Here is a 56,743-nt window from a genome sequence, read left to right as displayed (position 1 = left end):
GTGCACCTTGTCGATGGGCGCCCGCAGCTGCGAGGGGTGGAGGGTGACGTCGGCCAGCCGGGTGTGGCCGTTGTCGGCCGGGTACTCGGCCGACAGCTCGTAGACCAGGCCCATCTCGGCGAGCACGGCGAGCTCGATCTCGAGGAACTCCACCGGCGCGCGCCGGACGGTGAGCTCCGAGCCGGTGACGATGCCCGCGGTCAGCAGGCTCATCGCCTCCACCGGGTCCTCGCTGATGGTGTAGTCGACGTCGGCATCGAGCACCGGCCGCCCCTGCACCCGCAGCGTCGTGGTGCCCAGGCCCTCGATCCCCACGCCGAGCAGCTGCAGGTACAGGCAGAGGTCCTGGACCATGTAGTTGCAGCTGGCGTTGCGGATGGTGGTCGTCCCGTCGGTGCGCGCGGCGGCCAGCAGCGCGTTCTCGGTCACCGTGTCGCCGCGCTCGGTCAGCACGATCGTGCGGTCGCCGGCGGCGGGGCCGGCGACGGTGGCGTGGTACTCGCCACCGCGGGCCTGCACCTCCAGGCCGAACGGGCGCAGCGCGATCATGTGCGGCTCGACGGTGCGGGTGCCCAGGTCGCAGCCGCCGGCGTAGGGCAGCGCGAAGGTCCCGGCGCGGTGCAGCAGCGGGCCGAGGAACATGATGATGCTGCGCGTGCGGCGGGCGGCGTCGGCGTCGATGCCGGCCAGGTCGAGCTCGTCGGGGACGACGAGGGTGAGGTCCCGCCCCGCGGCGTCCCACGTGGCCGAGACGCCGATCGAGCGCAGCACGTCGAGGATGCGGTCGACCTCGACGATCCGGGCGACGTTGCGCAGGGTCGTCCGCCCGCGGTTGAGCAGGGCGGCGCACAGCAGGGCGACGGCCGCGTTCTTCGAGGACTTCACCGTCACGGCCCCGCTCAGCGGCGTGCCGCCGGTGACCCGCAGGTGGGTGGGGCCGGCCGGGCCGACGCTGATGAGCTCGCTGCCCAGCGCGTCGGAGAGCCGGCCCAGCAGCTCGAGGGTGAGGTTCTGCCCGCCCTGCTCGATGCGGGCGACGGCGGACTGGCTGGTGCCCAGCCGCGCGGCCAGCTGGGCCTGGGTCAGGCCGTGGTGGCGCCGGGCGTCGCGGACGAGCAGGCCGATGCGCTGCATGGCGGGCGCGGTCGCGGCCTGGCCGGCCGCGTCGGTGGGGGGAGAGTCGATCGCCGTCACGAGAGGGCACCGTATCTCGCATGTGAGATGGACCGGTCCGCGCCGCGCCGTCCGCGTGCCGAGGACGGACCGGTCCGGCCAGACTGCACCCATGGACGTTCTGGTGACAGGGGGTACCGGCCGCCTCGGCCGGCGGGTGGCCGAGCTGCTGGAGGCCCGCGGGGACCGGGTGCGGCGCATGTCGCGGCGCGGGGCCGGGCCGGGCGGCGTGCGCGGCGACCTGACCGGCGACCGGGACCTGCCGCAGGCGCTGGCCGGGGCCGAGGTGGTCGTGCACGCGGCCAGCGACCCCCGCGACGCCTGGCAGGCCGACGTCGCCGGTACCCGCCGGCTGCTGCAGGCGGCCGACCGGGAGCGGCTGCGGCACCTGGTGTACGTCTCCATCGTCGGGGTGGACCGGGTGCCCTACGGCTACTACCGGGCCAAGTTCGCCACCGAGCAGGTGCTGCTCGCCTCCGGGCTGCCGGTGACCCTGCTGCGGATCACCCAGTTCCACGACTTCGTCGACCAGCTGCTCGAGACCGCCCGCCGCGGGCCGGTCCTGCCGGTGCCCATGGGTTGGCGGGCCCAGCCGGTCGACGTCGGCGAGGCGGCCGCGCACACCGCCGAGGTGGCCGCGGCCGGGCCGGCGGGGGACGTCGTCGAGTACGCCGGCCCGGAGGTGCTCACCGCGGCGGAGATGGCGCGGGCCTGGGCGGCCGCCCGGGAACCCGGCGTGCACGTGGTGGCCACCCCGGTGCCCGGCCGGCTGTCGACGGCCTTCCGGGACGGCGGTGCGCTGCCGACCGGCGGTGCGCGGGGCCGGCGCACGTACGCCGAGCACCTCGCCGGCTGACCCGCCGAGCGGCCCCTCGACGCGCGGCCCCTCGACGCGCGGCCCCTCGACGCCGGGACGACCGCGACGCCGGTCACCGGCGGGCCGGCCGGGGCGTCAGGCCGGCGCGCCCGGCACCGGCGAGGACGGGACGACGAGCACCGGCCGGTGCGCGCAGTGCAGCAGCGCGGTCGGCACGCTGCCCACCAGGAGCTCGTGGCTGGCCGAGTGGCCGCGGCTGCCGACCACGACCACCGCGGCCCTGCGGGCGGCGGCGGTCTCGGCCAGCGTGGCCGCGGTGCCGCGGGCGCTGCCCGCCCGGCCCGAGCAGCGCACCCGGAGGACCCCCGGGTCCCCGGCGCCCTCCTCGGGGACACCGTCGCCCCCGGTGACCGTGACCAGCAGGTGCTCCCGGTCGGGCAGCAGGGCGCGGACCGCCGCGGCCGCCCGCTCGGCGCCGGGGGAGCCGTCGGTGCCGACCAGCACCGGTCCCTCGGCGGCGGCCGTCCACTCGGCGGTGGTCAGGGGGCGGGGGACGACGAGCACCGGCACGGGGCTGACCTGCACGACGAGCTCGGAGACGCTCCCCAGCGCGGCGCGCACGCCGCCGAGCCCGCGGGAGCCCACGACGACCAGGTCGGCGCCCAGCTCCTCCGCGGTCCGGGCGAACTGGTAGCCGTCGCCGCCGAAGGTGCGCCGCACCAGCGGCTCGGCGTCCCAGCCGGCCGCGCGGGCCAGGGCGACGCCGTTGCCGACCAGGCGCTCGGCCTCGGCCCGGCCCTCGGTCTCCAGCAGCCGGCCGAGCTCCTCGAGGCCGCGGGCCCGGCCGGCGAGCCGGGCGCGCAGCTCCGGGGAGGCGAAGGGCGGTTCCCACAGGTGCAGGACCGTCGCGTCGGCGGCGGGCAGCAGCTGCGCGGCGGCCTCGACGGCGTTGACCGCGCTGCGGGAACCGTCGTACCCGACGAGGACGCGGGGGGACCGGCCGGAGGGTGCGGGAGCGCTCATGCCGCGATGGTCGCAGACGCAGGGGGAGCCTCCCAGGCGCGTGCGGGGGTCGACGGGGGCCGGGGTGCCCTTGACACGGGGGAGCCGCTGCGGGATGTCGGCGCTCGTCGAGGACCGGTCGCCCGCACCGCGGGCACCTCAGAGGTACGCGCGCGGGTCCACCGCCGGGGGCAGCTCGCCGGGCACGATCCGCCGGCCGGAGATGTCGTGCGGCACGAGCCGCAGCCAGTGCCCGGTGTCCCCGGGCGCCCACGGCTCGACGCCCGTGCCGTGGGTGCGGGCGACCAGCTCGGCGCGGTGCTCCTCGCCCACCACCTCCGCCACGCCCCGCACCAGCACGCTCCACCCGGAGCGGGTGCTCCGGTCCACCTCGTCGACCTCGAAGGTGACGTTGGCGTGCTCCGCCGCGGCGAGCTTGGTGCCCACCCGGGTGCGGATGACGATCGTGGTCCCGTCCATGGCGAAGTTGACCGGGAAGATCAGCGGGTGGTGCTCGGCGTTGACCCCGAGCCGGCCGATCTCCTGGGTGGCCAGCAACCGGTAGCACTCCTCGGCGGGGATCGCCTCCAGGGCGGCGTCGGTCATGGGCCCATCGTGGCGCAGCGCGGGCCGCACGTGCAGCCCGCGCCGCCGATGGGGTAGGCAGGGGAGCGGAACCGCCGCGCGGGCCGCGCGGGGGCGAGGTCACGGAGGTCGGGCGAGATGGACGAGCAGGGCTGGACGGCGGTGGTGGCCTCGGCCATCCGCGCACCCTCGATCCACAACACGCAGCCCTGGCGGTTCACCGCCGGCCCCGACCGGCTGGACGTGCACCTCGACCGCGAGCGGGCGCTGCCGGTGCTCGACCCCACGTCCCGCCAGCAGGTGATCAGCTGCGGCGTGGCGGTCGAGTTCGCCGCGGTCGCCCTGGCCGCGGCGGGCCGGGCCACCGAGGTGGAGCTGGTCCCCGCCGGTGAGCGCTCCGACCACCTGGCCACCGTCCGGGTCACCGGGGAGCGCGAGGCGACCGAGGAGGACCGCGCCCTGCTCGCCGCGATCGAGCAGCGGCACACCGACCGGGCGCCGTTCCTGCCGCGGGCGCTCCCGGGGGCGCTGCTGGACCGGGTGCAGGCCGAGGCCGGCGGGCTCGGCGTGTGGGTCAAGCCGATCGACCGGTCGGAGGAGGAGGTCGCCACCGTCTTCCTGCTCTCGCGCGCCGAGGAGGTCGAGCAGGGCGACCCCGAGTACGTCGCCGAGCTGCAGCGCTGGCTGCGCACCGACGCGGCGGCCGAGGACGGCGTGCCGGTCGAGACGGTGCCCAGCGAGGACCCCGCCACGCGGCCGTCCAACTGGCTGATCCGCGACTTCGTGGTCGGCACCCGCGGGGTGCACGAGACCTTCCTGCCCGAGGGGGACCCCGCCGCGCCGCCGCCGGAGGTCGAGCGCCCGACGGTCGTGCTGCTGGGCACGGACGGCGACGACCGCACCGCCTGGCTGCTCGCCGGCCGGGCCCTCGGCCGGTTGCTGCTACGGGCCACGGTCGAGGGGGTCGCCGCCTCGCCGCTGACCCAGGCGCTGGACTGGCCGGCCACCCGCACCCGGCTGCGCAGCCGGCTCTCGCTGGTGGGCTACCCGCAGATGCTGCTGCGCCTGGGGTACCCCTCGGTGCCGGGCCAGGTCCACGCCGGCCGCCGGCCGGTGGCCGACGTCCTCCGGTTCACCCCGGCCTGAGCCCTCCGGGCGCTCACCGGCGCCGCGGCTGGGCCCAGGGGTCCTCGGGGTCGAAGTCGTCCTCGTCGGCCGTGTCCCCGGTGGCCGTGCTCCCGGTCGCCGTGCCCGGTGCCGGCCGCCGGCCGGCGGCCGCCTCCACGTCGGCGTCCCGGCCGGCGGCCGCCTCCAGGGCGGCGTCGCGCTCGCGGGCCCGCTCGGCCGCCGCCGCCCGCTCCTGGGCCCGCCGATCGCGGCGGCCCGGGCCCTGCGGACGCCGGCGCTCCCGCAGCCGCGGCAGCAGGGCGCCGGTGAGCGCCAGGCCCACCGGCAGCACGTAGGCCGCGACCCGCTCGGTGCCGCCCTCCCCGAGCAGCGCCACGACTCCGGCGACGAAGAACACGGTCGCGGCCGCGCCCAGCAGGCCGAGCACCGCCAGCGCGGTGCCGAGCGCCTCGGAGCGGGGGCGGACGGCGTAGGCGAGCGCGAGCAGGGCCAGCGCGCCGCCGACGAGGTACAGCCCGGCGCCGGCCTCGTGCACCGCCGCCTGGCCGTCCTGCGGGACGAGACCGACCACCGCCACCCCGACCGCGGCCGCGGCGAGGAACGCCGGTGCGATGCGGCCCCCGGCACCGAGGAGGAGGGGCCGCAGCAGCAGCGTCCCCGCGCCGATCAGCACGCCCTGCAGCACGAACGAGGCGTTCATCAGCCAGGCGGCGGGGGACAGGCCCGAGCCCAGCGTGCTGACGAGGTCGTCGGCGCGGGAGTAGGGGAGCTCCAGCTGCAGCTGCACCACCGTCTCGACGACGAAGAACTGCAGCGTCAGCAGCCAGGCGGCCGCGCCCCAGCGGTAGCGGGATGCACTCACACCGGCCATGGTCCCAGGCCGGCGTCCTCGGGCAGCCGGACGACGCCGGCCGCCCTCGCCGGGCCCGCCGCCAGCCCGCGAGGGGTGGGGACGGGGTCCTGCTCAGTCGGTGGCCTGGTGCTCCTCGGCGCCGGTCGGGTCCGCGTCGTCGGAGCCCACCGCCTGGCGCTCCTGCTCGGTGCGGTGCTGCAGCGCGTCGTCGCTGGGCCGGTCGTAGCCGCCGGCGTGCTGCTGGCGGTCGCGCGGCGCGGACTCGGTGGTGTCCATGACGTCGTCGAGGGTGGGGCGGTCGGGTTCGCTCACGGCTGGTCTCCGCTTCGTCGGGACGGTCTGCTGTCCCCCCCGGCCATAGCCAGCGCCGGGAGGGCGTAACCGGCGTGGCCCCGTCGGGCTGCTCACCGCTGCTCCAGCAGCGCCGCCGGCACCCAGGCCTCGACGAGCACCGGCCCGTGCGGCCCCGCGACGGCGTAGGCCACCCGGCCGTGCCAGCCGCGCGCCGCCTGCCGCCACTCGACCAGGAGACCGGGCCACACGCCGGGGGCGCCGGGTGGGTCGTGCACCCAGCAGTGCCGGCCGCGCGGCTGCGCCGTCCCCGCCCCGCGCGCCGGCGGCGGTGGGTGCGCGGGGGGTGGGGCGACCCCGGAGCGGGCCGCGCGCTCCTCGAGGGACCGCCCGGACCGCCCCGGGTGCATGCCGCCAGCCACGGCCGGAGTGTCGCACGGATCCGAACGCGTGTTCGACCCCGCGGGGTCAGGAGCCGCGGACGGCGTCCCCGAGGGTGCGGGCCACGGTCTGCACCAGGTCGTGCCCGGGCAGGTCCTCCAGGGGCACCGGCAGCGGCAGCGACCAGTTCGGCCGCTCCGTCGTGCCCGGGAGGTTCGGCCGGCGGCGCCCGGCCAGGGCGTCCTCCAGGGTCGCCGTCAGCATCCGGCAGGGCGCCTGGGCGAGCAGCTCGTGGGCCCGCCGCACCACCGTCTCGGGCCGGGCGTTGCGCCGGACCCCGGGCAGCTTGGCCAGCAGCGCCTCCCGCCCCTGCTCGAGCTCCTCGTCGGTGCCGGTGCCCAGCGCGCGCTGCTCCTCGAGGTCGGCGCCGGTCCAGAGCCCGGCCACGGTGGGCAGGTCGTGCGTGGTGACCGCCGCCATGGCCTCCGCCGTCCAGCCGGCCGGGGCCTCCTCCTCGAACCAGAGCAGCCGGTAGCCGAGCACCCCGTGCTCGGCGAGGGCCTCGCGGACGCCCTCCTCGACCGTGCCGAGGTCCTCCCCGACGACGACCGCCTGCGCCCGGTGGCTCTCCAGCGCGACGATGTCGAGCAGGTCCTCGGCCGGGTAGCGCACGTAGGCCCCGTCGGCGGCGCTGCCGCCGGCGGGCACCCACCACAGCCGGAACAGCCCCATGACGTGGTCGATGCGCAGGCCGCCGGCGCCGGCCATGGTGGCGCGGATCGACTGGACGAACGGCTCGTAGCCGGCCAGGCGCAGACGCCAGGGCACCAGCGGCGGGGAGCCCCAGTCCTGGCCCTGGGCGTTGAACGCGTCGGGCGGGGCACCCACCGTCGCGCCCTGGGCCAGGACGTCCTGCCAGGTCCACGCGTCCGCACCGCCGCCGGCCACCCCGATCGGCAGGTCCTGCACCACCGTGGTGCCGGCCGTGGCCGCCTCGAGCTGGCGGTGCACCGCCCACTGCAGCCAGGCGTGGAAGGCGACGTCCCGCTCGTGCTCGGCCACGAACCGGCCGACCGCCTCGCTGCGCGGGTCGCGCAGCTCCTCGGGCCAGGCGTGCCAGTCACCGCCGTGGACGTCGACCAGCGCGCACCAGGTCGCCCAGTCCTGCAGCGGCTGCCCCTGGTGCCACCACCACTCGGGGAAGGCGGCGTCGTCGCGGCCGGTGGCGTCGAAGACCCGCCGCAGGACGGTGCGCTTGTGCGCCCACACCGCGTCCCGGTCGATGAGCTCGCCGTCGTTGAGCGCCCGCCCGGCCGCCTCGTCGAGGTCGACCGCGTCGGCGCCGGGCACCTCCTCGACCCGCAGGTACAGCGGGTTGCGGAACCGGCGGGTGGCCGGCAGGTACGGGCTGGCCTCCTGGCCGGGCGTCGGGGCCACGCCGTGCAGCGGGTTGACCATGAGGAAGCCGGCGCCCTGCTCCCGGGCCATCTCCCGGACGGCCCGCAGGTCGGCGAGGTCGCCGATGCCCCGGCTGGCCCGGCTCCGGGTGGCGTAGAGCTGCACCGCCCAGCCCCAGACGCGGCCGTCCGGGGGCTCCCAGCACCGGCCGGGGGAGACGATCAGCCGCCGCTCCGGGCCGTGCTCCGGGCGCAGCCGGTGGTAGCCGAGCGGGAAGTCCTCCGGCAGCTCGCCGTCGACGTGGCGGGTGGAACCGTCCTCGAGCACCACCTCGGCCCGGTCGACCTCGAGCGCGTCACCGGGCCGGGCGACGATCGGGGCACGGTCCTCCAGGTCCTCCGGAGGGGCGCCGATCACCTCCCGCAGCCGGTCGACGGTGGCCGGGGCGACCTCCTGCTCCTCGTCCGCGGCGTCGATCCAGGTGGCGTCGACGCCCCATGCGTCGGTCGTCGGGGTGCGCATCACGCCCCGATACTCCCCAGCCCGGCCCGCGCGCACACCGGAGGGCGGGCGTGGTGTCGGCGACGTCCCCGCGGGCGGGGGCTGCCCGGCCGGGCGGGGCCGGGGCACACTCCCCGCGTGGTCACCTGGCTGCTGGTCCACCCGCCGCTGCTCGGTCCGGCCGTCCTGCGGCCGCTCGCCGACGAGCTGCGCGCCCGCGGCGCGACGGTCGCGGTGCCGGACCTCCGCGGTGCGGTGCGGACGGCGCAGGGCTGGCCGCGGCGCTGGGTGGACGGCGCGGCGCGGGCCGGTCCCGCCGAGGTGGTGGTCGGGTTCTCGGGCGCGGGGATCACGCTGCCCGCCGTCGCCGCGGCCGTGCGGGCCCGCCGGGTGGTGTGGCTGGACGCGGTCCTGGCCGACGGCACGTGGCCGGAGGAGGTCCGGCGGCTGGTGGCTCCCCTGGTGCGGGACGGCCGGATCGCCGACTGGACGACCTGGTGGGGGCCGGACGCGATGACCGGGCTGCTGCCCGACGAGCGGCTGCGGGCCGCGGTGCTGGCCGAGGGGCACGAGCTGCCGGTCGACTTCTTCGACGTCCCCGTGCCGGTCCCGCCGGGCCGGCCGGACGCCGGCGCCCGGTACGTGCACCTGTCCCCGGCCTACGACGGGGACGCGGCGGCGGCGCGGGGCCGCGGGTGGCCGGTGGCCGGCGACGGGACGGGGGAGCACCTCGACGTGGCCAACCACCCCCGCCGGGTCGCCGACCTCCTCGGGTGAACGCCGGTCCCGGGTGGCCGCGGCCCCTTGCGGATCGGGCGGGGCCGGAACGCGGAGGTAGAGCGCCCGTCCCGGGGGTAGAGGGGCGCCCATGACGGTGATCGGGTTCCACAACTCCCACGAGCAGGTGCACCCCGCCGAGCTGCTGCGCGCGGTCCAGCACGCCGAGGAGGTCGGCTTCACCGCGGCGATGTGCTCCGACCACCTCGAGCCCTGGAGCGAGCGGCAGGGGCAGTCCGGGTTCGCGTGGTCGTGGCTCGGCGCCGCGCTGGCCACCACCGGCCTGCCGTTCGGTGCGGTCAACGCCCCCGGGCAGCGCTACCACCCGGTGATCGTCGCCCAGGCCGTCGCCACGCTCGGGGCCATGTTCCCCGGTCGCTTCTGGGTGGCCCTCGGCAGCGGGGAAGCCATGAACGAGCACGTCACCGGTCACGTGTGGCCGCGCAAGGACCTCCGGGACGCCCGGCTGCGGGAGTGCGTCGACGTCATCCGCGCGCTGCTGGCCGGCGAGGAGGTCAGCCACGAGGGCCTGGTGACCGTCGACCGCGCCCGCATCTGGACCCTCCCCGAGCGCCAGCCGGCCCTCATCGCCCCGGCGGTCACCGCGCGCACCGCCCGCCGGCACGCCGAGTGGGCCGACGGCCTGGTCACCATCAACCAGCCGCACGAGACCCTGCGGGAGGTGGTCGACGCCTACCGGGACGCCGGGGGCAAGGGCACCCTCACGATCCAGGTGCACGTCTGCTGGGACCCCGACCCGGACCGCGCGGTCGCCGTCGCCTTCGACCAGTGGCGCAGCAACGTCTTCCCGCCGCCGCTGTGCTGGGACCTCGACACCACCCGGGCCTTCGACCAGGCGAGCGCCCACGTGACCCCCGAGGCGGTCGGGCAGGCGGTGCGCGTCTCCGCCGACCTCGACCAGCACGCCGCGTGGATCGACGAGTACGTGCAGCTCGGCTTCGACCAGGTCTACCTGCACCACGTCGGCAAGGAGCAGCTGCCCTTCCTCGACGCCTTCGGGGCCCGCGTGCTCCCGCAGCTGGACGTCACCCGGCCGGAGCCCGCGGTGGCGATCGACCCGCCCGGGCCGGAGGAGCCGCTGCGCCCGCACCAGCCGCCGCAGCCCGCCGTCCTGCACTGAGGGGAGCCGACCCGTGCGGATCACCGACACCGCCGACCTGTGGTGGAAGACGGCCGTCGTCTACTGCCTGGACGTCGAGACCTACCTGGACTGGAACGGCGACGGCTGCGGCGACTTCGCCGGCCTCGCCCAGCGCATCGACCACCTCGCCGACCTCGGCGTGACCTGCCTGTGGCTGATGCCCTTCTACCCGACCGCCGAGCGCGACGACGGCTACGACATCACCGACTTCTACGGCGTCGACCCGCGGCTGGGCACCCACGGCGACCTGGTCGAGGCCATCCGGACGGCGAACGACCGGGGCATGCGGGTGATCGCCGACCTGGTGGTCAACCACACCTCGATCCAGCACCCGTGGTTCCAGCAGGCCCGCCGCAGCAAGGACGACCCGCTGCACGACTGGTACGTGTGGCGGGACGACGAGCCGCCGGACACCTCCGACCAGGTCGTCTTCCCCGACCAGGAGGACAGCACCTGGACCCGGAACGAGGCCACGGGGGAGTGGTACCTGCACCGCTTCTACAAGGAGCAGCCCGACCTGAACGTGGCCAACCCGCGCGTCCGGGACGAGATCGCCAAGATCATGGGCTTCTGGCTGCAGCTCGGGCTGTCGGGCTTCCGCGTCGACGCCGTCCCCTTCTTCCTGGAGACCCAGCCCGACGACGCCGAGCGCTTCCCGGAGCCGCACGCCTACCTGCGGGCGCTGCGCCGGTTCCTCGGCCGCCGCACCGGCGACGGCATCCTGCTTGGCGAGGTGAACCTGCCGCACGAGCAGCAGGTCGACTTCTTCGGCGGCGCCGACGGCGACGAACTCACCATGCTCTTCGACTTCGTCGGCATGCAGGCGCTCTACCTCTCCCTGGCCCGCGCCGACGCCGGCCCGCTGACCACGGCGCTCACCGAGCGGCCGGCGGTCAACCCCGACAGCCAGTGGGCCACCTTCGTCCGCAACCACGACGAGCTCACCCTCGACAAGCTCTCCGACGACGAGCGCGCGGAGGTCTTCGCCGCCTTCGGGCCGGAGGAGCGCATGCAGGTCTACGGCCGCGGCCTGCGCCGCCGGCTGCCGCCGATGCTCGACGGCGACCCGCGGCGGGTGCGCCTGGTCTACAGCCTGCTGTTCTCGCTCCCGGGCACGCCGGTGCTCTTCTACGGCGAGGAGATCGGCATGGGGGAGGACCTCGACGCGTCCGGCCGGCTCGCCGTCCGCACGCCCATGCAGTGGACCTCGGGCCGCCACGGCGGCTTCTCCACCGTCGAGGACGCCGGCGCGCTGCCCGGCCCGGTCGTCGACGGCGGCTTCGCGCCGGAGTTCGTCAACGTCGCCGACCAGCGGCACGACCCGGACTCGCTGCTGTCGTTCATGAAGCTGCTGATCCGCCGGTACCGGGAGTCCCCGGAGCTGGGCTGGGGCGCCTACTCCGTCCTGGAGCAGCCGCACGCCCAGGTGCTGGCGCACCGGTGCACCTGGGACGAGGGCGCCCTGGTGGCCGTGCACAACCTCGGTGCCGAGCCGGTCACCGTGCCGGTCCGGCTCGACGACTGCGGCACGGAGCACCGGCTGGTGGACCTGCTGCAGCCCGGCGAGGAGGAGCTGGACGACGAGGGGCGGGCCGACCTGGCCCTCGACGGCTACGGGTACCGCTGGTTGCGGGTGGTCGCCCCCGGCAGCCGCCGCCTGGTCTGAGGGAGGGCCCTCCTGCCCCCCACCACTCGCAGGCCCGCGGCGGGACCCTGCAGGAGGGCCGGCGTGTCGACAGGTCGACATGCCGACACCCCGGGCGGAGGTCCCCGGGACCGTCGGTCCCGCCGCCTAGCGTGGCCGGCGATGCCCGAGTCGCCGACGCCCGAGCCGTCCTCCCCGCAGCCGTCCCCGGGGCCGCCGCCGACCGCGACCCTGCCGGCCCCGCCGCAGGCCACCGGTCCGGTGCCCTCCGTGCCGCCCCCGGCGCCCAGGCCCGCCGGGCCGTCGGCGGCAGGGTCCTCACCTGCCGGCGCGCCGCCCGCCGCTCCGGAGGAGGGGTCCCCGGCCGGGGCCACCGCCGCCTCCGGGTCCCGCGGCACGCCCGCGCCGCCCGAGGCCGCGCCGCCCGGCGCCGCCCCGCCCGCGGAGGGGCACCAGCCGACCGCGCCGGTCACCGGCCGGCCCCGGGTCCGCCCGCGTCGGCCGAGCCCGCTCACCCGGATGGGGCCGTGGGCGCCGGTGGCCGGGGCGCTGGCCGGCCTGGTGGCCGGCCTGGTCGTCGTCCTGCTGCTGGCCGGGGTCGCCGAGGGCTTCGCAGCGCGGCTGGCCCTGGTCTTCGTGACGGTGGGCCTGTCCCTGCTCGGCGCGGCCACCGTGCTGCTGGCCGACGAGGTCCGGCTGCTGCGCCGCTCCCGCGAGCTCCCGGTGCGCCCGGCGTCGGTGGAGGCCACCGCCGGCCTGCTCAACGGGCTGACGCCGGCGCGGCTGCTGCTCGCCGCGTCCGCCTTCGTGCTCTTCCTGGCCGCCTACGTGAGCTGATCCCCCGCCGGTGCGCCGACCGGCGTCAGGTGTAGGCCTGTGCCGCGAGGTGCACGGCCAGGCCCAGCCCGGCCAGCGCGATCACCCGACGCAGCGCGGTCTGCGGGGCCCTGCGCACGACGCCCGGGCCGAGCCGGCCGCCGAGGAACAGGCCGAGGGCCAGCGGCAGCGCCGCAGCCCAGGCCACCGAGGTGAAGAGCACGTAGCCCAGCGCGGCCACGGCGTTGGCCACCCCGAGGACGGCGTTCTTCAGCGCGTTGCCCCGGGGCAGGCCCTCGCCGGTGCTGAGCAGGTACATGGCCAGCATGAGCACGCCGGCCGCGGCGCCGAAGTAGCCGCCGTACACCGCGATCGCCATGGTGCCCAGCGGCAGCCACCACGGGTCCCGGTGCGGGTGGGCGGCCTGCTCGGCGGCCCCCTCCGCGGCGAGGTCCCGGGGCGGGCGCTGGACCAGGATGGCCACCGACGCGGCCGCGATCAGCCACGGCACGATCCGCTCGAACGCCTCGCCGGGGGTGAGCAGCAGCAGCACCGCGCCGGCGACCCCGCCGAGGACGGCGGCCGCGGCCAGCGGCAGCAGCCGCCGTCCCTGGCCGGTCAGCTCCGGGCGGGAGGCGCTCACCGACCCCACGCTGTTGAGCACCAGGGCGACGGTGTTGGTCACGTTGGCGGTGATCGGCGGCAGCCCGGTCGCCAGCAGGGCCGGGTAGCTGACCAGCGAGGCGAGCCCGGCGATGCTCCCGGTGAGGCCGGCGGCGAGCCCGGCCAGCACGAGCAGGCCGAACTCCAGGGGCGTCACCCCAGGTCGTCGTCGGGCACGGGTGCCGCGGCGAGGTCCTGCGGGGAGAGGCGGCCGGAGACGATGTCCTCGGCGATGTCGTCGACCACGCGGCCGCTGGTCAGGGCGGCGGCCTGCATGGTGGCGATCGCATCGGGCCCGTCCAGGTCGCAGGCGACCCCGATGAGGCCCATGGCCTGCCACACCCGCGCCCGGCGGCGGGCGTCGGGACCCTCGAGCCAGCCGCTGCCGTCGTCCGGGAAGTCGGGGCCGCGGACGGCCACCGCCAGCTCCTGCGTGGTGGCGGTGGCGATGGTGCGCACCTCCTCGCGGTCCAGCCGCTGCAGGCCCTCCGGCTCGTGGGCGTAGAGGTCGAGCACCACGAGCGGGCCCAGCGGCGGCGGCAGCGACACCGAGAGGACGGCGCGGAACGGGGTCGCCTGCGACAGCGCCGCCCACAGCTCGGGCCAGTTGTGCTCGATGTCCTCGGGGTCGAAAGTGACGGTGTCGCCCATGTCGTGCGCGCGCAGGCACGGGCCGTCGCCGAGGGTGAACTGCAGCCGCTCGGCGTGCGCGATCAGCTCGTCGCTGGCGCCGATCGGGGTGCGCAGGGCACCGACGTGCAGGCTCAGGCCCGCTCCGTCGACCGGCAGGGCGGCGGCGGCGGCGCGGGCCAGGCGGGAGGGCAGCAGCTCGGGCCGGGCGAGCTCGGGCGGGACGGTGCGGAGGGCGTCGTCGAAGCGTTCGGCGGCCGGACTCGTCATGCCGACAGCATGCAGCGCCCGGACCCCCCTGTGCTCACCGGGTGAGCAGCACCGCGACGGCCGCGCAGCCGAGGACGACGATCGCCGCCCGCAGCACCGGGGACGGCAGCCGGCGCCCGAAGCGGGCCCCGAGGTACCCGCCGGCCAGCGAGCCCGCCGCCACGAGGCCGGCCGCCGCCCAGTGCACCCGCTCGGTGGCCACCACCACGTAGGCGCCGGCCGCCACGGTGTTGACCGTGAGGGTGAGCACGTTCTTCAGCGCGTTGAGCCGCTGCAGCGACTCCCGCACCAGCAGCCCGAAGACGCCGACCTGCAGCACGCCCTGGCTGGCGGCGAAGTAGCCGCCGTAGCTGCCGGTCGCGTAGGCCCCGGCCAGCAGGGCGAGCAGCCGGCCGCGGCCCAGCGGCCGCGGCGCGTCGTCCGCCCGGCTCCGGGCCAGCGCCCGCTGCACCAGCGGTTGCACGGCGACCAGCACCACGGCCAGCCCCACCAGCGCCGGCACCACCGCCTCGAACGCCGACGCCGGCAGGTGCAGCAGCAGGAACGCGCCGGTCAGCGCGCCGAGCACCGAGGCCGGCAGGAGGCGCAGCACCAGGCCGCCCTGCCCGGCCAGCTCCCGCCGGTAGCCGAGGGAACCGGTCAGGCTGCCCGGGACCAGGCCGAGGGAGTTGCTCACCGTCGCGGTCACCGGCGGCAGGCCGACCGCGAGCAGGACGGGGAAGGTGACCAGCGTGCCGGAGCCGACCACGGCGTTGATGGCGCCGGCGGCCAGGCCCGCCGCGGCCACGGCCGCGGCCTCGAGCGGGGTCACGCGAGCGCCGCGACCCGGCCCAGCGTCTCCGCGTCCAGCGGCCGGTCGGCGTACACCAGCCGCACCGCGCCCGGATCGGGGTTGCCGGCGTCCGGGCCGCGCCACACCGGCGTCAGGCCGGCCCGCTCGGCCCGGCCGCGCGACCGGGCGTTGTGCTCGAGCAGGCAGGCCACCACCGGCCGGTCGGGGTCGACCGCCCGGGCGGCGTGCAGCGCGGCGGTGCGGACGTGCCCCAGGTCGCCGCCCCCGTCCGTGATCATGGGGTTCTCGCCCGCGACACGGGACGACACGCCGACGGCACCGGCCGGGTGCCCATGATCACGGCCGGGTCCGGGTCCCGGGCGGGGATCGCCGGTCGGCCCGCCGCTCAGGTCCACGCGGCATCCCGGCGGCCGGCGTCGACGACGCGCAGCACCAGCGCGCCCTCGTCGTCCGAGGCGGCGAGGTCCACCTCGGCGTCGATGCCCCAGTCGTGGTCGCCGGCCGGGTCGTCGACGATCTGGCGCACCCGCCACACCCCGGGTGTGCCCCGGTCCCAGACGAGCAGCGCGGGGCCGCGGGCGTCGGCGCCGGTGCGCACCTCCTCGTGCTCGGCGAAGTACGCCTGCACCACCCCGCCCCAGCGGTCGGCGTCCCAGCCCGAGCCGGCGTCGAGCTCGCCGAGGTCGTACCAGCGCCGCCGGGCCCACAGCTGCACCCGGTGGAACAGCGCGTTGCGCACCATCGCGGTGAAGGCCCGCTCGTTGCCGGTCAGCGGGCGCGGCCGGGCGGGGACGGCGACCGGCTCGTCGGCGGGGCGGTCCGGGTCGGTCAGCGCCTCCCACTCGTCGAGCAGGGAGGAGTCGACCTGGCGGACCAGCTCGCCGAGCCACTCCACGAGGTCGGTGACCTCCTCGGTGCGCGCGGCCGCCGGGACGCCGGAGCGCAGCGCCTTGTAGGCGTCGGAGAGGTAGCGCAGCACCGCCCCCTCCGCGCGGGTCAGCCCGTAGGTGCCGACCAGCTCCCGGAAGGTGAGGGCGCGCTCCCACATGTCCCGGACGACGGACTTCGGCGACGGGTGGGCATCGGCCGCCCACGGGTTGCCGCGCACGTACACCTCGAAGGCGTGCTCGAGCAGCTCCTCCAGCGGCCGGGGGTAGGAGACCTCCTCGAGCAGCTCCATGCGCTCCTCGTACTCGATGCCCTCGGCCTTCATCTGCGCCACGGCCTCGCCCCTGGCATTGTTGAGCTGGGCGGCCAGGACCTGCCGCGGGTCGTCGAGCGTGGACTCGATGACGCTCACGACGTCGAGGGCGTAGGTCTCCGAGGCGGGGTCGAGCAGCTCGATGGCGGCCAGCGCGAACGTCGACAGCGGCTGGTTGAGCGCGAAGTCCGGGGGTAGGTCGACCGTCAGGCGGTAGCGCCGGCCGTCGGCGTCCGGCCCGGGCAGCCGCTCCACCACGCCGGCCTGCAGCAGGGAGCGGGCGATGCCGATCGCCTCGCGGACGTGGCGCAGCTGCCGCTTGCGCGGCTCGTGGTTCTCGGTGAGCAGCCGCCGCATCGCGGCGACCGGGTCGCCGGGCCGGTCGACGACGTCGAGCAGCATCGCCGTGGTCACCCGCATGTTGCTCACCAGCGGCTCGGGCTCGGCGTCGATCAGCCGGCGCATCGTGGCCTCGCTCCACGGCACCATGCCCTCGGGGGCCTTCTTCCGCACCAGCTTCCGGCGCTTCTTGGGGTCGTCGGCGACCTTTGCGAACTGCTTGAGGTTCTCCACCTCGTGCTCGGGCGCCTGGACGACGACGGTGCCGGCGGTGTCGAAGCCCGCGCGCCCGGCCCGCCCGGCGATCTGGTGGAACTCCCGGGCGGACAGCAGCCGGGTGCGCGAGCCGTCGTACTTGGACAGCGCGGAGAACACCACGGTGCGGATCGGGACGTTGATGCCCACGCCGAGGGTGTCGGTGCCGCAGATGACCTTGAGCAGCCCGGCCTGGGCCAGCTGCTCCACCAGCCGCCGGTACTTGGGGAGCATCCCGGCGTGGTGGACCCCGATGCCGTGGCGGACCAGCCGCGAGAGCGTCGTCCCGAAGGCGGAGGAGAACCGGAACCCGCCGATCATGTCGGCGATCGCGGCCTTCTCCTCCTTCGTGCAGACGTTGACGCTCATCAGCGCCTGGGCGCGCTCCAGCGCCGAGGCCTGGGTGAAGTGGACGACGTAGACCGGCGCCTGCCGGGTGTCCAGCAGCTCCTGGATCGTCTCGTGCACCGGCGTGGTCGCGTAGTAGTGGTGCAGCGGCACCGGGCGCTCGGCGGTGGCCACCAGCGCGGTGGGCCGGCCGGTGCGGCGGGTGAGGTCCTCGCGCAGCGCGGTGGTGTCACCGAGGGTGGCGCTCATCAGCAGGAACTGGGCCCGTGGCAGCTCCAGCAGCGGCACCTGCCAGGCCCAGCCGCGGTCCGGGTCGCCGTAGAAGTGGAACTCGTCCATGACGACGAGGCCGATCTCGGCGTCCGCCCCCTCGCGCAGCGCGATGTTGGCCAGCACCTCGGCGGTGCAGGCGATGACCGGCGCGTCCCGGTTGACCGCGGCGTCGCCGGTGAGCATGCCGACGTTCGCCGCGCCGAAGACCCCGCACAGCGCGAAGAACTTCTCGCTGACCAGCGCCTTGATCGGCGCGGTGTAGAAGCTGCGGCGGCCGGCGGCCAGGGCGGCGTACTGCGCGCCGGTGGCCACCAGCGACTTGCCGGAGCCCGTCGGCGTGGCGAGGACGACGTTCGCCCCGCTCACCACCTCGATCAGCGCGTCCTCCTGGTGCGGGTACAGCGGCGTGCCGTTGCCCTCGGCCCAGGTGGCGACGTCGGTGAAGAGGGTGTCGGGGTCGGCCGCCCGGGACCGCAGCGCGTCGAGGTCGGCCGGGCCGGCGAGGAGGGGAGGGGCGGTGGCGGTCATCGTGAGGGACAGCGTGCCCGACGCCCCGTCCCTTCCCGGTGACAGGGCTCCCGCCCCCGGGAGGGTTCGGGTTCCGGTCGGCCCCGCACGGGTAGGCGCGGGGCGTACCGACCGGCACCCCAGGAGGACGACGTGTCCGAGCCCCGCCCGGAATCCCAGCCCGAGCAGCAGCAGACCCCGCCCGGCACGCTCGGGGAGATGGACCCCAGGCCCGACCACGGCGAGGAGAGCTACCGCGGGTCGGGGCGGCTCGCCGGCAAGGCCGCGGTCATCACCGGCGGCGACAGCGGCATCGGCCGCGCGGTGGCGATCGCCTTCGCGCGCGAGGGCGCCGACGTGCTCATCGCCTACCTCGACGAGCACGAGGACGCGCGGGAGACCGCCAAGCTCGTCGAGGAGGCCGGCCGGACCTGCGTGCTCGTCCCCGGGGACCTCGCCGACCGCGCCCACCAGAAGACCGTCGTCCCGAAGGCCGTCGAGGCGTTCGGGAAGGTCGACGTCCTGGTCAACAACGCGGCGTTCCAGATGAGCCACGAGTCCCTCGACGAGATCTCCGACGAGGAGTGGGACCACACGCTCGCGCTCAACCTGACCGCGATGTTCACCCTCTGCCGGGACGTGCTGCCGCACATGCCCCCGGGCGGGTCGATCATCAACTCCTCGTCGGTCAACTCCGACAACCCGAGCCCGACCCTCGCGCCGTACGCGATGACCAAGGCCGGCATCGCCAACTTCTCGGCCAGCCTCGCCCAGCTGCTGGCCGAGAAGGGCATCCGGGTCAACAGCGTCGCCCCCGGGCCGGTGTGGACCCCGCTGATCCCCTCGACGATGCCGGAGGAGAAGGTGGCGAGCTTCGGCGGGAACACCCCGCTGGGCCGGGCCGGGCAGCCGGCCGAGCTCGCGCCGGTGTACGTGCTGCTGGCCAGCGACGAGGCGTCCTACGTCTCGGGCGCGCGGGTCGCGGTCACCGGGGGCCGCCCCATCCTGTGACCCCGTCGACCCGGTGACCCGGTGACCCGGTCGATGATCAGGTGAGCTGGTCATCGGGGGTCCTGGCTCACCACCGGTGGTCAGCCAGGACCGTCAACGGTCAGCTCACCTGATCATCGTCGCGAGGCCCCGGATGTCGGCCGGCGTCACCCGGCAGCAGCCGCCCACCGCCCGCGCCCCGGCGGCCACCCACCCCGGCACCGCGTCGAGGGGGAGGCCCCCGGACCCGGTCCAGCGCCGGGCCGTGGCGTCCCAGCCCTCGCCGCTGTTCGGGTAGGCGACGACCGGCTTGCCGCTGGTGTCCGCGGCCAGGACGCCGGAGCGCACGCCGGCCGGGTCGGTGCAGTTGACCCCCACGGCGACGACCGCGTCGACGCCGGCCACCATCGCGAACACGTCCGCGGCCAGCTCGCCGCGCCGGGTGCGGGCCAGACCCGCGGCGTCGACCACGGTCGTCAGGGACAGCCAGATCGGGACCCCCAGCGCGTCGGCCTCGGCGACGAGCGCCTCGGCCTCGGCGGCCGCCGGGACGGTCTCGCAGGCCAGGACGTCGGCGCCCGCCTCGGCCAGCAGCGCCATCCGCGGCCGGTGGAAGGCGCGCAGGTCGGCCACCGAGAGCTCCGCGACGTAGGCCCCGGTGTACTCCGAGCCGTCGGCGAGGACCGCCCCGTACGGCCCGACCGAGCCGGCCACCCACGCCTCCGGCGCGCCCGCGTGGGCCAGCGCGACGGAACGGGCGACCAGCCGGCGCGCCTCGGCGGCGTCCACCCCGGCGGCGCCGAAGCCCGCCTCGGAGGCCTGGTAGCTCGCCGTGGTCGCCACCTGGGCGCCGGCGGCGGCGAAGGCGGCGTGCGCGGCCACGACCGCCGCCGGGTCGTCGCGCAGCAGCCGGGCCGACCACAGCGCCGTCGACAGGTCCGCGCCCTGCGCCTCCAGCTGGGTGGCCAGCCCGCCGTCGAGCACCACGGGACCGGCGGCGAGGGCGGCGGCGAGGGAGCGCTCGGGCATGCCCCGATCGTCCCCGCCCGCGCCGGCCGCGGAGGCCCCGGGACGCCCCCGGGCGCCGCGATCACGAAGTCAGGGAATCACCACGCCGTCGTTCACCGGCGCGCCTCTTCCCGGATTTCATGATCGCCGGGACCGGTGCCGGGACGGCGCCCGGGACAGCGGGTGGGACGGCGCCCGGGACAGCGGGTGGGCCGGCGTGGGGGAGACTGCACGGCGTGCCGATCGACGACGCCGCGGGCGACCTCCCGGTCACCGGGGCGCTGGTCGTCCCGGCGGCCGCGCTGTCGTGGCGGTTCTCCCGCTCGTCGGGGCCCGGGGGGCAGGGGGTGAACACGGCCGACTCCCGGGTGGAGCTCTCGGTCAGCCCGCTGGCGCTGCCGGGGCTGGGCGCGGCGCAGCGGGACCGGCTCGCGCAGCGGCTGGCCGGCCGGCTGGTCGACGGCGTCCTCACCGTCGTCGCCGCCGAGCACCGCCAGCAGCTGCGCAACCGCCAGGTGGCGCGCGAGCGGCTGGCCGCCGTCCTCCGGGCCGCGCTGGCGCCGCCCGCACCCAGCCGGCGGCGGACCCGGCCGACCCGTGGCTCGCAGGAACGGCGGCTGGAGGCGAAGAAGCAGCGCGGCCGGCTCAAGCGCTCCCGGCGCCGCTGGGACTGACCTCACACCCCGCTGTTTGCATGATCATGCACGGTTGCGCATACTTCTTCTCATGTCCAAGGTGCTCACCTCCCTGCCCGTCGGCGAGCGCGTGGGGATCGCCTTCTCCGGCGGTCTCGACACGTCGGTGGCGGTCGCGTGGATGCGCGACAAGGGGGCGGTGCCCTGCACCTACACGGCCGACATCGGCCAGTACGACGAGCCCGACATCGACTCGGTGCCCGGCCGGGCCGGCGCCTACGGCGCGGAGGTCGCCCGGCTGGTCGACGGGCGGGCGGCGCTGGTCGAGGAGGGGCTGGCCGCGCTGACCTGCGGGGCCTTCCACATCCGCTCCGGCGGGCGCAGCTACTTCAACACCACGCCGCTGGGCCGGGCGGTCACCGGGACGCTGCTCGTGCGGGCCATGCTCGAGGACGACGTCCAGATCTGGGGCGACGGCTCGACGTTCAAGGGCAACGACATCGAGCGCTTCTACCGCTACGGGCTGCTGGCCAACCCCTCGCTGCGGATCTACAAGCCCTGGCTGGACGCCGACTTCGTCAGCGAGCTCGGCGGCCGCAAGGAGATGTCCGAGTGGCTGGTCGCCCACGGCCTGCCCTACCGCGACAGCACCGAGAAGGCCTACTCCACCGACGCCAACATCTGGGGCGCCACCCACGAGGCGAAGGCGCTCGAGCACCTGGACGCCGGGGTCGAGATCGTCGAGCCGATCATGGGCGTGCGGTTCTGGGACCCGGACGTCGAGATCGCCCCCGAGGACGTCACGATCGGCTTCGCCCAGGGCCGGCCGGTGACGCTCAACGGCAAGGAGTTCCCCGGCGCCGTCGACCTGGTGCTCGAGGCCAACGCCATCGGCGGCCGCCACGGCCTGGGCATGTCCGACCAGATCGAGAACCGGATCATCGAGGCCAAGAGCCGCGGCATCTACGAGGCCCCGGGCATGGCGCTGCTGTTCACCGCCTACGAGCGGCTGGTCAACGCCATCCACAACGAGGACACGATCGCGACCTACCACAGCGAGGGTCGGCGGCTGGGCCGGCTGCTCTACGAGGGCCGCTGGCTGGACCCGCAGGCGCTCATGCTCCGGGAGTCCCTGCAGCGCTGGGTCGGCACCGCGGTCACCGGCGAGGTCACCCTGCGGCTGCGCCGCGGCGAGGACTACTCCGTGCTCGACACCTCCGGCCCGTCGTTCAGCTACCACCCGGACAAGCTGTCGATGGAGCGGACCGAGGACTCCGCCTTCGGCCCGGTGGACCGCATCGGCCAGCTCACCATGCGCAACCTCGACATCGCCGACTCCCGGGCCAAGCTCGAGCAGTACGCGGCGCTGGGGATGGTCGGCGGGGCGCACCCGGCGCCGATCGGGGTGGCGCAGGCGGCCTCGACCGGGCTCATCGGGGCGATGGACGCCGGGGGTGCCGAGGCGATCGCGTCCCGCGGGGAGGTCTCGGAGGACGAGGAGCTGCTCGACCGCGCCGCCATGGAGTCCGGCACCGACTGAACGCAGGGCCCGCTCCGGCGGGTCACCGGGGGAGCTCGGCCCGGCGGCGCTCGAGGAAGGCGCGCTCGGCGGCGTTGCCGGTCAGCGCCAGCGCCTGCCCGTAGGCGGCGCCGGCCTCCGCCGTCCGCCCCAGGCGGCGCAGCAGGTCGGCCCGGACGGCGGGCAGCAGGTGCGAGCCGGGTAGCGCGAGCCCGTCGAGGACCGCCAGCGCCGCCTCCGGCCCGGCGACCTCGGCCAGCGCCACCGCCCGGTGCAGCGTGACGACCGGGGTGGGCGTGAGCGCCAGCAGCTGGTCGTAGAGCGCCAGCACCTGGCGCCAGTCGGTGCCGGCCGCGGTCGCCGCGTCGCCGTGCACGGCCTGGATCGCCGCGTGCACCTGGTACGGCCCGGGCGCGCCGCGGCGCAGGCAGCGGCGCACCAGCTCCCGGCCCTCGGCGAGCAGCGCGGCGTCCCACCGCGTGCGGTCCTGCTCGGCGAGCGGGACCAGCTCCCCGCCGGGCCCCACCCGGGCCGGCCGGCGGGACTCCGCGAGCAGCAGCAGGGCGAGCAGGCCGGTGACCTCCGGCTCGTCGGGCATGAGCTCGGCGAGCGCGCGGGCCAGCCGGACCGCCTCGACGGCCAGGTCGGGGCGGGTGAGGTCGTCCCCGGCGGTGGCGGTGTGCCCCTCGGTGTAGACGAGGGAGACCACGGCGAGGACGCCGGCCAGCCGGTCGGGCAGGTCGGCCTCGCGCGGCACCCGGTACGGGATCCCCGCGGCCCGGATCTTGGCCTTGGCCCGCACCAGCCGCTGGGCCATCGTCGCCTCCGGCACGAGGAAGGCGTGCGCGACCTCGGCGGTGGTGAGCCCCCCGACCAGCCGGAGGGTCAGCGCCACCCGGGCCGCGGGGGCCAGGGCCGGGTGGCAGCAGGTGAACAGCATGCGCAGCCGGTCGTCGCGCACGGCGCCCTCCTCGGGCGGCGGGTCGGGGTCGGCGAGCCGGGCGGCGGCCACGTACCGGCCGGTGCGGCCGGCCTCGCGGCGCAGCCGGTCGATGGCCCGGTTGCGGGCGGTGGTGACGATCCACCCGGCCGGGCTGGGCGGCACGCCGTCGGCCGGCCAGCGCTGCACGGCGGTGAGGAAGGCGTCCTGCACCGCCTCCTCGGCGGCGTCGATGTCGCCGAGGAGGCGGGTGAGGACGGCGACCGCGCGCCCGTAGGACGTGCGGAACACCGCCTCCACCTCGGGCACGCCGACGCCGGGGGCGCCGACGTCCGGCACCGGCTACACGCCCCGGTCCGCGACCGGCCGGACCTCGATCGGCAGGCCGGTGGCGCGGGCGTACCGGCGGCCCCACTCCAGGGCCGCGTCGAGGTCCTCGGCCTCGACGACGGTGAACCCCCCGATGAACTCCTTGCCCTCGGCGTACGGGCCGTCGACGACCAGGACGTCGTCCCCGGAGGGCTGGAGCAGCGTGCTGGCCTCCGGCGGGTGCAGGGCCGCGGCGAACACCCAGGAACCGGCGGCCCGCATGTCGTCGGACACCGCCCGGACCTCGCGCATGATCGGCTCGAGCTCCTCGGGCGGCGGCGGGTCGCCGACGGGCTGGACCAGGTTGAGCAGGTACTGCGCCATGTCGTCCTCCTCGGGTCGCGCGGCGCCCTCGTGGCGGCCGCTCACCCCCTGTACGAACGGGCACCGCCCGGATCGACACCCGCGCCCACCGGCACCCCGGCGGGACCCTCTCAGCCGCCCGGTCGGCGCACCAGCAGCCAGAGCGGGAGCTCGTCGTCGGCGGTCCGCGCCGCCCGGTCGACCTCGAACCCCGAGCGGCGCAGGAACCGGACGCCGGCCCAGGTGTGCACGGCGGCCGCCGCCGGCACCCCGTCGGCGTCGCAGCGGTCGAGCACCGGCCGCAGGACCGCGGTCCCCAGGCCGCGGCGGCGGCTGCTGGGCCGGGTGCCCAGGTGGGTGAGCCACCAGTGCGGCCCTGCGGGCCGGGCCGCCGCGAGCAGCTCCGCGGTGGCCGCCACCCGGGCGGCGTGCGGGCCCGAGAGGTAGGGCAGCTCCCGGGCCAGCGCCGCGCGCACGTCGCCCGGCAGGGGGGTGGTGCCCTCGGCGCCGGGCGGGGGCTCCCAGGTGGCCACGGCGGTGACGTCCTCGGTGACCCAGCCGCTGCCGGTCGCCACCGCCCGGTGCCCGGCGTCCAGCTCGTGCCAGCGGGTCAGCCGCTGCACCCGGCCGTCCTCGGGCAGCGCCCAGCGCACCCAGCGGGAATCGGCCAGCGCGACGGTGAGCGTCGCGGCGATCCGCGGCACGTCGCGCTGCTCGGCCCGGCGCACCGACGGGGTGCCCAGGCGGATCGTCGTCCCCGGCTCGCTCACCGGGCCATCCCACCACCGCCCCGGGAGGGACGGCGCGGCGGCCGTCCCTCCCGGGAGGCTCACCCCAGGGCGCCCTTGACCTCGCGGGCGACGTCCTCGACCAGGGTCTGGTAGCGGCCGCACATGCCGCCCAGCCAGAACAGGCCGTGGATCTGGCCCTCGTAGCGCTGCAGCGTGACCGGTACGCCGGCCTCCCGGAGCCGTTCGGCGTACTTGGCGCCGTCGTCGTGCAGCGGGTCGAACTCCATCACCGCGACGAAGGCCGGGGGCAGCCCGCTGAGGTCGGCCGCCCGCACCGGGGAGGCGTAGGGCTCGGTGCGGGCGGCCTCGTCCGGGACGTAGTGGTCGCGGAACCAGCGCATGGAGGCGGCGGTGAGCAGGTAGCCCTCACCGTTGGCCCGGTAGGAGTCGGTCTCCATGTCGGCGCAGTCGGTGACCGGGTAGATCAGCGCCTGGAAGGCGATCTCGGGGCCGCCCCGGTCGCGGGCCATCAGCGCGACGACCGCGGCGAGGTTGCCGCCGGCGCTGTCCCCGGAGACGACCAGGCCGGCCGGCTCGGTGCCCAGCTCCTCCAGGTGCTCGGCCACCCACCGGGTGACGGCGTAGCAGTCCTCGGGCGCGGCGGGGAAGGCCGACTCGGGGGCCAGCCGGTACTGCGCGGAGACGACAACGCAGCCGGTCGCCTCGGCCAGCGCCCGGCACGGGCCGTCGACGACCTCGATGTTGCCGATCACCCAGCCGCCGCCGTGGAAGTAGACGAGCGCACCCCGCGGGGACCCGTGCGGCCGGTAGATCCGCACCGGGAGCGCACCCGCCGGCCCGGGCACGGTGCGGTCGCCCACGGCGGCCACCTGCACGAGCTCGCCCTGCATCTCGCGGAAGGAGTTGGCCATGTCGCGGGCCTGGGACACCGACAGCGCGGAGATGTCGGGGGCGCCCTGCGCCTCCATGGCGTCGAGCAGGGCCTGGGCTTGCGGGTCCAGTGGCACGGAGTCCTCCTGACGTCGGTGTCATGTGGTGCTCCGCAACCTAGTCACACCCGGGGCCGGGCACGAGGCCCTCACGCCGACCGCAGCGCCGCGGTGAGGGAGCCGGAACGCAGGGTTGACGCCGGTGCCGCGGCCGGGAAACGGCCGCCGCGCAGGCTGCTCCCGTGCCCGCCACCCCGCTGACCGCAGCCCGTTCCGGGGCCGGCCCGCGGACCCGGACCACCGGCACGCACTGCCCCTACTGCTCGCTGCAGTGCGGGGTGACGATGACCGCCGGCGACCGGCCCGCGACCCTCGTGCCCGCGGACTTCCCGACCAACCGCGGCGGACTGTGCTCGAAGGGCTGGTCGGCGACCGAGCTGCTCGACCACCCCGAGCGGCTCACCCGGCCCCTCGTCCGGGCGGTGCCGGGGGACCGCACCAGCCCGCTGGTCGAGTCGACCTGGGAGGAGGCGCTGGACCGGGTGGTCGCCGCGGTCCGGCGGACCCAGGCCGAGCACGGCCGCGACGCCGTGGGCTGCTTCGGCGGCGGCGGGCTGACCAACGAGCAGGCCTACCAGTTCGGCAAGTTCGCCCGGGTCGCCCTCCGGACGAGCGCCATCGACTACAACGGCCGGTTCTGCATGTCCTCGGCCGCCGGCGCGGCCAACCGCGCCTTCGGTATCGACCGCGGGCTCCCGTTCCCGCTCTCGGACATCGCCGAGGCCGGCGTCGTCGTCCTGGTCGGCAGCAACCCGGCCGCCACGATGCCGCCGGCGATGCAGTGGTTCGACGAGGGGCGCGAGCGCGGCGCCGTGCACGTCGTCGTCGACCCCCGCCGGACGGCGACCGCCCGCAACGCCGCGCTGCACCTGCAGCCGCTACCGGGCACCGACCTGGCGCTGGCCAACGGGCTGCTGCACATCGCGCTGGCCGAGGGGCTGGTCGACGAGGAGTACGTCACGCAGCGGACCACCGGCTTCGACGACGTCCGCGCAGGCGTGGCCGGTTACTGGCCCGACCGGGTGGAGCGGCTCACCGGCGTCCCGGTCGCCGACCAGCGCCGCACCGTGTTCGCGCTGTCCCGCGCCGAGAAGGCGATGATCCTGACCGCGCGCGGGGCCGAGCAGCACCGCCACGGCACCGACACCGCCCAGGCGTGGATCAACCTCGCCCTCGCGCTCGGGCTGCCCGGCCGGCCCGGCAGCGGCTGGGGCACCGTGACCGGTCAGGGCAACGGGCAGGGCGGGCGCGAGCACGGGCAGAAGGCCGACCAGCTCCCCGTCTACCGCTCGCTGGCCGACCCCGCGGCGCGCGCGCACGTCGCCGCCGTCTGGGGCGTCGACCCCGACGACCTGCCGCGGCCGGGGCGCAGCGCCTTCGAGCTGCTCGACGCGCTCGGCACCGAGGGCGGCGTGCGCACGCTGCTCGTGCTGGCCTCGAACGTGGCGGTCAGCGCCCCCGACGCCCGCCGGGTGATCAGCCGGCTCGGCGACCTGGACTTCCTCGCCGTCAGCGACTTCTTCCTCTCCGAGACCGCGCAGCTGGCCGACGTCGTCCTCCCCAGTGCCATGTGGGCGGAGGAGGAGGGCACGATGACCAACCTCGAGGGGCGGGTGATCCGCCGCCGGCGGGCGCTCGACCCACCGGCCGGGGTCCGCGACGACCTGCAGCTGCTCGCCGAGCTGGCCGCCCGGCTGGGCGCCGGGCAGCGGTTCAGCGCCGAACCCGAGGTGGTCTTCGAGGAGCTGCGCCGGGCCAGCGCCGGGGGCGCGGCCGACTACTCGGGCATCAGCTACCGGCGCATCGACGACGAGCAGGGCGTCTTCTGGCCCTGCCCGGCGCCGCAGGAGGGCGCGCCGGACCACCCGGGCACGCCCCGGCTGTTCGCCGAGCGCTTCGCCACCCCCGACGGCCGGGCGCGGTTCCTGCGCGTCGAGCACGTCGAGGCGCACGAGCGCCCGGACGACGAGTACCCCTACGTGCTCACCACCGGCCGGGTGCTCGCCCAGTACCAGTCGGGCACCCAGACCCGCCGCTCGCGCAGCCTGCAGCTGATCGCCCCGCTGCCGCGCGCCGAGCTGCACCCCGACCTCGCCCGCCGCCTGGGCATCGGCCCGGACGACGTGGTGGAGCTGGCCACCCGCCGCGGCCGGGCCCGCTTCGCGGCCACCCTCACCGACGGCATCCGGCCCGACGTCGTCTTCGCCCCCTTCCACTGGGGCGGGGGCTCCAGCGCGAACGCGCTCACCGACGCCGACGCCCTCGACCCGATCTCGAAGATGCCGGCCTTCAAGGTCTGCGCGGTCGCCGTCACCCGGGTCGCCGGCCCGGTCGAGCGGCTGCCCGCCCCCGACGCCACCACCCAGCCCGAGCCCCGTCCGCACGAGCACCCCGCGGCCCGGGGCCCGCTCCCGCCGGCCCGTGCCCCGCACCGCCCGCCCCCGAGGAGGACCCCCCGCGTGAAGAGCACACCCCGCTTCCTGCAAGGCGTCTACCCGATCTCGGGAGAAGGGCTGGCCAAGCCCGGCCCGGTCGACGCCGCGCTGCGCTACACCGTCCCCGCCGGCCTGTCGGCGCAGGCGTTGTACTTCCGCGGCGGCAACGCCACCGACGAGCTGGTGTACGTGCTGCTGCTGCGCGACGGCGAGCCGATGCGCTGGTTCCCGATCGGCGCCAAGGCCGACACCCACGTCCCGCTCCGGGTGGTCGAGGACCTGCCCGGCGGGAGCGTGGTCGAGCTGCACGCCGCGGCGCCCGAGGGCGTCACCGGCGAGATCGTGGTCGACCTCGGGCTGGTGGAGGTCTGATGACGGTCACCGACAGCAGGGTGCTCGGCGGCCGTCCCCGCGGGCTGACCGCGCTGCACCTGGACGACGACGAGCTCGACACCCGCGCCCGCCTGGTCGTCGTCGGCAACGGCATGGCCGGGGCCCGGCTGGTCGAGGAGGTGCTCGAGCGCAGCGGCGGCGAGCAGTTCCGGATCACCGTCCTCGGCGACGAGCCGCACGGCAACTACAACCGGATCATGCTCTCCCCGGTGCTGGCGGGTGAGGAGGGCGAGGACGACATCGTCCTCAACAGCCACGATTGGTACGCCGACAACGGGGTCACCCTGCGGGCCGGCGTCCGGGCGGAGCGGATCGACACCGCCGCCAAGCTCGTCCACGGCTCCGACGGCTCGAAGACCCCCTACGACCACCTGGTGCTGGCCACCGGCAGCTACTCGTTCATCCCGCCGATGACGGGGGTCCGCCGCGAGGACGGCGAGCTGCTGCCCGGCGTGTACGGCTTCCGCACCATCGACGAGACCCGGGCGATGCTGGCCGCGGTCGGCAGCTGCCGCCGCGCGGTCGTCATGGGCGGGGGCCTGCTGGGCCTCGAGGCGGCCCGCGCGCTTCAGGGGCACGGGCTGCAGGTCGACCTCGTGCACGCCATGCCGTGGCTGATGAACGCCCAGCTCGACGCCGAGGCCGGGGCGATCCTCAAGCGCAGCGTCGAGCAGCTCGGGATCACGGTGCACCTCGACGTCCTGGCCACCGAGGTGCTCGGCGACGAGCACGTCGAGGGCGTCGTGCTCAAGGACGGTCGGCGGCTGGACTGCGACCTGCTCGTCGTCGCCGCCGGGGTGCGCCCGCACAGCGACCTCGCGCTGCGCTCCGGGCTGGAGGTCGAGCGCGGGATCGTCGTCGACGACCAGCTGCGCACCGACGACCCGGACGTCTACGCCATCGGCGAGTGCGCCCAGCACCGCGGCCAGGTCTACGGCCTGGTGGCCCCGGCGCTGCGCCGGATCGCCGACGTCGCCGAGAAGTACGAGGTGCCGATGGTCAAGGTCACCGGTGGGCAGCGGATCGACCTGCTCGGCGTCCGCAAGGAGGACCTGCCCGCCATGTGGGACGACCTCGGCATGCCGTCGGGGTACGCCTACGGCAAGAGCATGCGCACGGTGAAGACCTGCGTCGGGTCGGACTTCTGCCGCTTCGGCCTCGGCGACTCCACGCAGCTCGGCATCGACATGGAGACCCGCTTCCAGGGCATCGAGAGCCCGGCCAAGATCAAGATGGCCGTCGTCGGCTGCCCGCGCAACTGCGCCGAGGCCTACGTGAAAGACGTCGGCGTCGTCGCGATCGGCAACGGGAAGTGGGAGGTCTACGTCGGGGGGGCGGCCGGGGCGAGCGTCCGCAAGGGCGACCTGCTGGGCACCGTCGGCTCGCCGGAGGAGGTGCTCACCCTGGTCGGCCGGTTCGTCCAGTACTACCGCGAGCACGCCAACTGGCTGGAGCGCACCTACGACTTCGTGCCCCGCGTCGGGCTGGAGCGCATCCGGCAGGTGGTCCTCGAGGACGCCGACGGCATCGTCGCCGACCTCGACGCGAACCTGCAGCGCTCGATCGACGCCTACCGCGACCCCTGGGGGCAGGACGGCGCCGAGCCGGCCACCCCGGGTCAGTTCCGCCCGTCCTTGCCGCTGGTCCCCCTGCCGGAGGTGCCCGTCCGATGACCGGCGCAGTGCACGCCCCCGCCGAGCAGCCCACGACGCCCGGCACCGCGACCGGCAGCCCGGCCACCGGGGTGGAGACCCCCGGCGCGACCGCCCCCGTCCGCGGCGAGCGGCACGTGGTCGGCCGGGTCGAGGACGTGCCGCCGGGGGAGGGGCGGGCCTTCGTCGCCGGCGGCGTGCAGGTCGCCGTCTTCCGGCTCCGCGACGGCTCGCTGCGCGCCACCCAGGCGGCCTGCCCGCACGCCGGCGGCCCGCTGGCCGACGGCCAGACCGACGCCGGCGTGCTGGTCTGCCCGCTGCACCTGTACGCCTTCCGCTGGGTCGACGGCTGCTCGCCCGGGTCGGCGCTCGCCCTGCGGACCTACCCGGTCACCGACGTGGACGGCGCCCTGGTGGTGGAGGTCTAGGCTCCTCGTCCGGACCGGTCGGCGTGCGCCGAGACTTGCCGATCTGGCAAACGCGCTTGCCGTGATTGCGTCGATCGGCGGACGGTGCCGTCATGCGCGACGACGATCCCCCCGCCACCCGGTCCGAGGCCCAGGAGCGCACCGTCGGGCCCGGTGGCCACGACCACCCGGCCCGGCCGCCGGGGGCCGACGCGCCGGCGTACGACCGGGCCTGGTGGGAGGAGCGGTACCGGTCGGCGCCCGGGCTGTGGAGCGGCCGCCCGAGCGACGTCCTCGTCGGCGAGGTCGCCGACCTGGCGCCGGGCCGGGCCCTGGACGCCGGCGCCGGGGAGGGCGGGGACGCGCTCTGGCTGGCCGGGCGCGGGTGGCGGGTCACCGCGGTGGACCTCTCGGCGGTGGCGCTCGACCGCGGTGCCCGTGCCGCCGCCGAGCGCGGCCTCGCCGACCGGATCGAGTGGCGGCAGGCCGACCTGGTCGCCGAGCCGCCGCCGCCGGCCGCCTTCGACCTGGTGTGCAGCTCCTACCTGCACCCGCCGGCCGCCGTCCGGGACGCGGTGCTGGCCGGGCTCGCCGCCGCGGTGGTGCCGGGCGGGACGCTGCTGGTCGTCGCCCACGACCCCAGCGAGCTCGCCCGCGGCCTTCGGCCCGAGGCGCCGGCGGACTTCTTCGCGTCGGCGGAGGAGATGGCCGCGCTGCTCGACCCGGCCGAGTGGGAGGTCCAGGTCGCCGGGGCCAGGCCGCGGCCGGCCCGCCCCCACGAGGTGGGCGGCCAGGACGAACATGGCCAGGAGGGGCATGGCCAGGAGGGGCATGGCCAGGAGGGGCATGGCCAGGAGGGGCATGGCCAGGAGGGGCATGGCCAGGAGGGGCATGGCCAGGAGGGGCATGGCCAGGAGGGGCATGGCCAGGAGGGGCATGGCCAGGAGGGGCACGGCCAGGAGGGGCACGGCCAGGAGGGGCATGGCCAGGAGGGGCACGGCCAGGAGGGGCACGGCCACGAGGTCGCCGACGCGGTGCTGCGCGCCCGCCGCCGGGCCGGGTGAGCAGCGGACGGGGGCCGGCTCAGGAGCGCGGCAGGCCCAGGTCGGCCAGCGTGGCCGCGACCAGGTCGTCGCGCAGCAGGTCCAGGACCAGCAGCCGGTGCACGAGCACGCCCCGCCGGGTGAGCCGCAGGTCGGTGCACCGCAGCCGGGGCAGCGCCGCACCCCCCGGTCGGGGCTGGGGCGGCGGCGGGTCCAGGAGGCCGCGGCGCTGCAGGTCGGCGAGGTCCTCCAGCGCGCCCCACGCGGGCCAGCCGCGGGGCTCGGCGGGCAGCGGCGCCATCGGCAGCGGCACCCGGTCGCGGCGGCCGACCGCGGCCAGCCACGCTAGCTGCCGGCCGGTCAGCCCGGAGGCCAGCCGCAGCCCGGTCCGCACCGTGCCCGCGTCGAGGTCGCCGGAGACGGCCGTCTCGGCCAGCAGGTAGCCCAGGTGGCGCACCCGCCACTCCTCGGCGGTGGCCGCGGCCACCCGCAGCACCTCGCCGGCGAGCTCGTCCAGCGGCGTGCGCCCGTCGGACACCACCCGGTCGGTGCGCACCGCCCGGCCCTCGGCGGCGCGGGTCACCGCCAGCTCGGCGGCGAAGGCCAGTGCCGCGCCCGCCCGCGCGCCCGCCCGGCTGCCGGGCAGCTCCGCCGCCTCGGCGGCGGCGCGGCGCAGCACCTCGGCCAGGGCCGGCTCCAGCCGGACGCGGGCCGCGGACGGGTCGAACAGCAGCGTCGCCGCGGTGCGGGCCATCGAGCCGGCGACGACCGAGCCGGCCTCGACCAGGGTGCGGCCGGGGGCCGGCGGGTCCTCGGGAGCGGTCACGGGCGGATCCTCCCCGGTCGGCGCGGCACCGCGCACGCCCGCGGTCGCCCGGCTCCCTCCAGCGGGGCAGCGCCGGCCCGCCCGAGGGGCCGGCCGGCGCCGGGGTTACCGCGGGGTGGTCACCGCCGGGAGGTCACACGCCTGCCCGCTGCATGAGGGTGCCGCGGCGGAGGTAGGCGGCCCAGGTGACCGCGACGCAGACGACGTAGAACGCGCAGAAGGTGACCAGCGCCGTCTCCACCCCGCCGGTCGCGCCGTAGGACTCCGCGATTACCCGCGGGATGAACACCGCCCCCAGCGCCCCGACGGCGGAGATGATGCCGACGGCGGCCGCGGTGTCGCGCCGGGCGCGGTAGAGGGTGGCCTCGGGGGAGTCGCCGGGGTGCCCGGCGGCGGCCTCGGCCCGGTAGATGATCGGGATCATCCGGTAGGTCGAGCCGTTGGTCATCCCGACGATCGCGAACAGCACGAGGAAGCTGGCCAGGAAGCCGGCGAAGCTGCCCGCCCGCAGGAAGTGGATGGCCGCGCCGATCGCCAGCGCCTGCCCGACGAACGTCACCAGGGTCACCCGCGCCCCGCCCACGCGGTCGGCCAGCCAGCCACCGACCGGGCGGGACAGCGAACCCACCAGCGGTCCGAGGAAGGCGTACTGGTAGGTGTCGGCGGCGAACTCGTTGGCCAGCACCAGCGGGAAGGCGCCGGAGAAGCCGATGAACGAGCCGAACGCGCCGATGTACAGGAACGACATGACCCAGGTCTGCCGGCGGCGGGCGACGGCGGCCTGGGCGGCCACGTTCGCGCGGGCGCCGGTCAGGTTGTCCATGAAGAGGAACGCGCCGACCGCGGCGATCAGGATGAACGGCACCCACATGAGCGCCACGTTCTGCACGTAGCGGTCCGCGCCGCCCTCGGTGGTCCGCCCGGTGGGCCCGCCCACGACGGCGATCCAGGACGCCGCCACCGCCAGCGGCCCGAGCAGCTGGATGACCGCCACCCCGATGTTGCCGCCGGCGGCGTTGAGCCCGAGCGCGAAGCCCTTCTTGTTGTCCGGGTAGAAGAACGAGATGTTCGCCATCGACGAGGCGAAGTTGCCGCCGCCGAACCCGCAGGTGACCGCGGTCAGCACCCACACCCAGTAGGGCGCGCCGGTGGTCGCGGCGACCACCAGCAGGGTCACCGGCACCAGGAGCAGCAGGGCGCTGACCACGGTCCAGTTCCGCCCGCCGAAGAGCGCCGGCATGAACGTGTAGGGCACGCGCATGACCGCGCCGACCAGTCCGGCGGTGGCGACCAGCCAGAACAGCTGGTCGCTGCTGAACCCGTAGCCGATCGAGGCGAGGACGGCGGTGGCGATGCTGAACATCTGCCAGACGCTGAAGCCGATGTTCTCGGCCAGCACCGACCAGACGAGGTTGCGGCGGGCGACCGGCCGGCCGGCCGGCGAGTTCCAGAAGGCGGGGTCCTCGGGGGCGTAGTGGTCGATCCAGCGCGAGCCGAGGCGGCCGACCGGCCCGGTGCCGGTCGGCGGCGCGGCGACCGGGACGGCGGTCCCGCGGGCGGAGGTGGTGGTCATCGGCAGGTCCCTGGGGGTCGTGGGGCCCGGCGCGGGCGCAGCCGGTGTGCGCAGGGACGCTAGGGAGCGCCTGTTTCCCGCCGACCGCCCCGGCGTGACCGCTCGGGAACCGTCCGCTCACTCGCCGCCGACGCCGCTGTGAGGCCCGGGACCACCACCGCCGTGCGGCCCGCGACCTGCCGTGCGGCCCGCGACCTGCCGTGCGGCCCGCGGCCCGCCGTGGGGTCCGCGACCTCCGCGGTGATCATGGGCGTCTGGCCGGCCGGCCCGGCGTGTCCCCCCGTGTCGCCGGCAGGACGCCCATGATCACCGGGAGAGAAGGGGGGAGGGGAGGGGGGAGGACGGGAGAAGGGCCGGCGGATCAGACCGCCAGGCGGTAACCCCGCTTCACCACGGTCTCGACCAGCGGCACCCCGAGGGCGGCGCGCAGCCGGGTGACCGCCATCTCGACCGCGTGCCCGTCCCCCCCGCCGGGAAGCACGCCCACCAGCTCCGGCCGGGAGCACACCGTCCCCGGGCGGGCCGCCAGGGCCCGCAGCACCGCCATCGGCCCGGGGGCCAGGTCGACGACCCGCCCGTCCACCACGGCGGCGTGCCCGCGCACCTGCAGCGCGTGCGGGCCGACCTGCAGCACCGGGTCGCGCTCGGGCAGCCGGGCCACCACCTCCCGGGCCAGCGCACCGAGCCGGGACCGGCCGGGCTGGACGGTGCGGACGCCGGCCGCCTCCAGCGGGGCCGCGGTCACCGGGCCCACCGCGACCGGCAGCACGCCGTCCCGCAGGGCCGTCACCAGGTCCGCCCGCCGGCCCAGGTCCTCGGCGACGGAGAGCAGGCTCGCGGCGGCCGGCGCGCTGGTGAAGGTCACCGCGTCCACCGCCCGGGCCGCCACGGCGGCGACCAGGCGGCGCACCGGGTCGACGTCCTCGGGCAGCACCCACCGGTAGACCGGCACGGTCAGCACCTCGGCGCCGCCGGCGCGCAGCGCGGCGACGAAGTCCGGCAGCGGGTCGCCGTGCAGCTGGACGGCGATGCGCCGGCCGGCCAGCGGCCCCTCCGCGCCGGAGAGCAGGTGCTCGAGCACCTCGGCCGAGGACTCCGACGGCGGCGACCAGGCGTCGACCAGGCCGCCGCCGCGGATGGCCCCGCGCGCCTTGGGGCCGCGGGCCAGCACGCGGGCGCCGCGTAGGTGGTCGACCAGCGGCAGGTCCCACGCCTCGGCCGCCGCCAGCCAGCCGCGGAACCCCACGCCCGTGGTCGCGACCACCAGGTCGACCGGGCGCTCGAGGACCCGGCGGGTGGCCGCCACCAGCTCGGCGTCGTCGGCCAGCGGCACGATGCGGATCGCCGGGGCGTACAGCACCCGGGCGCCGCGCCGCTCGAGCAGCGCACCCAGCTCCTCGCGCCGGCGTGCCGCCGTCACCGCCACGCTGTAGCCGGTCAGCGGCAGCGGACCGTCGGTCCCCTCCGAAGCGGTCTGGCTCACGCGTCCCCCTCGTCGTGGCGGCGGCCCGGGAGCGGCCCCGCACCACCCCATGGTCGCGGGCCGGCGTTGCGCGCGTGTGTCGCTGCGACGCACGTCACGGCCGGCCGCCGGTGCCGTCCACCCGGACGTCGGCCCGCTCCCGCGTGCCCTCCGCCGCGAACACCGCCGCCTCGAGGCCCTGCCAGCGCCGCCACTGCGGCGCCAGGGCCACGCCGTCGCGGGCCAGCCCCCGGGCCAGCCGCAGCGCCGCCGGGGCTTCCACCCACACCCGCAGCACCGCCCACGGGTCGGCCGCGCGGGGGCAGCTCCCGCAGCCCTCCACCACGAGGGCGGCCCCGGAAGGGACGCCGACCGGGACCGGGGCGAACCGCCCGGCGGCCCAGTCGTAGCGGTGGTAGGCGCCGTCCGCGCCGCCGGCCAGGGGCCGCAGCACCCCGGCGGCCAGCCGCGCCCAGGCGCCGGTCAGCGTCCAGCCCGCGTAGAGGTCGTCCATGTGCACCAGCGGCGCGCCCAGCGCGGTGGCGAGCGCGCGGCCGAGGGTGGTCTTGCCCGAGCCCGCCGGGCCGTCGACGCAGACCAGCCGGGTCCGGCCCAGGCGCGGCGCGGCGTCCCGCACCCGGGCGGCGAGCGCGGCCACCCGGGCGGCGCCCTCGCCGGTCGCCCCCGCGGGCTGCGCGCCCGGCGTCAGCGGGCCGCGACGGTCCACGTCGGCACGGGCCCGCCGCTGCCCACGACCAGCCCGCGGCGGGCCAGCAGCCGCAGGTGCGCGTCGGTCTCGGTGACCGCGAAGATGCGCATCCGCCGCTCGTAGTCCTCCCACGGCCGCGACCAGGTGAGGTGGGCGGCCAGCTGCCACGGCGTGGCGTGCGGGTGGGCGCGGATGGCGGCCAGCAGTTCGGCCAGCCGCCGCTCGTGGTGCGCCCGCAGCTCCGCCGTCCGGGCGGCGAGGCCGCGGAACCGCCACTCGTGCGCGGGCAGCACCTCGGCGGCCGCGCCGCTGCCGGCCACCTCCAGCGAGGCCAGGAAGTCGCCCAGCGGGTCCGCGGCGCCGAAGCCGGACGTCGACACGTTGGGGCTGATCCGCGGCAGCACGTGGTCGCCGGAGAAGAACAGGCCGGTGCGCTCCTCGGCGAAGCAGAGGTGACCGGCCGTGTGGCCCGGGGTGTGCACCGCGCGCAGCGACCAGCCGGGCAGGTCGGCGCGGTCGCCGTGCTCGAGCAGCCGGTCGGGCACCACCATCCCGGCCAGGTGCGCCATGTGCTCGGGGGTGCCGACGTCGGCGGCCGCCTCGGCGGGGTCGGCGCCGAGGGCGACCAGGAAGGCCACCTCCTCGGCGACCACCTGCTCCGGCGGCTTGCCGGTGAAGTGGTGCACGGCCCGCAGGTCCGCCGGGTGGATGGCCACCCAGGCCCCCGACGCCGCGGCCACGCGGGCGCCCAGCCCGATGTGGTCCCAGTGCGCGTGGGTGATCAGGACCCCGCGGACGTCGGCGACGCCGGCGCCGATCGAGGCCAGCCCGTCGCGCAGCGCCCGCCAGCCCTCCTCGCTCTCCCAGCCGGTGTCGACCAGGCCGAGACCGCCACCGGCGAGGGCGAGCGCGTAGGCGGTCACGTAGCGCAGCGGGTTGTGCGGGATGGGGACCGGCAGCGACCACAGGCCGGGCCGGACCTCCTCGACGGGCGGCAGCACGCGCCGCCGCCACGCCTCGTGCTGCACGGTGCCGGTGACCTCCGTGCCCGCGACGGCCGTGCCCGGGTCCTCCATGCCGGTCACTCTGCCAGCACCGCCGACCGTGCCCGCCTGGGACCATGGGGGCGTGCCGACGCCCGCACCGCCCCCCGTCTCCGCCGTCCCCCGCCGGTGGCGGCTGCTCTGCGCCCTCGCGGCGGCCGCCGTGCTCGCCGTCCTCACCTTCGTGGGGCTGACCCTGGACGAGCAGACCTCCGGGGTGGTCCGGTACACCGCCGCCGACCAGGTGGCCGTCGTCCTGCTGGGGGTGCTGCTCGCCCTCGGCCTGCTCGCCCTGGGCCGGCCCCGGATCGACGCCGACGCCGACGGCGTGCGGGTCCGCAACCTGGCGGGGACGCGGACGGTGCCGTGGACGGCGGTGCGGGCCATCCGCTTCGACCGGCGGTTCCGCTGGGCCACGCTGCGGCTGACCGACGACGACGAGTTCGCGCTGCTCGCCGTCCAGGGCGCCGACGGCGGGCGGGCGGCGGACGCTGTCGAGGGGATGCGGGCGCTGCACGCCGCCGCCCTGGCCCGGCAGCCGGCACCGCCGCCGCTGCTCTACGGCCCCGGGGAGTGACCGGACCCCGGGAATGACCTGCGCGCCCGGCGCGCTGTAGCATGGGCGTGCCTCCCCGCTACACCGAGGCGCGCGAACCACTTCGGTGGCCCTGCCCCGGGCCGCCGACACCAAGAGGAGCCCGCTCCCACCTGCCGCCCCCCGGGCGTCCAGGTCACCGGATCGCGGACCACCGGCCAGCCGGCGGCCCGTGTCGCGCGACGAGCCCCGTGCCCGTCGCCCCGGGGCGAGCGGGCCCCGCGAGCAGGCAGCTCGCGGGGCCCGCTCGCCGTCCCGGGCCCGGTCGGGCGAGCGGCTCCTCCCGTGCAGACAGCAGAGGAGAGGCCATCACCGAGCCCCGCATCAACGACCGTATCCGCGTCCCCGAGGTCCGCCTGGTCGGCCCGGAGGGCGAGCAGGTCGGCATCGTGCCGATCGGCGAGGCGCTGCGCCTGGCCCAGGACTCCGAGCTCGACCTCGTCGAGGTCGCGCCCATGGCCCGGCCGCCCGTCGTCAAGCTCATGGACTACGGGAAGTTCAAGTACGAGTCGGCGCAGAAGGCCCGCGAGGCCCGGCGCAACCAGGCGCTCACCGTCATCAAGGAGATGCGGCTGCGCCTGAAGATCGACCCGCACGACTACGAGACCAAGAAGGGCCACGTCGAGCGCTTCCTGCGCAGCGGCGACAAGGTCAAGATCACCGTGATGTTCCGCGGTCGCGAGCAGTCCCGGCCGGAGATGGGCTACCGGCTGCTGCAGCGGCTGGCCGCCGACGTCGCCGAGCTGGGCGTCGTCGAGTCCAACCCGAAGCAGGACGGGCGGAACATGGTCATGGTGATCGCCCCGCACCGCAACCAGGCCGCCACCGACGCCTCGCGCCGCTCGGCCAAGGCGGAGAAGCAGGCCGGGAACCAGGCGCCCGGCGCCTGACGCCGAACCGGGCACCACCGCACCGACGTACCGGCGCCGGCGCGGCAGCTGCGGCTGCCGCGTCGCGCCGGGCAGACCGACGAACGAGGACGACATGCCGAAGCAGAAGACCCACAAGGGCACCGCCAAGCGGGTGCGCATCACCGGCACCGGCAAGCTCATGCGCGAGCAGGCGAACAACCAGCACAAGTTCGAGCACAAGCCCTCGCGACGCAAGCGCCGGCTCGACCAGGACCAGGTCATCAGCCCGGCCGACGCCAAGAACCTGAAGAAGCTGCTGGGCCGCTGAGCGCCCCCCGCACCTGAGAACGAAGGAGCACTCACGTGGCACGCGTGAAGCGGGCGGTCAACGCCCAGAAGAAGCGCCGGACGACGCTGGAGGCCGCCAGCGGCTACCGCGGCCAGCGCTCGCGGCTCTACCGCAAGGCCAAGGAGCAGGTCCTCCACTCGGCCACCTACAACTACCGCGACCGCAAGGCGCGCAAGGGTGACTTCCGCAAGCTGTGGATCACCCGCATCAACGCCGCCGCGCGGCAGAACGACATGACCTACAACCGGTTCATGCAGGGCCTCAAGCTCGCCGGCGTCGACCTCGACCGGCGGGTGCTGGCCGAGCTGGCCGTCAGCGAGCCGGCCACCTTCACCGCGCTGGTGGAGACCGCCCGCGCCGCCGTCGCCGCCGCCCCGGCCGGCGAGCAGGCCGCCTGAGCGCAGCACCCCCGACGCCGCCGGCGCCCGGTCCCACCGACCGGGCGCCGGCGGCGTCGCCGCGTCCGCCGTCCCCGGGCGGCGGGACCCGCGGCCACGGCGGCCCGACGACCCCGACCGTGCCGACCCCGTGGGGGTGGACGCCCTGACCGAGCCGCTGACCGACCGCTCCGCCCGCGTGGTGGCCGCCCGCAAGCTGACCCGCCGGGCCGGCCGGGACGCCGCCGGGCTGTTCCTCGCCGAGGGCCGGCCGGCGGTGGCCGAGGCGCTGGCCGACCCGGACGGCGTCCGCGAGGTCCTCGCCACCGGGGCGGCCGCGGCCGCGCACGCCGACCTGCTGGCCGGGACGGCGGTGCCCGTGCGGCGGGTCACCGAGAAGGCGGCGGCCTCGCTGTCGGAGACGGTCACCCCGCAGGGCCTGCTCGCGGTGTGCGCCCTGCGCGACGTCCCGCCTGCGCGGCTGGTCGCCGCCCCGCCGCCGCTCGCCGTGGCGCTGGCCGAGCTGGCCGACCCGGGCAACGCCGGCACCGTGCTGCGCACCGCCGACGCCTGCGGGGCCGGCGCGGTGGTCTTCGGCGCGGGCTCGGCCGACCCCTACGGCGGCAAGGCCGTGCGGGCCAGCGCCGGCAGCCTCTTCCACGTCGACGTCGTCCGCGGTGCGCCGCTGCCCGCGCTGCTGCCCGAGCTGCGGGCCGCCGGGGTGGCGGTGCTGGCCGCCGACGGCGCCGGGGAGACGGCCCTCGACGAGGTCGCCGCCTCCGGGGGGCTGGCCGGGCCGGTGGTGTGGCTGTTCGGCAACGAGGCCCGGGGCGTGCCCGCCGAGCTGGCGGCGCTGGCCGACGCCCGCGTGCGCATCCCGATGCGCGGGCGTGCCGAGAGCCTCAACCTCGCCGCGGCCGCCGCGATCTGCCTGTACACCACCCAGCTCGCCCAGCGCTGAACGGAGTGCGGGGTGCGAGGAGACCTCGCACCCCGCACTCCGCACGGGGGCTCAGCGGCGGGAGGCGTGCATCCGCATGCTCGCGGCGTGCAGCAGGGCCGGGAAGTCGGCGCCGTCGCCGGGCCAGACGCCCACGCCGATGCTCGCGCCGACCCGGACCTCGCCGCCGCCCAGCGGCACGGGGGCGCCGACCGCGGCCACCAGCTCGTCGGCCACCTGCCGGGCCTCGGCCGCCGCGGTCTCCTGCGGCAGGCCGACCAGCGCCACGAGGAACTCGTCACCGCCGAGCCGGGCCAGCAGGTCGCCGCGGCGCAGCCGGTGCCGCAGCCGGTCGGCCACGGTGACCAGCAGCTCGTCGCCCGCGGCGTGGCCGAGCCGGTCGTTGACGCCCTTGAACCCGACCAGGTCGACGAAGAGCAGGGCCAGCGCCTCGTCGCGCGCCCGGGCGTCCCACAGCGCCAGCTCGACCTGCTCCTCCAACCGGCGGCGGTCGGGCAGGCCGGTCAGCGGGTCGGTGCAGGCCAGCTGCTCGATCCGGGCCAGGTACGTGCGGGTGCGGTCGCGCTCCTGCTCCAGCGCCCGCTCGGCCTCGACGCGGGCGGTGACGTCGACCTGGACGCCGATGTACTGGGCGATCGCGCCGTCGGGGCCCGGCACCGGCGCCAGGTGCAGCTCGTTCCACCACGGCGCCCGCTCCGGGCCCCGGTGGTTGAGCATCGTCACCCGGCACTCCTCGCCGGCGTCGACGGCACGGCGGACGGCGGCGACCACGGCGGGGTCGGTGTCCGGGCCCTGCAGGAACCGGCAGTTGCGGCCGAGCAGCTGCTCGCGGGGCAGCCCGGCCAGCTGCTCGAAGGCCGGGTTGACGTAGACCAGCGGCTGGTCGGGCAGCCGCATGTCCACGATCGAGACCCCGCTGGGCGTGGCGGCCAGCGCCCGCTCCACGAGGCTGCCCCCGGTGAGCACGGCCGACGGCAGCCCCTGCCCGGCCCGGGATCCCGCGGCCGGGGCCGGGGCCGGCGTCCCCGGGCACCCGGGCAGCGGCTCCTGCCGCGGGGCGACCCGCGCGAGCAGGGCCGCGGCGGCGCGGACGACGGTCTCCCGGTCGTAGGTCAGCGCGTAGGCGAAGCGCCGCTCGGCGTCCGGGCCGGCGTCACCGAGGTCGCGGGCCAGCAGCGCCGCGGCGAAGTGCGGGCCCACCACCGCGACGTCCCACTCGCCGCGCACCGGGTCGGCGGGGTCGAGGGCGGCCCCGCGCAGCCCGGGCAGCGGCTCGACCGGCAGGTCCTCGCCGAGCGCGCAGACGAACCCGGTGCGCTCGACCAGGTCGCGGTAGCGCTGGGTGGTCGACGGGGTGAAGTGCCGGGCCTCCTGGAACGTCGCGGCCACCACGCACGCCGAGCCGAGCCGCATCGCCTCCCGCTCCAGCTGCTTGGACAGCTCGATGAGCAGCGTCTTGCGGGAGGTCCGCAGCGGGACGTGGTCGGGCAGGCAGGCGAAGGGGGAGACGTCGGCGTCCCGGCTGACGGAGTCGGCCGGCTGCGCCGGCAGGACGAGCTCGCCGTGGACGGCGCCGGGCACCGGGCCCGGCCCGGGACGGCCGAACAGCCAGCCCTGGCCGAGGGTGGCGCCGAGCGCGCGGGCGGTGGCCAGGTGCGCGTCGTCCTCGATGCCCTCGGCCAGGACCACCGCGCCGGTGCGCTCGGCGTGCGCGTTGACCGCGTTCATGATCTCGGCGACCACCGGGCCGGGCCGCTCCTGCACCAGCCGCAGGTCGAGCTTGATGACGTCGGGGCGCAGCAGCGGCATGAAGGCCAGGGAGATGGGCTCGGCGCCGACGTCGTCGACCGCCACCCCCCAGCCCACGGCGCGGACCCGCTCGACGGTGCGCAGCAGCTCGGCCGGGCGGGCGGCGAGGGCCCGCTCGGTGATCTCCAGGACGACGCGCAGGCCACCGGGCGCCGCGGTGGCCAGCGCCAGCAGGTCCTCCAGGGGCGCCCGGTCGAGCACCTCCGGCTCGACGTTGACGAACAGCGTCAGCGGGGCCCGCAGGCCGGACGCCACGGCGCCGCGCAGGGCGGCGGTGCGGCAGGCGGTGTCCAGCTCGGCGAGCCGGCCGGCGGCGCGGGCGGCGGCGAAGAGCGCGTCGGGTCGCTCGAGCGGCCCCTCCGGTCCGCGGGCGAGGGCCTCGTAGGCGACGACCGCGCCGGTGTCGAGGTCCACGATGGGCTGGAAGACGCTGCGCACGCCGCCGTCGGCGAGGACGTCGTCGAGGCCGGTGACGAGGGTGGGGACGGTCACGCACCCCTCATCGGCCGGTCCGGTTCCGGGTTCTCCCCCTGCGGCGCGCGGGTCACCCCGACGGGTGGGCCCCGCCCCGCCCGCGGCCCGGAACCCGCGGGCGCCCCGGGCGGGGTGGCGGGCAGAATGGCTCCCCGTGTCTGGCGCCAACGACCCCTACGACCCCAAGCAGGTCGCCGCGCTGTCCGCCGAGGCGCTCGACGCCGCGGTCGCCGAGGCGCGGCGGGCCTTCGCCGGCGCCGGTGACCTGGCGGCGCTGGCGGCCGTCCGGCCGGCGCACCTCGGCGACCGCGCGCCCGTGCTCCTGGCCCGCCGCGAGCTCGGGGCCCTGCCGCCGGCCGCGCGGGCCGACGCCGGCAAGCGGGTCAACGCCGCCCGGCAGGCGCTGACCGCGGCCTACGAGATCCGGCTGGCCGAGCTGGAGGCCGAGCGCGACGCCCGGGTGCTGGCCGAGGAGCGGGTCGACGTCACGCTGCCCTGGGACCGCACCCCCCGCGGGGCCCGGCACCCGCTCACCACCCTCACCGACCGGATCGCCGACATCTTCGTCGGGATGGGCTACGAGGTCGCCGACGGCCCGGAGCTCGAGGCGGAGTGGCTGAACTTCGACGCGCTCAACATCGGCCGCGACCACCCGGCCCGCACGATGATGGACACCTTCTTCATCGCGGGCGGGCCGGGTCAGGACGAGGACTCCGGCCTGGTCCTGCGCACCCACACCAGCCCGGTGCAGGCGCGCACCATGCTCGCCCGCACCCCGCCGATCTACGTCGTGGCGCCCGGCCGGGTCTACCGCACCGACGAGCTCGACGCGACGCACACGCCGGTGTTCCACCAGGTCGAGGGGCTGGCCGTCGACCGCGGCCTGAGCATGGCGCACCTGCGCGGCACGCTGGACCACCTGGCGCGGATCCTGTTCGGCGCCGAGGCCCGCACCCGGTGGCGGCCCTCCTACTTCCCGTTCACCGAGCCCTCGGCGGAGTTCGACGTGTGGTTCCCCGAGCACCGCGACGGGCCCCGGTGGGTGGAGTGGGGCGGCTGCGGCATGGTCAACCCGCGGGTGCTCGTGGCCTGCGGCATCGACCCCGACGAGTACAGCGGGTTCGCCTTCGGCCTGGGCATCGAGCGGGCGCTGCAGTTCCGCTCCGGGGTGGGCGACATGCGCGACATCGTCGAGGGCGACGTCCGGTTCACGCGGGCGTTCGGGGTGGAGCAGTGACCGACCGGAACCAGGGAGAGGCAGCGCAGTGAGGGTCCCCATCGGCTGGCTGGCCGAGCACGTCGACCTCCCGGCGGAGACCACCGTCGAGGACCTCGACACCGCCTTCGTGCGCCTGGGCCTGGAGGTCGAGGACGTGCACCGGCCGGAGGAGGTCACCGGGCCGCTCGTGGTCGGGCGGGTCCTCGAGGTCGAGGAGCTGGCCGGCTTCAAGAAGCCGATCCGGTACTGCCGGGTGGACGTCGGCGAGGAGGAGCCGCGGGGCGTCGTCTGCGGCGCCACCAACTTCGCCGTCGGCGACGCGGTCGTGGTCGCCCTGCCGGGGGCGGTGCTCCCCGGCGGCTTCGCCATCTCCGCGCGGACGACCTACGGCCACGTCTCCGACGGGATGATCTGCTCGGCCCGCGAGCTGGGCATCGGCGAGGACCACGCGGGCATCCTCGTGCTCGGCGACGGCACGACCGGGCCGGCCCCGGAGGCCGGTACCCCGGCCGGCCCGGTCGTCGGCCTGGACGACGTGGTCGTCGAGCTGGCCGTCACCCCCGACCGCGGCTACTGCCTGTCCATGCGCGGCATCGCCCGCGAGATCGGCACCGGCCTGGCCGTGGGGTGGCGCGACCCGGGGGCGCTCACGCCGCCGGCGTGGTCCGGTGACCCGGCCTGGGCGGTCACCGTCGAGGACCCCGCCCGCTGCGACCGGTTCTCGATGATCGCGCTGGAGGGGCTGGACCCGACCGCGCCGAGCCCGTGGTGGATGCGCCGGCGACTGGCGCAGTCCGGGGTGCGCAGCATCTCCCTGGCCGTCGACGTCACCAACTACGTGATGCTCGAGCTCGGCCAGCCGATGCACGCCTTCGACCGCGACCGCGTCACCGGCCCGATCGCCGTCCGGCTCGCCCGCCCCGGGGAGCGGCTGACCACCCTCGACGGCGTCGACCGGGCGCTGGACGCCGACGACCTGCTCATCACCGACGGCAGCGGCCCCATCGGCCTGGCCGCGGTCATGGGCGGTGCCACCACCGAGATCGGTGACGGCACGAGCAGCGTGCTGCTCGAGGCCGCGCACTGGGAGCCGACCGGGGTGGCCCGCACCGCGCGGCGGCACCGGCTGCCCAGCGAGGCGGCCAAGCGGTTCGAGCGGGGAGTGGACCCGGAGATGACGGTGGTGGCGCTGGCCCGGGCGGCGGCGCTGCTCGGCGAGTACGGCGGCGCCCGCGTCGTCGGCACGCCGGTGGACGTCGACACCCGCGCCCCCCGCCCGGTCGTCGCGCTCGACGCCGGGCTGCCCGGCCGCGTCGCCGGCGTGCCCTACACCCCCGCCCAGGTCGTCGAGCTGCTCGCCGCGGTCGGCTGCACCGTCGACGGGGAGGGCGCGGAGCTGGCCGTCACCCCGCCGCCCTGGCGCCCCGACCTCACCGACCCCGCCGACCTCGCCGAGGAGGTCGTCCGGCTGGCCGGCTACGACGACGTGCCCTCGGTGCTGCCCACCGCCCCGCCCGGGCGCGGGCTGACCGAGGGGCAGCGCCGCCGCCGCGCGGTCGGCCGGGCCCTCGCCGAGGCCGGCTACGTCGAGGCCCCGGCCTACCCCTTCGTCGGAGCCGCGGTTCTCGACGCGCTGGGCCTGCCCGAGGACGACCCCCGCCGCGCGGTGGTCCTGGTGCGCAACCCGCTGTCGGAGGAGGAGCCGGCGCTGCGGACCACGCTGCTGCCCGGGCTCCTGGCCACCCTGGCCCGCAACCTCGCCCGCGGGCAGCGCGACCTGGCCCTGTTCGAGCACGGCTCGGTGTTCCCCGGCGACCGGCGCAGCCCCGCGCCGCTGCTCGGCGTCGACCGCCGGCCCGACGACGACGTGCTGGCCGCCCTCCTGGGCGCGGTGCCGGCGCAGCCGTGGCACGTGGCCGTGGCGCTGGCCGGGCACCGCGAGCCGCGCGGGTGGTGGGGCCCGGGCCGGCCCGCGGTCTGGGCCGACGCGGTCCAGGCCGCGCGGCTGGTGACCGAGGCGGCGGGCGTCGAGCTGGCCGTGCGCGCCGGCGAGCGCGCGCCCTGGCACCCCGGCCGCTGCGCCGAGCTCCTGGTCGACGGCGCGGTGGTCGGGCACGCCGGTGAGCTGCACCCCCGCGTGTGCGCCGCGCTGCAGCTCCCGGCCCGCACCTCGGTCATGGAGCTCGACCTCGACGCCCTGCCGGCGGCGGGGGTGCCCGCGGGCCCGCGGGTGTCGGCCTTCCCGCCGGTGCTCATGGACCTCGCCCTGGTGGTCGGCGAGGAGGTCCCGGCCGCCGAGGTGGACGCGGCGCTGCGGGCCGGGGCCGGGGACCTGCTGGAGTCGCTGCGGCTCTTCGACGTCTGGACCGGCGCCCCGGTGCCGGCCGGCTCGCGGTCGCTGGCCTACGCGCTCACCCTCCGCGCTCCCGACCGCACGCTCACCGGCGAGGAGGCCGCCGCCGTCCGGGACGCCGCGGTGACCGCCGCGGCCGAGCGCACGGGGGCGGTGCTCCGTGCCTGAAGAAGGACCCCGTCCCCCTCATTGCTCGCAGGCTCGCGGCGAGCCTCTGGACGGGGCCGGAGAAGCTCTTCCCGGCCAGGTGGCGCTGGTCACCGGGGCCTCCACGGGCATCGGCCGGCACCTCGCCGAAGGGCTGGCCCGCAGGGGCATGGCGGTGGCCGGCCTCGCCCGCAACGCCGACCGGCTGCAGGCGGCGATGGACGAGGTCGCGACGGCCACCGGCGCCCGCACCCTCGCCGTCCCCGCCGACGTCACCGACCGCACCGCGGTCGAGGAGGCGGCCGCGCGGGTCCGGGAGGAGCTGGGGCCGGTCGACCTGCTGGTCAACAACGCCGGCGTGGTCGACGAGGCCGAGGTGCCGCTGTGGGAGGCCGAGCCCGACCAGTGGTGGGACGTCGTCTCCGGCCACGTCCGCGGCGGCTTCCTGCTCTGCCGCGCCGTCGTCCCCTGGATGGTGCTGCGCAACCGGGGCCGGGTGGTGAACCTGGCCAGCGGCATGAGCGTGCGGGCCCGACCCGAGTACTCCGCCTACTCGGTCGCCAAGACCGGGCTGATGCGCATGACCGAGGCCCTCGCGGGGGCGCTGGAGGGCCTGGACGTGCGGGCCTTCGACGTCTCGCCCGGCGTGGTGGACACCGCGATGACCCGCGCCATGCCGGTGTGGCAGGGCTACACCGACTGGACCCCGCCCGAGCGCGTGGTCGAGGTGGTGGCCGCCATCGCCGCGGGGGAGCTGGACGCCTGGTCCGGCCGCTACCTGCGGGCCGGCACCGACGACCTCGACACCCTGCGCCGGCTCGGCCCCGACGACGTCGCCCGGCAGCTGCGGCTGGTGCCCTACGGGGACGACGACCCGCTGGCCTGACCCCGGTGGCGGGGGCGCGGCCACCCCCCGTCTCCCAGGCCTCGATCCCCCGCCCGCGGCCTACGTCAGTGAGTGCCCCTGCACTCACTGACGTAGGCCGACCACGGGGACAGGGACGGGCGCGGCGCCCGGGGGCCGCGGCACCGCCCGACGCCCCCGCTGTGAACAGTCATGCATACCCGTGTATGGTCATGCAGCATGAGCCCAGCGCAGACGTGGACGGTCGGGGTCACCGGCGCCACCGGGTACGCGGGGGGCGAGGTGTGCCGGCTGCTGGCCGGGCACCCGCACCTGCGGCTGGCCGGGGTGCACGCCAACTCGAGCGCCGGCCGACGCCTCGGTGAGCTCCAGCCGCACCTGCTGCCGTACGCCGACCTCGAGGTCCGGCCCAGCGACGCCGGGGCGCTCCAGGGCTACGACGTCGTCGTCCTGGCCCTGCCGCACGGCGAGTCGGCGGCGATCGCCGCGCAGCTGCCCGAGGACACCCTGGTCGTCGACTGCGGGGCCGACCACCGGCTGGACGACCCGGCGGCCTGGGCCCGCTGGTACGGCTCCGAGCACGCCGGCAGCTGGCCCTACGGCCTGCCCGAGCTGCCCGGCCAGCGGGAGCAGCTCGCGGGCGCGCGGCGGATCGCCGTCCCCGGCTGCTACCCGACCTCGGTCACCCTCGCCATGGCCCCCGCCCTCGCCGCCGGCCTGGTCGAGCCCGACGTGGTGGTCGTCGCCGCCAGCGGCACGTCCGGCGCCGGGAGGTCGGCCAAGCCGCACCTGCTCGGCAGCGAGGTCATGGGCTCGGTCAGCGCCTACGGCGTCGGCGGGGTGCACCGGCACACGCCGGAGATGGTGCAGACCCTCTCGCAGGCGGCCGCCGGGCCCGTGGCGGTCAGCTTCACCCCGACCCTGGTGCCGATGAGCCGGGGCATCCTCGCCACCTGCTCGGCGCGGCTGGCCCCGGGCACCGACGCCGCCGCGGCCCGCACCGCCTACGAGAAGGCCTACGCCGACGAGCCGTTCGTGCACCTGCTGCCCGAGGGTCGGTGGCCGACGACGGCCCAGGTGCTCGGCGCCAACACCGTCGCCCTGCAGGTCGCCGTCGACCCCGACGCCGGCCGGCTGGTCGTCGTCGCCGCCGTCGACAACCTCACCAAGGGCACCGGGGGAGCGGCGCTGCAGTGCGCCAACCTCGCCCTCGGCCTGCCGGAGACCACCGGCCTCCCGCTCGTGGGGGTCGCGCCGTGAACCCACCCCACGAGGACACTCCGCCGGCGCTCCACGTCCCCGCGGGGACCCCGGCATGAGCGTCACCGCCCCGCAGGGGTTCCGCGCCGCCGGCGTCGCCGCCGGCCTGAAGTCCAGCGGCGACCCCGACGTCGCGCTGGTCGTCAACGACGGGCCCGACGACGCCGCCGCCGCGGTTTTCACGACCAACCGCTTCCCGGCCGCGCCGGTGCTGTGGAGCCGGCAGGTCCTCGGCGGCGGCCGGGCCCGCGCCGTCGTCCTGAACTCCGGCGGCGCCAACGCCTGCACCGGGCCCGAGGGCTTCGGCGACACCCACGCCACCGCCGAGCGCGTCGCGGCCGAGCTGGGGCGGTCCGGGCTGGAGGTGGGCGCCGTCGACGTCGCCGTGGCCTCCACCGGGCTCATCGGCGTCCGGCTGCCCATGGACCGGCTGCTGCCCGGGGTCACCGAGGCGGTGGCGGCCCTCGCCGCCGACGGCGGGGACGCCGCCGCCCGCGCCATCATGACCACCGACTCCGTGCCCAAGACGACCGTGCAGCAGCGCGACGGCTGGTGCGTCGGCGGCATGGCCAAGGGCGCCGGCATGCTGGCGCCGAGCCTGGCCACGATGCTCGTCGTCCTCACCACCGACGCGGCCGTGCCCGCCGACGTGCTGCGGGCCGCGCTGCGGCGGGCCACCGCCGTGAGCTTCGAGCGGGTCGACTCCGACGGCTGCCTGTCCACCAACGACACCGTGCTCGCGATGGCCAACGGCGCCGCGGGGGCCACCCCGTCGCCCGAAGAGCTCACCGAGGCGCTCACCGCGGCGTGCACCGACCTGGCGATGCAGCTGCTCGCCGACGCCGAGGGCTCCACCAAGGACATCGCGATCACCGTGCGCAACGCCGCCAGCGTCGAGGACGCCCTCGAGGCCGGCCGCGCCTGCGCCCGCAACAACCTGCTCAAGACGGCCCTGTTCGGCAACGACCCCAATTGGGGCCGGGTGCTGGCGGCCATCGGGACCACCGCGGCCGCCTTCGAGCCCGACCGGGTGGACGTGACCATCAACGACGTCACCGTCTGCCGCGGCGGCGCCATCGGCGACCCGCGCGAGGGCGTGGACCTCACCGGCCGCGCCGTCACCATCGACGTCGACCTGCGCGCCGGCGACGAGCAGGCCACCGTCTGGACCAACGACCTGTCGATCGCCTACGTCCACGAGAACTCGGCCTACTCCACATGAACCCCGCGAACGAACCCGAACCGCACGTGACCACCGTCCACGACGCACGTGCGCAGGACCCGACCCCGCCGGACGTCCGGGTCGACGAGGTCCCCCCGCCGCCGCGGCGCACCGTCGGCACCCGGCGGGTGATGCGCACCGACGACCCCGAGGGCGACCGGCTGAAGGTCGCCGTCCTCACCGGCGCGCTGCCGTGGCTCAAGGAGTTCCACGGCAACGTGGTGGTGATCAAGTACGGCGGGCACGCGATGGTGGACGAGGAGTGCCGCCGCGCGTTCGCCGAGGACATGGTCTTCCTGCGGACCTGCGGGATCCTGCCGGTCGTCGTGCACGGCGGCGGGCCGCAGATCACCGAGATGCTGGGCCGGCTGGGCATCGGCAGCGAGTTCCGCGGCGGCCTGAGGGTGACCACCGCGGAGACCATCGACGTCGTCCGCATGGTGCTCACCGGGCAGGTGGGGCCGGACATCGTCGGCCTGATCAACCAGCACGGCCCGATGGCGGTGCACCTCTCGGGTGAGGACGGCGGGCTGTTCACCGCCCGCCGCACGCAGGCGCTCGTCGACGGCCGCCCGGTCGACATCGGCCTGGTCGGGGACGTGGCCGCGGTCGCCCCGGCGCCGGTCACCGCCCTGCTCGAGGCCGGGCACATCCCGGTGGTCGCCAGCGTCGCCCCCGACCGGGACGGCGTGGTGCACAACGTCAACGCCGACACCGCCGCGGCCGCCCTGGCCGTCGCGCTCGGCGCGGTGAAGCTCGTCGTGCTCACCGACGTCGAGGGGCTCTACGCAGACTGGCCCGACCGCGACTCGCTGGTGCAGCAGATCGACGCCGCCGAGCTCGCCGAGATCCTCCCGACCCTGGACGCCGGGATGGTCCCGAAGATGGCCGCCTGCCTGCGGGCGGTCGAGGGCGGGGTGAAGCGGGCGACCGTCGTCGACGGGCGCACCCCGCACGCCCTGCTGCTGGAGATGTTCACGTCGGAGGGCACCGGGACGATGGTCGTCCCGGCCCAGGACACCGGAGGGGAGCCGGCACCATGACGCGCACGGAGGAGCTGGCCGCCCGCTGGTCGGCGGTGATGATGGCCAACTACAAGGCACCGCCGGTCGCCCTGGCCCGCGGCTCCGGCGCGGTGGTGCAGGACGTCGACGGCCGGGAGTACACCGACCTGCTCGGCGGGATCGCGACGACGATCCTCGGCCACGCCCACCCCCGGGTGGTCGAGGCGGTGACCCGGCAGGTGGCCACGCTGGCGCACGTCTCCAACCTGGCGATGCACGAGCCCGGGATCCGGCTGGCCGAGCGCCTGCTGGAGCTGGCCGGCCGGCCCGGGCGGGTGTTCTTCTGCAACTCCGGTGCCGAGGCCAACGAGGCCGCGTTCAAGATCAGCCGGCTCACCGGCCGGCCCGAGGTGGTCACCGCCGAGGGGGCCTTCCACGGGCGGACGATGGGCGCGCTGGCGCTGACCGGCCAGCCGACCAAGGCCGCGGCGTTCGCGCCGCTGCCCGGCGGCGTCCGGTACGTGCCCTACGGCGACCTGGGGGCCCTGGCCGGCGCGGTGGGGGAGCGGACCGCGATGGTGCTGCTCGAGCCGGTGCTCGGCGAGGGCGGCGTGCTGCCGGCCCCGCCCGGCTACCTCGCCGCGGCGGCGGGCGCGGCCCGGGAGGCGGGTGCGCTGTTCGCCGTCGACGAGGTGCAGACCGGCACCGGCCGCACGGGCCACTGGTTCGCCCACCAGGCCGACGGGCTCCAGCCGGACGTCGTCACGCTGGCCAAGGCGGTCGGCGGCGGGCTCCCGCTGGGGGCCACCCTCGCCTTCGGGGCGGCCGCCGACCTGATGACCGCCGGCTCGCACGGCTCGACGTTCGGCGGCAACCCGGTTGCCGCGGCCGCCGCCCTGGCGGTGCTCGACACCATCCGCGACGAGGGGTTGCTGGAACGGGCCAAGGAGCTCGAGCACCGGTTCACCGCCGGCATCGAGGGCCTCGGCCACCCCGGCGTGGCCGGCGTCCGCGGGCGTGGCGCGCTGCTGGGCGTCGTCCTCACCGCCGAGGTCGCCGGCGCCCTGGAGGTGGCGCTGCGGGAGGCCGGCTTCCTCACCAACGCCGTCGCCCCGGACGTGCTCCGGCTGGCACCGGCCCTGGTGCTCACCGACGCGCAGGTGGACGCCTTCGTCGCGGCCCTCCCGGCCGCCCTCGACACCGCCCTGGAGGCCGCTCCGTGACCCGGCACTTCCTGCGGGACGACGACCTCACCCCGGCCGAGCAGGCCGAGGTGCTGGCCCTGGCCGCCGAGCTCAAGCGCACCCGGCACACCGACGCCGCGCCCGCCCCGCTGCGCGCGCCGAACGGCGTGCCCCGGGCGGTCGCCGTGCTGTTCGACAAGCCCTCCACCCGGACCCGGGTGAGCTTCTCCGTGGGCGTGGCCGAGCTCGGCGGGTACCCGCTGGTGATCGACGCGGGCTCCAGCCAGCTCGGCCGCGGCGAGCCCGTCGAGGACACCACCCGCGTGCTCGACCGGCAGGCCGCCGCCATCGTCTGGCGGACCTTCGGCCAGGAGCGCATCGAGGCGATGGCCGCGGTCAGCCGGGTCCCGGTGGTCAACGCCCTCACCGACGAGTTCCACCCGTGCCAGATCCTCGCCGACCTGCAGACGGTCGCCGAGCGCCGGGGCGACCTGGCCGGGCTGACGCTGACCTACCTCGGCGACGGGGCCAACAACATGGCGCACTCCTACCTGCTGGGCGGGGCGACGGCCGGCATGCACGTCCGGATCGGCTCGCCCGAGACCTACCGGCCGTCGAAGGCGGTGCTGGAGCGGGCCGCGGAGATCGCCGCCGGTACCGGTGGCTCGGTGCTCTGGACGCCGGACCCCGCGGCGGCCGCCGACGGCGCCGACGTCCTGGCCACCGACACCTGGGTCTCGATGGGGCAGGAGGAGGAGTACGACGCCCGCGTGGCGCCGTTCCTGCCCTACGCGGTCGACGAGCGGGCGCTGGCCCGGGCGGCCGCCGACGCGGTCGTGCTGCACTGCCTGCCGGCCTACCGCGGCAAGGAGATCGCCGCCGCGGTCATCGACGGGCCGCGCAGCGCGGTGTGGGACGAGGCGGAGAACCGGCTGCACGCCCAGAAGGCGCTGCTCGCCTGGCTCCTGGAGCGCTCGTGACGGGGCGACGATGACCTCCGCGGTCACCCGGTCGGCCCGCCAGGCGCGGATCCGCCGGATCGTCGAGGACCGGCCGGTCACCTCGCAGACCCAGCTGGCCGCACTGCTGGCCGAGTCGGGCATCGAGGTCACCCAGGCCACGCTGTCCCGGGACCTCGAGGAGCTCGGCGCGGTCAAGATGCGCGGCTCCGACGGCGCCCCGGCGTCCTACGTGCTCCCCCCCGAGAACGCCCCGCTGCGCCCGGCGCAGCACGCGCCCGCCCGGCTCACCCGGCTGCTGGCCGACCTGCTCACCAGCGCCGAGGGCAGCGCGAACCTGGCGGTGCTGCGCACCCCGCCCGGGGCCGCCCAGTTCCTCGCCTCGGCGCTGGACAAGGTGGGGCTGCCCGACGTCCTGGGCACCATCGCCGGGGACGACACGCTGCTGGTCGTCTCCCGCGACCCGCACGGGGGCCCCGCCCTCGCCGACACGCTGCGGGGGCTGGCCGAGCGGTCGCCGTCCGCCCCGCACCACCCGACCGACCCGGAGGAGAACACCGAGTGAGCGCGCCCCCGACCACCCGCCTGTGGGGCGGCCGCTTCGGCGGCGGCCCGTCCCCGGCGATGGCCGCGCTGTCGCGGTCCACGCACTTCGACTGGCGGCTCGCCCCGTTCGACCTGGCCGGGTCGCGCGCCCACGCGCGCGTGCTGCACCGCGCCGGCCTGCTCGCCGACGACGAGCTCGAGCAGGTGCTGCGCGCGCTGCGCGAGCTCTCCGAGGAGGTCGCCGCCGGCACCTTCGCCCCCGCGGAGTCCGACGAGGACGTGCACGAGGCGCTCGAGCGCGGCCTCACCGAGAAGCTCGGCACGCTGGGCGGCAAGCTGCGCGCCGGCCGCAGCCGCAACGACCAGATCGCCACCGACCTGAGGCTCTACCTGCGCCACTCCGTGCGGGCGCTGGTCGCCGAGCTGTCGTCCCTCGAGCGGGCCCTCGTCGACCTCGCCGAGCGCTACCGGGACGTCGCCGCGCCCGGCATGACGCACCTGCAGCACGCCCAGCCGGTGCTCATCGCCCACCAGCTGCTGGCGCACGCGCACGCCGTCGCCCGCGACGTCGACCGGCTGCGGGACTGGGACCGGCGGGCCGCGGTGAGCCCCTACGGCTCCGGCGCGCTGGCCGGCTCCTCGCTGCCGCTGGACCCCGACGCCGTGGCCGCCGAGCTCGGCTTCGACCGGGCGTCGGACAACTCGATCGACGGCGTCAGCGACCGCGACTTCGCCGCCGAGTTCTGCTTCGCCGCCGCGCTGATCGGCGTGCACCTCTCCCGGCTGGGCGAGGAGGTCGTGCTCTGGACCTCGACCGAGTTCGGCTGGGCCCGGCTCGACGACGCCTGGGCGACCGGGTCGTCGATCATGCCGCAGAAGAAGAACCCCGACATCGCCGAGCTGGCCCGCGGCAAGTCCGGCCGGTTCGTCGGCAACCTGACCGGCCTGCTGACCGTGCTCAAGGGGCTGCCGCTGGCCTACGACCGCGACCTGCAGGAGGACAAGGAGCCGGTCTTCGACTCCATGGAGCAGCTGCTCCTGCTGCTGCCGGCGGTCACCGGGATGGTCGCCACCCTGACCCTGCGGCCGGAGGTGCTGGAGGCCGCGGCACCGCAGGGCTTCGCACTGGCCACCGACGTCGCCGAGTGGCTGGTCCGCCAGGGCGTGCCCTTCCGCTCGGCCCACGAGATCAGCGGCGAGATGGTGGCCTTCTGCGAGCAGGCCGGGCTCGAGCTCGACGAGCTGGACGACGACCAGCTGGCCGGCATCGACCGGCGGCTGACCCCGGAGGTGCGCTCGGTGCTCTCGGTGCCCGGTGCGCTGGCCGCGCGCAGCGCCCGCGGGGGGACGGCGCCGGAGCGGGTCGCCGGGCAGCTGACCGCACTCCGGGAGCTCGCGGCCGAGCACGCGCGCTGGGCGGCCTCCTCTCCCGTGGCGGCGGCGCTCTGAGCGCTCCCGGACCGCTGCTGACCGCCGACGAGCTGCTCGGCCGCCCCGAGGAGGTCGCACCCGCGCTGCTCGGCTGCTGGCTGGTGACCGACCGGCCCGACGGCACCGTCGCCGTCCGGCTCACCGAGGTGGAGGCCTACGCCGGCGACGGGAGCGACCCGGCCGCCCACTCCCACCGCGGGCCGACACCGCGGGCCGAGGTCATGTTCGGCCCGCCGGGGCGGCTCTACGTCTACCTCAGCTACGGCATGCACTGGTGCGCCAACGTCGTCGTCGGCCCGGAGGGGGACGGCGCGGCGGTGCTGCTGCGCGCCGGGGACGTCGTGGTGGGGGAGGACGTCGCCCGCGCCCGCCGGCCCGCCGCGCGGGCCGCCCGCGAGCTGGCCCGCGGCCCGGCACGGCTGACCCGGGCGCTGGCGATCGGGCCGGTGGACAAGGGCACCGGGCTGCTGTCGGCCGCCGGTGCCGTCCGCCTGCACCGGGGGACGCCACCGGCCGCGGTCTCCGCCGGCCCGCGCGTCGGGATCAGCGTGGCCACCGGGCTGCCGTGGCGGTTCTGGGAAACGGGCGCGGGCTCGGTGAGCGCCTTCCGGCCGGGTGGACGCCCGCGCCGGCGCGGCGGGCAGGATGGTGCCTCGTGACCGACGTGATCGACGAGCTGCACCGGCGGGGCCTGATCGCCCAGAGCACCGACGAGGAGGAGCTGCGCACGCACCTCTCCGCGGGGCCGGTCACCTACTACTGCGGCTTCGACCCGACCGCGCCGAGCCTGCACGTCGGCCACCTGCTGCAGTTCATGGTGCTGCGGGCCCTGCAGCGGGCGGGGCACCAGCCGGTGGTGCTCGTCGGGGGCGCGACCGGGCTGATCGGCGACCCCCGGCCCACGGCCGAGCGCCAGCTCCACGACCGCTCCACCGTCGCCGAGTGGGTGGCGCGGATCCGCCGCCAGGTGGCGCCCTTCCTCGACGTGCCGGCCGAGCGCGACGGGCTGCGGCCGCCGGTGTACGTCGACAACCTGGACTGGACCGCCCCGCTGTCGGCGATCGACTTCCTCCGCGAGATCGGCAGGCACTTCCGGGTCGGCCGGATGCTGGCCAAGGAGGCGGTCGCCGCCCGGCTGGCCTCCGAGGCGGGCATCAGCTACACCGAGTTCAGCTACCAGATCCTGCAGGCCAACGACTTCCTCGAGCTGCACCGGCGCTACGGCTGCACGCTGCAGAGCGGCGGCTCCGACCAGTGGGGCAACCTCACGGCCGGCATCGACCTGATCCGCCGCACGGAGGGGACGGGCGCCCACGCGCTGTCCACGCCGCTGGTGACCAAGGCCGACGGGACCAAGTTCGGCAAGAGCGAGGGCGGCGCGGTGTGGCTGTCCCCGGAGCTCACCAGCCCCTACGCCTTCTTCCAGTTCTGGCTCAACGCCGACGACGCCGACGCACGGGCCTGGCTGCCGCTGTTCTCCGAGCGCCCGGCCGAGGACGTCGCGGCGCTGGTCGCCGAGTCCCGCGAGCGGCCCGCCGCCCGGGCGGCCCAGCGGGCGCTGGCCGAGGAGCTGACCCTGCTGGTCCACGGCCCCGAGGAGCTGCGGCAGGCCGAGGCCGCCGGGCGGGCGCTGTTCGGCCGGGACGACCTCGCCGCCCTCGGGGCCGACACCCTGGGGGCGGCCCTCCGCGAGGCGGGCAGCGTGACGGTCCAGGGGGAGGTGCCCTCCGTCGCGCACCTGCTCCAGCGCACGGGCCTGGTGGCCAGCCTGTCCGAGGCCCGGCGGACGGTGAAGGAGGGCGGCGCCTACCTCAACAACGAGCGGGTCACCGACGCCGAGGCCGTCCCGGGGGAGGACGCCTGGCTGCCCGGCGGGTGGCTGGTGCTGCGCCGCGGCAAGCGCTCGGTCGCCGGTGTGGAGCGCGTCCGCTGAGCCGGGCGGGCCCTGTGAACGGCGCGTGACGCGCCCGTCTCGGCCGGGTGTCCGGCGTCACCGGGTAGCGGTTTGACACGGCCCCACGGCCCACGTAGTTTTCTCTGTGCGCCGCGCGAGACCGCCTGAGGGTGGCCGGCGGGGGGCCCTGGAGGGCCGCCCGGGCGGGGCGTAGAGTGGGACAAGCCGCCATCGACGAGGCCCGGGAGGGTCGGGTTGGTGCGCGTCCGCTCCTTGAGAACTCAACAGCGTGCCGAAAGTCAGTGCCAAGTAACAACCCCTTTGTGGGTTCCTTTGGTTGAGAGTTGTATCGAGAGCGTCCAGTTCTCGGTTCTCGGCCGGGTTTCG

53 protein-coding genes (1 of these 53 cut by a window edge) are annotated in these 56,743 nt (G+C 76.7%); 30 read left to right on the top strand and 23 right to left on the bottom strand.

Features of this window, described 5'->3' with window-relative positions; all coding sequences use genetic code 11:
• Positions 1-1,194, bottom strand: the 5' portion of a protein-coding gene (locus D0Z06_RS20585) for a helix-turn-helix domain-containing protein (RefSeq protein ID WP_233517848.1). The gene continues 378 nt to the left of window position 1, outside the view; 1,194 of the gene's 1,572 nt are visible here — the first part of the coding sequence; the start codon lies at positions 1,192-1,194; the stop codon falls past the left edge of the window.
• A gap of 91 nt (positions 1,195-1,285) precedes the next feature.
• On the opposite strand from D0Z06_RS20585, the gene D0Z06_RS20580 reads away from it, so the two are divergent.
• On the top strand, positions 1,286-2,029 hold the full coding sequence (locus D0Z06_RS20580) for an SDR family oxidoreductase (RefSeq protein WP_117379410.1): 744 nt from the start codon (positions 1,286-1,288) through the stop codon (positions 2,027-2,029).
• A gap of 96 nt (positions 2,030-2,125) precedes the next feature.
• On the opposite strand, the gene D0Z06_RS20575 is transcribed toward D0Z06_RS20580, so the two are convergent.
• Complete coding sequence (locus tag D0Z06_RS20575) at positions 2,126-3,013, bottom strand: universal stress protein (RefSeq protein WP_117379409.1); 888 nt, start codon at positions 3,011-3,013, stop codon at positions 2,126-2,128.
• 138 nt (positions 3,014-3,151) lie between these two features.
• Entirely contained in the window at positions 3,152-3,598 is a 447-nt protein-coding gene (locus tag D0Z06_RS20570) for a pyridoxamine 5'-phosphate oxidase family protein (RefSeq protein WP_117379408.1), read from the bottom strand.
• A 117-nt stretch (positions 3,599-3,715) separates the two neighbouring features.
• Between D0Z06_RS20570 and D0Z06_RS20565 the strand changes: the two genes are divergently transcribed.
• Positions 3,716-4,723: an Acg family FMN-binding oxidoreductase gene (locus D0Z06_RS20565; RefSeq protein WP_117379407.1), complete on the top strand. Its 1,008-nt coding sequence runs from the start codon at positions 3,716-3,718 to the stop codon at positions 4,721-4,723.
• A gap of 13 nt (positions 4,724-4,736) precedes the next feature.
• On the opposite strand, the gene D0Z06_RS20560 is transcribed toward D0Z06_RS20565, so the two are convergent.
• The 4 genes from D0Z06_RS20560 to malQ form a co-directional block, all read right to left on the bottom strand.
• Entirely contained in the window at positions 4,737-5,576 is an 840-nt protein-coding gene (locus D0Z06_RS20560; RefSeq protein ID WP_117379406.1) for a DUF998 domain-containing protein, read from the bottom strand.
• A 93-nt stretch (positions 5,577-5,669) separates the two neighbouring features.
• The gene (locus D0Z06_RS20555) at positions 5,670-5,870 is read right to left on the bottom strand and encodes a hypothetical protein (protein WP_117379405.1); all 201 of its coding nucleotides are present in this window, start codon (positions 5,868-5,870) and stop codon (positions 5,670-5,672) included.
• Between the two features lie 92 nt (positions 5,871-5,962).
• Positions 5,963-6,271 carry a hypothetical protein gene (locus D0Z06_RS20550; protein WP_233517847.1) on the bottom strand — a complete coding sequence of 103 codons (309 nt, stop codon included), beginning with the start codon at positions 6,269-6,271 and terminating at the stop codon, positions 5,963-5,965.
• Between the two features lie 46 nt (positions 6,272-6,317).
• Entirely contained in the window at positions 6,318-8,150 is a 1,833-nt protein-coding gene (gene malQ / locus D0Z06_RS20545; RefSeq protein WP_233517852.1) for a 4-alpha-glucanotransferase, read from the bottom strand.
• A gap of 117 nt (positions 8,151-8,267) precedes the next feature.
• Here malQ and D0Z06_RS20540 point away from each other — a divergent pair, with 117 nt between their 5' ends.
• The 4 genes from D0Z06_RS20540 (at position 8,268) to D0Z06_RS26515 (ending at position 12,550) form a co-directional block, all read left to right on the top strand.
• Positions 8,268-8,906, top strand: a complete 639-nt coding sequence (locus tag D0Z06_RS20540; RefSeq protein WP_117379402.1) for a hypothetical protein — start codon at positions 8,268-8,270, stop codon at positions 8,904-8,906.
• Between the two features lie 91 nt (positions 8,907-8,997).
• Positions 8,998-10,047 (top strand): TIGR03885 family FMN-dependent LLM class oxidoreductase, encoded by a 1,050-nt coding sequence (locus D0Z06_RS20535; RefSeq protein ID WP_117379401.1) that lies wholly within the window; start codon positions 8,998-9,000, stop codon positions 10,045-10,047.
• Between the two features lie 13 nt (positions 10,048-10,060).
• The gene (locus D0Z06_RS20530) at positions 10,061-11,734 is read left to right on the top strand and encodes an alpha-amylase family protein (protein ID WP_117379400.1); all 1,674 of its coding nucleotides are present in this window, start codon (positions 10,061-10,063) and stop codon (positions 11,732-11,734) included.
• A 498-nt stretch (positions 11,735-12,232) separates the two neighbouring features.
• Positions 12,233-12,550 carry a hypothetical protein gene (locus D0Z06_RS26515; RefSeq protein ID WP_233517846.1) on the top strand — a complete coding sequence of 106 codons (318 nt, stop codon included), beginning with the start codon at positions 12,233-12,235 and terminating at the stop codon, positions 12,548-12,550.
• Between the two features lie 25 nt (positions 12,551-12,575).
• On the opposite strand, the gene D0Z06_RS20520 is transcribed toward D0Z06_RS26515, so the two are convergent.
• The 5 genes from D0Z06_RS20520 to D0Z06_RS20500 form a co-directional block, all read right to left on the bottom strand.
• A complete protein-coding gene (locus tag D0Z06_RS20520) occupies positions 12,576-13,349 on the bottom strand; it encodes a sulfite exporter TauE/SafE family protein (protein ID WP_117379399.1) in 774 nt (257 codons plus the stop codon).
• On the bottom strand, positions 13,346-14,092 hold the full coding sequence (locus D0Z06_RS20515; RefSeq protein ID WP_117379398.1) for a hypothetical protein: 747 nt from the start codon (positions 14,090-14,092) through the stop codon (positions 13,346-13,348). The genes D0Z06_RS20520 and D0Z06_RS20515 overlap by 4 nt, the downstream gene beginning before the upstream one ends.
• A 34-nt stretch (positions 14,093-14,126) precedes the next feature.
• Entirely contained in the window at positions 14,127-14,903 is a 777-nt protein-coding gene (locus D0Z06_RS20510) for a sulfite exporter TauE/SafE family protein (RefSeq protein ID WP_117379397.1), read from the bottom strand.
• On the bottom strand, positions 14,900-15,163 hold the full coding sequence (locus tag D0Z06_RS20505; protein WP_199522443.1) for a hypothetical protein: 264 nt from the start codon (positions 15,161-15,163) through the stop codon (positions 14,900-14,902). The genes D0Z06_RS20510 and D0Z06_RS20505 overlap by 4 nt, the downstream gene beginning before the upstream one ends.
• Before the next feature lie 107 nt (positions 15,164-15,270).
• Positions 15,271-17,829, bottom strand: a complete 2,559-nt coding sequence (locus tag D0Z06_RS20500; RefSeq protein ID WP_117379396.1) for a DEAD/DEAH box helicase — start codon at positions 17,827-17,829, stop codon at positions 15,271-15,273.
• Between the two features lie 132 nt (positions 17,830-17,961).
• Between D0Z06_RS20500 and D0Z06_RS20495 the strand changes: the two genes are divergently transcribed.
• Positions 17,962-18,819, top strand: coding sequence for a glucose 1-dehydrogenase (locus D0Z06_RS20495; RefSeq protein ID WP_233517845.1), 858 nt, complete (start codon positions 17,962-17,964; stop codon positions 18,817-18,819).
• A 105-nt stretch (positions 18,820-18,924) separates the two neighbouring features.
• Here D0Z06_RS20495 and mmuM read toward each other — a convergent pair whose 3' ends face one another.
• A complete protein-coding gene (gene mmuM / locus D0Z06_RS20490) occupies positions 18,925-19,827 on the bottom strand; it encodes a homocysteine S-methyltransferase (protein ID WP_117379395.1) in 903 nt (300 codons plus the stop codon).
• Positions 19,828-20,042: 215 nt separating this feature from the next.
• Here mmuM and arfB point away from each other — a divergent pair, with 215 nt between their 5' ends.
• Together arfB and argG are read left to right on the top strand one after the other, a co-directional pair.
• The gene (gene arfB, locus D0Z06_RS20485) at positions 20,043-20,480 is read left to right on the top strand and encodes an alternative ribosome rescue aminoacyl-tRNA hydrolase ArfB (RefSeq protein ID WP_199522442.1); all 438 of its coding nucleotides are present in this window, start codon (positions 20,043-20,045) and stop codon (positions 20,478-20,480) included.
• Positions 20,481-20,532: 52 nt separating this feature from the next.
• Positions 20,533-21,981 carry an argininosuccinate synthase gene (gene argG / locus D0Z06_RS20480; RefSeq protein WP_117379393.1) on the top strand — a complete coding sequence of 483 codons (1,449 nt, stop codon included), beginning with the start codon at positions 20,533-20,535 and terminating at the stop codon, positions 21,979-21,981.
• Between the two features lie 22 nt (positions 21,982-22,003).
• On the opposite strand, the gene D0Z06_RS20475 is transcribed toward argG, so the two are convergent.
• The 4 genes from D0Z06_RS20475 to D0Z06_RS20460 all read right to left on the bottom strand — a co-directional run bounded on the left by D0Z06_RS20475 (position 22,004) and on the right by D0Z06_RS20460 (position 25,331).
• Positions 22,004-23,239 (bottom strand): RNA polymerase sigma factor, encoded by a 1,236-nt coding sequence (locus D0Z06_RS20475; RefSeq protein ID WP_233517844.1) that lies wholly within the window; start codon positions 23,237-23,239, stop codon positions 22,004-22,006.
• Positions 23,240-23,242: 3 nt separating this feature from the next.
• Entirely contained in the window at positions 23,243-23,593 is a 351-nt protein-coding gene (locus D0Z06_RS20470) for a YciI family protein (RefSeq protein WP_117379429.1), read from the bottom strand.
• Between the two features lie 110 nt (positions 23,594-23,703).
• Complete coding sequence (locus tag D0Z06_RS20465) at positions 23,704-24,342, bottom strand: GNAT family N-acetyltransferase (protein ID WP_117379392.1); 639 nt, start codon at positions 24,340-24,342, stop codon at positions 23,704-23,706.
• A 59-nt stretch (positions 24,343-24,401) separates the two neighbouring features.
• A complete protein-coding gene (locus D0Z06_RS20460; RefSeq protein WP_117379391.1) occupies positions 24,402-25,331 on the bottom strand; it encodes an alpha/beta hydrolase in 930 nt (309 codons plus the stop codon).
• Between the two features lie 164 nt (positions 25,332-25,495).
• On the opposite strand from D0Z06_RS20460, the gene D0Z06_RS20455 reads away from it, so the two are divergent.
• From D0Z06_RS20455 to D0Z06_RS20440, 4 genes are all read left to right on the top strand, one after another.
• The gene (locus D0Z06_RS20455) at positions 25,496-28,120 is read left to right on the top strand and encodes a molybdopterin oxidoreductase family protein (protein ID WP_117379390.1); all 2,625 of its coding nucleotides are present in this window, start codon (positions 25,496-25,498) and stop codon (positions 28,118-28,120) included.
• Positions 28,120-29,814: an FAD-dependent oxidoreductase gene (locus tag D0Z06_RS20450; RefSeq protein WP_117379389.1), complete on the top strand. Its 1,695-nt coding sequence runs from the start codon at positions 28,120-28,122 to the stop codon at positions 29,812-29,814. The genes D0Z06_RS20455 and D0Z06_RS20450 overlap by 1 nt, the downstream gene beginning before the upstream one ends.
• Positions 29,811-30,221 carry a Rieske (2Fe-2S) protein gene (locus tag D0Z06_RS20445; protein WP_117379388.1) on the top strand — a complete coding sequence of 137 codons (411 nt, stop codon included), beginning with the start codon at positions 29,811-29,813 and terminating at the stop codon, positions 30,219-30,221. Before D0Z06_RS20450 ends, D0Z06_RS20445 begins: the two co-directional genes overlap by 4 nt.
• Positions 30,222-30,313: 92 nt before the next feature.
• A complete protein-coding gene (locus tag D0Z06_RS20440; RefSeq protein WP_117379387.1) occupies positions 30,314-31,264 on the top strand; it encodes a class I SAM-dependent methyltransferase in 951 nt (316 codons plus the stop codon).
• Between the two features lie 19 nt (positions 31,265-31,283).
• Here D0Z06_RS20440 and D0Z06_RS20435 read toward each other — a convergent pair whose 3' ends face one another.
• From D0Z06_RS20435 to D0Z06_RS20415, 5 genes are all read right to left on the bottom strand, one after another.
• On the bottom strand, positions 31,284-32,069 hold the full coding sequence (locus tag D0Z06_RS20435; protein WP_117379386.1) for a hypothetical protein: 786 nt from the start codon (positions 32,067-32,069) through the stop codon (positions 31,284-31,286).
• A 133-nt stretch (positions 32,070-32,202) separates the two neighbouring features.
• Positions 32,203-33,642, bottom strand: a complete 1,440-nt coding sequence (locus tag D0Z06_RS20430; protein WP_117379385.1) for an MFS transporter — start codon at positions 33,640-33,642, stop codon at positions 32,203-32,205.
• A gap of 361 nt (positions 33,643-34,003) precedes the next feature.
• The gene (locus D0Z06_RS20425; RefSeq protein WP_233517843.1) at positions 34,004-35,125 is read right to left on the bottom strand and encodes a uroporphyrinogen-III synthase; all 1,122 of its coding nucleotides are present in this window, start codon (positions 35,123-35,125) and stop codon (positions 34,004-34,006) included.
• 94 nt (positions 35,126-35,219) lie between these two features.
• The gene (locus tag D0Z06_RS20420) at positions 35,220-35,831 is read right to left on the bottom strand and encodes a uridine kinase family protein (protein WP_233517842.1); all 612 of its coding nucleotides are present in this window, start codon (positions 35,829-35,831) and stop codon (positions 35,220-35,222) included.
• Entirely contained in the window at positions 35,810-36,889 is a 1,080-nt protein-coding gene (locus D0Z06_RS20415; protein ID WP_117379426.1) for an MBL fold metallo-hydrolase, read from the bottom strand. The genes D0Z06_RS20420 and D0Z06_RS20415 overlap by 22 nt, the downstream gene beginning before the upstream one ends.
• 52 nt (positions 36,890-36,941) lie before the next feature.
• On the opposite strand from D0Z06_RS20415, the gene D0Z06_RS20410 reads away from it, so the two are divergent.
• From D0Z06_RS20410 to D0Z06_RS20390, 5 genes are all read left to right on the top strand, one after another.
• A complete protein-coding gene (locus tag D0Z06_RS20410) occupies positions 36,942-37,433 on the top strand; it encodes a PH domain-containing protein (protein WP_117379383.1) in 492 nt (163 codons plus the stop codon).
• Positions 37,434-37,759: 326 nt separating this feature from the next.
• Complete coding sequence (gene infC, locus D0Z06_RS20405; RefSeq protein WP_117379425.1) at positions 37,760-38,341, top strand: translation initiation factor IF-3; 582 nt, start codon at positions 37,760-37,762, stop codon at positions 38,339-38,341.
• Positions 38,342-38,435: 94 nt separating this feature from the next.
• Complete coding sequence (gene rpmI, locus D0Z06_RS20400; RefSeq protein ID WP_117379382.1) at positions 38,436-38,630, top strand: 50S ribosomal protein L35; 195 nt, start codon at positions 38,436-38,438, stop codon at positions 38,628-38,630.
• 35 nt (positions 38,631-38,665) lie between these two features.
• Complete coding sequence (gene rplT / locus D0Z06_RS20395; RefSeq protein ID WP_117379381.1) at positions 38,666-39,049, top strand: 50S ribosomal protein L20; 384 nt, start codon at positions 38,666-38,668, stop codon at positions 39,047-39,049.
• Between the two features lie 136 nt (positions 39,050-39,185).
• Complete coding sequence (locus tag D0Z06_RS20390; RefSeq protein WP_233517841.1) at positions 39,186-39,989, top strand: TrmH family RNA methyltransferase; 804 nt, start codon at positions 39,186-39,188, stop codon at positions 39,987-39,989.
• 51 nt (positions 39,990-40,040) lie between these two features.
• Here the strand turns inward: D0Z06_RS20390 and D0Z06_RS20385 are convergent, their stop codons facing one another.
• Positions 40,041-42,290, bottom strand: a complete 2,250-nt coding sequence (locus D0Z06_RS20385) for an EAL domain-containing protein (protein ID WP_117379380.1) — start codon at positions 42,288-42,290, stop codon at positions 40,041-40,043.
• 136 nt (positions 42,291-42,426) lie between these two features.
• Here D0Z06_RS20385 and pheS point away from each other — a divergent pair, with 136 nt between their 5' ends.
• The 12 genes from pheS to tyrS all read left to right on the top strand — a co-directional run bounded on the left by pheS (position 42,427) and on the right by tyrS (position 56,395).
• Positions 42,427-43,509 (top strand): phenylalanine--tRNA ligase subunit alpha, encoded by a 1,083-nt coding sequence (pheS, locus tag D0Z06_RS20380; RefSeq protein ID WP_117379379.1) that lies wholly within the window; start codon positions 42,427-42,429, stop codon positions 43,507-43,509.
• Between the two features lie 28 nt (positions 43,510-43,537).
• On the top strand, positions 43,538-46,012 hold the full coding sequence (gene pheT, locus D0Z06_RS20375) for a phenylalanine--tRNA ligase subunit beta (RefSeq protein WP_117379378.1): 2,475 nt from the start codon (positions 43,538-43,540) through the stop codon (positions 46,010-46,012).
• A 79-nt stretch (positions 46,013-46,091) separates the two neighbouring features.
• Positions 46,092-46,877, top strand: coding sequence for an SDR family NAD(P)-dependent oxidoreductase (locus D0Z06_RS20370; protein WP_233517840.1), 786 nt, complete (start codon positions 46,092-46,094; stop codon positions 46,875-46,877).
• 198 nt (positions 46,878-47,075) lie between these two features.
• Positions 47,076-48,116 carry an N-acetyl-gamma-glutamyl-phosphate reductase gene (argC, locus tag D0Z06_RS20365; RefSeq protein WP_117379377.1) on the top strand — a complete coding sequence of 347 codons (1,041 nt, stop codon included), beginning with the start codon at positions 47,076-47,078 and terminating at the stop codon, positions 48,114-48,116.
• Between the two features lie 55 nt (positions 48,117-48,171).
• Entirely contained in the window at positions 48,172-49,338 is a 1,167-nt protein-coding gene (gene argJ / locus D0Z06_RS20360) for a bifunctional glutamate N-acetyltransferase/amino-acid acetyltransferase ArgJ (RefSeq protein WP_117379376.1), read from the top strand.
• Positions 49,335-50,381, top strand: a complete 1,047-nt coding sequence (gene argB / locus D0Z06_RS20355) for an acetylglutamate kinase (RefSeq protein WP_199522441.1) — start codon at positions 49,335-49,337, stop codon at positions 50,379-50,381. Before argJ ends, argB begins: the two co-directional genes overlap by 4 nt.
• Positions 50,378-51,565, top strand: coding sequence for an acetylornithine transaminase (locus D0Z06_RS20350; protein ID WP_117379375.1), 1,188 nt, complete (start codon positions 50,378-50,380; stop codon positions 51,563-51,565). The genes argB and D0Z06_RS20350 overlap by 4 nt, the downstream gene beginning before the upstream one ends.
• On the top strand, positions 51,562-52,506 hold the full coding sequence (gene argF, locus D0Z06_RS20345; RefSeq protein ID WP_117379374.1) for an ornithine carbamoyltransferase: 945 nt from the start codon (positions 51,562-51,564) through the stop codon (positions 52,504-52,506). Before D0Z06_RS20350 ends, argF begins: the two co-directional genes overlap by 4 nt.
• 10 nt (positions 52,507-52,516) lie before the next feature.
• Positions 52,517-53,050 (top strand): arginine repressor, encoded by a 534-nt coding sequence (locus tag D0Z06_RS20340; protein WP_117379373.1) that lies wholly within the window; start codon positions 52,517-52,519, stop codon positions 53,048-53,050.
• Positions 53,047-54,480 (top strand): argininosuccinate lyase, encoded by a 1,434-nt coding sequence (gene argH / locus D0Z06_RS20335; RefSeq protein WP_117379372.1) that lies wholly within the window; start codon positions 53,047-53,049, stop codon positions 54,478-54,480. The genes D0Z06_RS20340 and argH overlap by 4 nt, the downstream gene beginning before the upstream one ends.
• Positions 54,444-55,121 (top strand): DNA-3-methyladenine glycosylase, encoded by a 678-nt coding sequence (locus tag D0Z06_RS20330; protein WP_233517851.1) that lies wholly within the window; start codon positions 54,444-54,446, stop codon positions 55,119-55,121. Before argH ends, D0Z06_RS20330 begins: the two co-directional genes overlap by 37 nt.
• On the top strand, positions 55,118-56,395 hold the full coding sequence (gene tyrS / locus D0Z06_RS20325; protein WP_117379371.1) for a tyrosine--tRNA ligase: 1,278 nt from the start codon (positions 55,118-55,120) through the stop codon (positions 56,393-56,395). Before D0Z06_RS20330 ends, tyrS begins: the two co-directional genes overlap by 4 nt.
• Positions 56,396-56,743: the final 348 nt, after the last annotated feature.

The sequence above is a fragment of the Geodermatophilus marinus genome (assembly GCF_003428645.1).
Lineage (GTDB): Bacteria > Actinomycetota > Actinomycetes > Mycobacteriales > Geodermatophilaceae > Geodermatophilus.
This window is presented reverse-complemented; position numbering and strand designations above follow the sequence as displayed.

Excerpts from the sequence above, each read along its gene's own strand:
- D0Z06_RS20560 (WP_117379406.1), bottom strand. The coding sequence starts at position 5,576 with ATGGCCGGTGTGAGTGCATCCCGCTACCGCTGGGGCGCGGCCGCCTGG.
- D0Z06_RS20580 (WP_117379410.1), top strand. The coding sequence starts at position 1,286 with ATGGACGTTCTGGTGACAGGGGGTACCGGCCGCCTCGGCCGGCGGGTG.
- argB (WP_199522441.1), top strand. The coding sequence starts at position 49,335 with ATGAACCCCGCGAACGAACCCGAACCGCACGTGACCACCGTCCACGAC.
- D0Z06_RS20565 (WP_117379407.1), top strand. The coding sequence starts at position 3,716 with ATGGACGAGCAGGGCTGGACGGCGGTGGTGGCCTCGGCCATCCGCGCA.
- mmuM (WP_117379395.1), bottom strand. The coding sequence starts at position 19,827 with ATGCCCGAGCGCTCCCTCGCCGCCGCCCTCGCCGCCGGTCCCGTGGTG.
- argC (WP_117379377.1), top strand. The coding sequence starts at position 47,076 with ATGAGCCCAGCGCAGACGTGGACGGTCGGGGTCACCGGCGCCACCGGG.
- D0Z06_RS20445 (WP_117379388.1), top strand. The coding sequence starts at position 29,811 with ATGACCGGCGCAGTGCACGCCCCCGCCGAGCAGCCCACGACGCCCGGC.
- D0Z06_RS20570 (WP_117379408.1), bottom strand. The coding sequence starts at position 3,598 with ATGACCGACGCCGCCCTGGAGGCGATCCCCGCCGAGGAGTGCTACCGG.
- D0Z06_RS20450 (WP_117379389.1), top strand. The coding sequence starts at position 28,120 with ATGACGGTCACCGACAGCAGGGTGCTCGGCGGCCGTCCCCGCGGGCTG.
- D0Z06_RS20350 (WP_117379375.1), top strand. The coding sequence starts at position 50,378 with ATGACGCGCACGGAGGAGCTGGCCGCCCGCTGGTCGGCGGTGATGATG.
- D0Z06_RS20575 (WP_117379409.1), bottom strand. The coding sequence starts at position 3,013 with ATGAGCGCTCCCGCACCCTCCGGCCGGTCCCCCCGCGTCCTCGTCGGG.
- D0Z06_RS20415 (WP_117379426.1), bottom strand. The coding sequence starts at position 36,889 with ATGGAGGACCCGGGCACGGCCGTCGCGGGCACGGAGGTCACCGGCACC.
- malQ (WP_233517852.1), bottom strand. The coding sequence starts at position 8,150 with ATGCGCACCCCGACGACCGACGCATGGGGCGTCGACGCCACCTGGATC.
- D0Z06_RS20505 (WP_199522443.1), bottom strand. The coding sequence starts at position 15,163 with ATGATCACGGACGGGGGCGGCGACCTGGGGCACGTCCGCACCGCCGCG.
- argJ (WP_117379376.1), top strand. The coding sequence starts at position 48,172 with ATGAGCGTCACCGCCCCGCAGGGGTTCCGCGCCGCCGGCGTCGCCGCC.
- rpmI (WP_117379382.1), top strand. The coding sequence starts at position 38,436 with ATGCCGAAGCAGAAGACCCACAAGGGCACCGCCAAGCGGGTGCGCATC.
- D0Z06_RS20500 (WP_117379396.1), bottom strand. The coding sequence starts at position 17,829 with ATGACCGCCACCGCCCCTCCCCTCCTCGCCGGCCCGGCCGACCTCGAC.
- D0Z06_RS20430 (WP_117379385.1), bottom strand. The coding sequence starts at position 33,642 with ATGACCACCACCTCCGCCCGCGGGACCGCCGTCCCGGTCGCCGCGCCG.
- D0Z06_RS26515 (WP_233517846.1), top strand. The coding sequence starts at position 12,233 with ATGGGGCCGTGGGCGCCGGTGGCCGGGGCGCTGGCCGGCCTGGTGGCC.
- D0Z06_RS20340 (WP_117379373.1), top strand. The coding sequence starts at position 52,517 with ATGACCTCCGCGGTCACCCGGTCGGCCCGCCAGGCGCGGATCCGCCGG.
- D0Z06_RS20535 (WP_117379401.1), top strand. The coding sequence starts at position 8,998 with ATGACGGTGATCGGGTTCCACAACTCCCACGAGCAGGTGCACCCCGCC.
- D0Z06_RS20440 (WP_117379387.1), top strand. The coding sequence starts at position 30,314 with ATGCGCGACGACGATCCCCCCGCCACCCGGTCCGAGGCCCAGGAGCGC.
- D0Z06_RS20470 (WP_117379429.1), bottom strand. The coding sequence starts at position 23,593 with ATGGCGCAGTACCTGCTCAACCTGGTCCAGCCCGTCGGCGACCCGCCG.
- D0Z06_RS20515 (WP_117379398.1), bottom strand. The coding sequence starts at position 14,092 with ATGACGAGTCCGGCCGCCGAACGCTTCGACGACGCCCTCCGCACCGTC.
- argG (WP_117379393.1), top strand. The coding sequence starts at position 20,533 with ATGTCCAAGGTGCTCACCTCCCTGCCCGTCGGCGAGCGCGTGGGGATC.